The sequence below is a fragment of the Micromonospora sp. WMMD730 genome, from assembly GCF_049178955.1.
Lineage (GTDB): Bacteria > Actinomycetota > Actinomycetes > Mycobacteriales > Micromonosporaceae > Micromonospora > Micromonospora wenchangensis.
Map to the genome: position 1 here is coordinate 2,697,876 of NZ_JBMHML010000002.1, position 57,171 is coordinate 2,755,046.

The 57,171-nt window shown below is 73.9% G+C and carries 54 protein-coding genes (2 of these 54 running past the window's edge); 24 read left to right on the plus strand and 30 right to left on the minus strand.

The features are described 5' to 3' along the window. Together ACN265_RS11700 and ACN265_RS11705 are read right to left on the minus strand one after the other, a co-directional pair. On the minus strand, window positions 1-22 hold the beginning of the coding sequence (locus ACN265_RS11700; protein WP_421407371.1) for a M14 family metallopeptidase. The gene continues 2,414 nt to the left of window position 1, outside the view; only the first 22 of its 2,436 coding nucleotides appear in the window; its start codon is at window positions 20-22; its stop codon lies off the left edge, out of view. 375 nt (window positions 23-397) lie between these two features. Then, complete coding sequence (locus ACN265_RS11705) at window positions 398-1,630, minus strand: PucR family transcriptional regulator (RefSeq protein WP_204923063.1); 1,233 nt, start codon at window positions 1,628-1,630, stop codon at window positions 398-400. 222 nt (window positions 1,631-1,852) lie between these two features. On the opposite strand from ACN265_RS11705, the gene ACN265_RS11710 reads away from it, so the two are divergent. The 11 genes from ACN265_RS11710 to ACN265_RS11760 all read left to right on the plus strand — a co-directional run bounded on the left by ACN265_RS11710 (window position 1,853) and on the right by ACN265_RS11760 (window position 17,952). After that, the gene (locus tag ACN265_RS11710; protein ID WP_357935487.1) at window positions 1,853-2,770 is read left to right on the plus strand and encodes a dihydrodipicolinate synthase family protein; all 918 of its coding nucleotides are present in this window, start codon (window positions 1,853-1,855) and stop codon (window positions 2,768-2,770) included. A gap of 199 nt (window positions 2,771-2,969) precedes the next feature. Then, a complete protein-coding gene (locus ACN265_RS11715; protein WP_421407374.1) occupies window positions 2,970-5,015 on the plus strand; it encodes a M6 family metalloprotease domain-containing protein in 2,046 nt (681 codons plus the stop codon). A gap of 76 nt (window positions 5,016-5,091) precedes the next feature. Next, entirely contained in the window at window positions 5,092-5,544 is a 453-nt protein-coding gene (locus ACN265_RS11720) for a hypothetical protein (RefSeq protein ID WP_421407376.1), read from the plus strand. Beyond that, complete coding sequence (locus tag ACN265_RS11725) at window positions 5,541-6,122, plus strand: TlpA family protein disulfide reductase (protein ID WP_204923060.1); 582 nt, start codon at window positions 5,541-5,543, stop codon at window positions 6,120-6,122. The genes ACN265_RS11720 and ACN265_RS11725 overlap by 4 nt, the downstream gene beginning before the upstream one ends. Before the next feature lie 451 nt (window positions 6,123-6,573). Further along, window positions 6,574-7,686: a sugar phosphate isomerase/epimerase family protein gene (locus ACN265_RS11730; protein WP_357935475.1), complete on the plus strand. Its 1,113-nt coding sequence runs from the start codon at window positions 6,574-6,576 to the stop codon at window positions 7,684-7,686. Between the two features lie 405 nt (window positions 7,687-8,091). Then, window positions 8,092-11,310, plus strand: a complete 3,219-nt coding sequence (locus tag ACN265_RS11735; protein WP_421407379.1) for a ThuA domain-containing protein — start codon at window positions 8,092-8,094, stop codon at window positions 11,308-11,310. A gap of 238 nt (window positions 11,311-11,548) precedes the next feature. Beyond that, window positions 11,549-12,841: a glycosyltransferase family 4 protein gene (locus ACN265_RS11740; RefSeq protein WP_204923057.1), complete on the plus strand. Its 1,293-nt coding sequence runs from the start codon at window positions 11,549-11,551 to the stop codon at window positions 12,839-12,841. A 64-nt stretch (window positions 12,842-12,905) separates the two neighbouring features. Beyond that, window positions 12,906-14,405: an O-antigen ligase family protein gene (locus tag ACN265_RS11745; RefSeq protein WP_421407381.1), complete on the plus strand. Its 1,500-nt coding sequence runs from the start codon at window positions 12,906-12,908 to the stop codon at window positions 14,403-14,405. Between the two features lie 11 nt (window positions 14,406-14,416). Next, the gene (locus tag ACN265_RS11750) at window positions 14,417-15,490 is read left to right on the plus strand and encodes a Wzz/FepE/Etk N-terminal domain-containing protein (RefSeq protein WP_421407383.1); all 1,074 of its coding nucleotides are present in this window, start codon (window positions 14,417-14,419) and stop codon (window positions 15,488-15,490) included. A gap of 6 nt (window positions 15,491-15,496) precedes the next feature. Then, complete coding sequence (locus ACN265_RS11755; RefSeq protein ID WP_421407385.1) at window positions 15,497-17,110, plus strand: oligosaccharide flippase family protein; 1,614 nt, start codon at window positions 15,497-15,499, stop codon at window positions 17,108-17,110. After that, a complete protein-coding gene (locus ACN265_RS11760; protein WP_421407387.1) occupies window positions 17,107-17,952 on the plus strand; it encodes a sulfotransferase family protein in 846 nt (281 codons plus the stop codon). Before ACN265_RS11755 ends, ACN265_RS11760 begins: the two co-directional genes overlap by 4 nt. Before the next feature lie 231 nt (window positions 17,953-18,183). Here ACN265_RS11760 and ACN265_RS11765 read toward each other — a convergent pair whose 3' ends face one another. The 3 genes from ACN265_RS11765 to ACN265_RS11775 are packed head-to-tail and all read right to left on the minus strand — an operon-like array spanning window position 18,184 to window position 21,423. Then, window positions 18,184-19,668, minus strand: a complete 1,485-nt coding sequence (locus ACN265_RS11765; RefSeq protein ID WP_421407389.1) for a hypothetical protein — start codon at window positions 19,666-19,668, stop codon at window positions 18,184-18,186. A 20-nt stretch (window positions 19,669-19,688) separates the two neighbouring features. After that, window positions 19,689-20,495, minus strand: coding sequence for a sulfotransferase family protein (locus tag ACN265_RS11770; protein ID WP_420115353.1), 807 nt, complete (start codon window positions 20,493-20,495; stop codon window positions 19,689-19,691). Continuing rightward, window positions 20,488-21,423, minus strand: a complete 936-nt coding sequence (locus tag ACN265_RS11775; RefSeq protein ID WP_420115354.1) for a sulfotransferase family protein — start codon at window positions 21,421-21,423, stop codon at window positions 20,488-20,490. Before ACN265_RS11775 ends, ACN265_RS11770 begins: the two co-directional genes overlap by 8 nt. Before the next feature lie 240 nt (window positions 21,424-21,663). On the opposite strand from ACN265_RS11775, the gene ACN265_RS11780 reads away from it, so the two are divergent. The 4 genes from ACN265_RS11780 to ACN265_RS11795 all read left to right on the plus strand — a co-directional run bounded on the left by ACN265_RS11780 (window position 21,664) and on the right by ACN265_RS11795 (window position 26,892). Further along, complete coding sequence (locus ACN265_RS11780; RefSeq protein ID WP_421407392.1) at window positions 21,664-22,908, plus strand: glycosyltransferase; 1,245 nt, start codon at window positions 21,664-21,666, stop codon at window positions 22,906-22,908. Beyond that, window positions 22,905-23,942: a sulfotransferase family protein gene (locus ACN265_RS11785; protein WP_421407393.1), complete on the plus strand. Its 1,038-nt coding sequence runs from the start codon at window positions 22,905-22,907 to the stop codon at window positions 23,940-23,942. Before ACN265_RS11780 ends, ACN265_RS11785 begins: the two co-directional genes overlap by 4 nt. A 3-nt stretch (window positions 23,943-23,945) precedes the next feature. Continuing rightward, window positions 23,946-24,857 carry a sulfotransferase family protein gene (locus tag ACN265_RS11790; RefSeq protein WP_420115283.1) on the plus strand — a complete coding sequence of 304 codons (912 nt, stop codon included), beginning with the start codon at window positions 23,946-23,948 and terminating at the stop codon, window positions 24,855-24,857. 139 nt (window positions 24,858-24,996) lie between these two features. Beyond that, window positions 24,997-26,892 (plus strand): CocE/NonD family hydrolase, encoded by a 1,896-nt coding sequence (locus tag ACN265_RS11795; protein WP_421407396.1) that lies wholly within the window; start codon window positions 24,997-24,999, stop codon window positions 26,890-26,892. Between the two features lie 58 nt (window positions 26,893-26,950). Here ACN265_RS11795 and ACN265_RS11800 read toward each other — a convergent pair whose 3' ends face one another. The 4 genes from ACN265_RS11800 to ACN265_RS11815 form a co-directional block, all read right to left on the minus strand. Next, window positions 26,951-29,047 carry a cellulose binding domain-containing protein gene (locus tag ACN265_RS11800; protein ID WP_421407398.1) on the minus strand — a complete coding sequence of 699 codons (2,097 nt, stop codon included), beginning with the start codon at window positions 29,045-29,047 and terminating at the stop codon, window positions 26,951-26,953. Between the two features lie 267 nt (window positions 29,048-29,314). Further along, window positions 29,315-30,013: an SDR family NAD(P)-dependent oxidoreductase gene (locus ACN265_RS11805; RefSeq protein WP_421407400.1), complete on the minus strand. Its 699-nt coding sequence runs from the start codon at window positions 30,011-30,013 to the stop codon at window positions 29,315-29,317. A 143-nt stretch (window positions 30,014-30,156) separates the two neighbouring features. Then, entirely contained in the window at window positions 30,157-31,176 is a 1,020-nt protein-coding gene (locus ACN265_RS11810; RefSeq protein ID WP_421407402.1) for a hypothetical protein, read from the minus strand. 329 nt (window positions 31,177-31,505) lie between these two features. Continuing rightward, the gene (locus ACN265_RS11815; protein WP_421407404.1) at window positions 31,506-32,900 is read right to left on the minus strand and encodes a PHB depolymerase family esterase; all 1,395 of its coding nucleotides are present in this window, start codon (window positions 32,898-32,900) and stop codon (window positions 31,506-31,508) included. 206 nt (window positions 32,901-33,106) lie between these two features. Here ACN265_RS11815 and ACN265_RS11820 point away from each other — a divergent pair, with 206 nt between their 5' ends. Then, entirely contained in the window at window positions 33,107-34,108 is a 1,002-nt protein-coding gene (locus tag ACN265_RS11820) for a LacI family DNA-binding transcriptional regulator (protein ID WP_421407406.1), read from the plus strand. A 197-nt stretch (window positions 34,109-34,305) separates the two neighbouring features. On the opposite strand, the gene ACN265_RS11825 is transcribed toward ACN265_RS11820, so the two are convergent. From ACN265_RS11825 to ACN265_RS11840, 4 genes are all read right to left on the minus strand, one after another. Next, a complete protein-coding gene (locus ACN265_RS11825; RefSeq protein ID WP_421407408.1) occupies window positions 34,306-35,238 on the minus strand; it encodes an aldo/keto reductase in 933 nt (310 codons plus the stop codon). A gap of 184 nt (window positions 35,239-35,422) precedes the next feature. Then, window positions 35,423-35,797 carry a DUF4260 family protein gene (locus tag ACN265_RS11830; RefSeq protein WP_421407410.1) on the minus strand — a complete coding sequence of 125 codons (375 nt, stop codon included), beginning with the start codon at window positions 35,795-35,797 and terminating at the stop codon, window positions 35,423-35,425. Beyond that, complete coding sequence (locus ACN265_RS11835; RefSeq protein ID WP_421407412.1) at window positions 35,794-36,363, minus strand: TetR/AcrR family transcriptional regulator; 570 nt, start codon at window positions 36,361-36,363, stop codon at window positions 35,794-35,796. Before ACN265_RS11835 ends, ACN265_RS11830 begins: the two co-directional genes overlap by 4 nt. Further along, window positions 36,356-37,192, minus strand: a complete 837-nt coding sequence (locus tag ACN265_RS11840; RefSeq protein ID WP_421407414.1) for an alpha/beta fold hydrolase — start codon at window positions 37,190-37,192, stop codon at window positions 36,356-36,358. Before ACN265_RS11840 ends, ACN265_RS11835 begins: the two co-directional genes overlap by 8 nt. A 435-nt stretch (window positions 37,193-37,627) precedes the next feature. Here ACN265_RS11840 and ACN265_RS11845 point away from each other — a divergent pair, with 435 nt between their 5' ends. Continuing rightward, the gene (locus ACN265_RS11845; RefSeq protein ID WP_420117831.1) at window positions 37,628-38,266 is read left to right on the plus strand and encodes a MerR family transcriptional regulator; all 639 of its coding nucleotides are present in this window, start codon (window positions 37,628-37,630) and stop codon (window positions 38,264-38,266) included. Window positions 38,267-38,327: 61 nt separating this feature from the next. Here the strand turns inward: ACN265_RS11845 and ACN265_RS11850 are convergent, their stop codons facing one another. Next, window positions 38,328-39,107 (minus strand): helix-turn-helix domain-containing protein, encoded by a 780-nt coding sequence (locus tag ACN265_RS11850; protein ID WP_421407416.1) that lies wholly within the window; start codon window positions 39,105-39,107, stop codon window positions 38,328-38,330. Here ACN265_RS11850 and ACN265_RS11855 point away from each other — a divergent pair. Both ACN265_RS11855 and ACN265_RS11860 read left to right on the plus strand, forming a co-directional pair. Beyond that, on the plus strand, window positions 39,049-39,189 hold the full coding sequence (locus ACN265_RS11855) for a hypothetical protein (protein WP_204923625.1): 141 nt from the start codon (window positions 39,049-39,051) through the stop codon (window positions 39,187-39,189). The genes ACN265_RS11850 and ACN265_RS11855 overlap by 59 nt on opposite strands. A gap of 312 nt (window positions 39,190-39,501) precedes the next feature. Further along, the gene (locus ACN265_RS11860; RefSeq protein WP_204923034.1) at window positions 39,502-39,684 is read left to right on the plus strand and encodes a hypothetical protein; all 183 of its coding nucleotides are present in this window, start codon (window positions 39,502-39,504) and stop codon (window positions 39,682-39,684) included. Window positions 39,685-39,746: 62 nt separating this feature from the next. Here ACN265_RS11860 and ACN265_RS11865 read toward each other — a convergent pair whose 3' ends face one another. The 10 genes from ACN265_RS11865 to ACN265_RS11910 all read right to left on the minus strand — a co-directional run bounded on the left by ACN265_RS11865 (window position 39,747) and on the right by ACN265_RS11910 (window position 48,178). Then, the gene (locus ACN265_RS11865) at window positions 39,747-40,775 is read right to left on the minus strand and encodes a sensor histidine kinase (RefSeq protein ID WP_204923033.1); all 1,029 of its coding nucleotides are present in this window, start codon (window positions 40,773-40,775) and stop codon (window positions 39,747-39,749) included. After that, window positions 40,768-41,463: a response regulator transcription factor gene (locus ACN265_RS11870; protein WP_204923032.1), complete on the minus strand. Its 696-nt coding sequence runs from the start codon at window positions 41,461-41,463 to the stop codon at window positions 40,768-40,770. Before ACN265_RS11870 ends, ACN265_RS11865 begins: the two co-directional genes overlap by 8 nt. A gap of 92 nt (window positions 41,464-41,555) precedes the next feature. Further along, window positions 41,556-42,296 (minus strand): zf-HC2 domain-containing protein, encoded by a 741-nt coding sequence (locus ACN265_RS11875; RefSeq protein WP_204923564.1) that lies wholly within the window; start codon window positions 42,294-42,296, stop codon window positions 41,556-41,558. A 14-nt stretch (window positions 42,297-42,310) separates the two neighbouring features. Continuing rightward, window positions 42,311-43,081, minus strand: coding sequence for a RibD family protein (locus ACN265_RS11880; RefSeq protein ID WP_421407420.1), 771 nt, complete (start codon window positions 43,079-43,081; stop codon window positions 42,311-42,313). Between the two features lies 1 nt (window position 43,082). Next, window positions 43,083-43,739: a GTP cyclohydrolase II gene (locus tag ACN265_RS11885; RefSeq protein ID WP_204923030.1), complete on the minus strand. Its 657-nt coding sequence runs from the start codon at window positions 43,737-43,739 to the stop codon at window positions 43,083-43,085. Between the two features lie 12 nt (window positions 43,740-43,751). After that, window positions 43,752-44,780 carry a lysylphosphatidylglycerol synthase domain-containing protein gene (locus ACN265_RS11890; RefSeq protein WP_420117829.1) on the minus strand — a complete coding sequence of 343 codons (1,029 nt, stop codon included), beginning with the start codon at window positions 44,778-44,780 and terminating at the stop codon, window positions 43,752-43,754. 55 nt (window positions 44,781-44,835) lie between these two features. Then, entirely contained in the window at window positions 44,836-45,762 is a 927-nt protein-coding gene (locus ACN265_RS11895; RefSeq protein WP_421407423.1) for a class I SAM-dependent methyltransferase, read from the minus strand. After that, window positions 45,759-46,793 carry a glycosyltransferase family 4 protein gene (locus ACN265_RS11900; RefSeq protein ID WP_420116142.1) on the minus strand — a complete coding sequence of 345 codons (1,035 nt, stop codon included), beginning with the start codon at window positions 46,791-46,793 and terminating at the stop codon, window positions 45,759-45,761. The genes ACN265_RS11895 and ACN265_RS11900 overlap by 4 nt, the downstream gene beginning before the upstream one ends. A gap of 3 nt (window positions 46,794-46,796) precedes the next feature. Further along, window positions 46,797-47,195, minus strand: coding sequence for a 6-pyruvoyl trahydropterin synthase family protein (locus ACN265_RS11905; RefSeq protein WP_357929915.1), 399 nt, complete (start codon window positions 47,193-47,195; stop codon window positions 46,797-46,799). Then, the gene (locus ACN265_RS11910; protein ID WP_421407425.1) at window positions 47,183-48,178 is read right to left on the minus strand and encodes a zinc-dependent alcohol dehydrogenase; all 996 of its coding nucleotides are present in this window, start codon (window positions 48,176-48,178) and stop codon (window positions 47,183-47,185) included. Before ACN265_RS11910 ends, ACN265_RS11905 begins: the two co-directional genes overlap by 13 nt. Window positions 48,179-48,273: 95 nt before the next feature. Between ACN265_RS11910 and ACN265_RS11915 the strand changes: the two genes are divergently transcribed. After that, window positions 48,274-49,113: a CDP-alcohol phosphatidyltransferase family protein gene (locus ACN265_RS11915; protein ID WP_204923025.1), complete on the plus strand. Its 840-nt coding sequence runs from the start codon at window positions 48,274-48,276 to the stop codon at window positions 49,111-49,113. A gap of 56 nt (window positions 49,114-49,169) precedes the next feature. Continuing rightward, window positions 49,170-50,969, plus strand: coding sequence for a sulfatase-like hydrolase/transferase (locus ACN265_RS11920; protein WP_421407427.1), 1,800 nt, complete (start codon window positions 49,170-49,172; stop codon window positions 50,967-50,969). 34 nt (window positions 50,970-51,003) lie between these two features. Here the strand turns inward: ACN265_RS11920 and ACN265_RS11925 are convergent, their stop codons facing one another. From ACN265_RS11925 to ACN265_RS11940, 4 genes are all read right to left on the minus strand, one after another. After that, window positions 51,004-51,291 carry a BON domain-containing protein gene (locus ACN265_RS11925; protein ID WP_204923024.1) on the minus strand — a complete coding sequence of 96 codons (288 nt, stop codon included), beginning with the start codon at window positions 51,289-51,291 and terminating at the stop codon, window positions 51,004-51,006. After that, window positions 51,285-51,893, minus strand: a complete 609-nt coding sequence (locus ACN265_RS11930) for an STAS domain-containing protein (protein ID WP_204923023.1) — start codon at window positions 51,891-51,893, stop codon at window positions 51,285-51,287. The genes ACN265_RS11925 and ACN265_RS11930 overlap by 7 nt, the downstream gene beginning before the upstream one ends. Window positions 51,894-51,998: 105 nt before the next feature. After that, window positions 51,999-52,268, minus strand: coding sequence for a GlsB/YeaQ/YmgE family stress response membrane protein (locus ACN265_RS11935; protein ID WP_204923022.1), 270 nt, complete (start codon window positions 52,266-52,268; stop codon window positions 51,999-52,001). Continuing rightward, window positions 52,265-52,663 carry an STAS domain-containing protein gene (locus ACN265_RS11940; protein ID WP_363653462.1) on the minus strand — a complete coding sequence of 133 codons (399 nt, stop codon included), beginning with the start codon at window positions 52,661-52,663 and terminating at the stop codon, window positions 52,265-52,267. The genes ACN265_RS11935 and ACN265_RS11940 overlap by 4 nt, the downstream gene beginning before the upstream one ends. Before the next feature lie 150 nt (window positions 52,664-52,813). Here ACN265_RS11940 and ACN265_RS11945 point away from each other — a divergent pair, with 150 nt between their 5' ends. The 3 genes from ACN265_RS11945 to ACN265_RS11955 are packed head-to-tail and all read left to right on the plus strand — an operon-like array spanning window position 52,814 to window position 55,400. Continuing rightward, window positions 52,814-53,497: a response regulator transcription factor gene (locus ACN265_RS11945; RefSeq protein WP_420117205.1), complete on the plus strand. Its 684-nt coding sequence runs from the start codon at window positions 52,814-52,816 to the stop codon at window positions 53,495-53,497. Further along, window positions 53,494-54,849 (plus strand): sensor histidine kinase, encoded by a 1,356-nt coding sequence (locus ACN265_RS11950; RefSeq protein WP_421407432.1) that lies wholly within the window; start codon window positions 53,494-53,496, stop codon window positions 54,847-54,849. The genes ACN265_RS11945 and ACN265_RS11950 overlap by 4 nt, the downstream gene beginning before the upstream one ends. Beyond that, window positions 54,846-55,400, plus strand: a complete 555-nt coding sequence (locus tag ACN265_RS11955; protein ID WP_357929930.1) for a GerMN domain-containing protein — start codon at window positions 54,846-54,848, stop codon at window positions 55,398-55,400. The genes ACN265_RS11950 and ACN265_RS11955 overlap by 4 nt, the downstream gene beginning before the upstream one ends. Here the strand turns inward: ACN265_RS11955 and ACN265_RS11960 are convergent. Both ACN265_RS11960 and ACN265_RS11965 read right to left on the minus strand, forming a co-directional pair. Further along, entirely contained in the window at window positions 55,373-56,161 is a 789-nt protein-coding gene (locus tag ACN265_RS11960) for an ABC transporter ATP-binding protein (RefSeq protein WP_420117209.1), read from the minus strand. The genes ACN265_RS11955 and ACN265_RS11960 overlap by 28 nt on opposite strands. A 37-nt stretch (window positions 56,162-56,198) precedes the next feature. After that, window positions 56,199-57,171 carry the 3' portion of a FecCD family ABC transporter permease gene (locus tag ACN265_RS11965; protein WP_421411454.1) on the minus strand. 53 nt of this gene lie beyond the right edge of the window, so only the last 973 of its 1,026 coding nucleotides appear in the window; the start codon falls outside the window, past its right edge; it ends in the stop codon at window positions 56,199-56,201.

Below are 57,171 nucleotides of genomic sequence, written 5' to 3' on the forward strand. Positions count from 1 at the left end.
GGGGGAGTGCGGAACGGGACATCGCGGGCCACCTTTCCTGGGGGTGCGAGACGGCCGACGGCGCGCGGCAGCGCCCGCCGTCGGGCGGGGTGCGAAACGGGGAGGTCGGACGCCGACAGTCGGGCGACGGTGGGCGGCCGGACCGCGACGTCGACCCGCCGACGACGGGGGACACGTGGTGTCTCCCGGACGCGCGGGGCGACGGACCGGCGCCGAACCGGTCTGCGGGACGGGCGTGGGGGGCGTACCTGGTTACGGTCGGTCGTGGGGGCATTGCCGATCGGTGCGCCCATCCTGGCCGTACCCGCTCGGATCTGTCAATGATCTGTCCGGACGGACACGGGCTGTCACAGCGGGTGTCCTCTCCCGACGGTCGACGCGGTGACCCCGCGACCGCTCAGGACGCCGACCGGTAGTGGCCGGTGAGCCGGCCCAGCTTCATCGCCAGGTGCAGGCACAACCGCTCGTTGCCGTCCTTGAGGTCGGTGTCGGCGAGCTGCTCGACCCGTTGCAGCCGGTAGTAGAGGGTGGTCCGGTGCAGCCGCAGCTTCTCGGCGGTGGCGTGGGCGTTGCCGGCCAGGTCGAGGTACGCCTCCAGGGTCTCCAGCAGCACCTGGTGGGCGTCGTCGCGCAGCAGCCGCTCCAGCCCGGGGTGCACCCCGGCGACGTCGAGGTCCCGGCCGTCGAGCTGCGACAACACCCGGTAGATGCCCAGCCCGGCCCAGGAGACCACCGGACCCAGCGCCGGCAGTTGCACCCCCACCCGGGCCGCCTGCACCGCCTCCCGGTAGGACTGCACCGCGTCGACCAGCCCGGGACGGGGCTGACCGATCCCGGTCACCGTCCGCTCCACCGAGGACAACCCCCGGGTCGCCTGCCGCAGCACGTCGTCGAGGTGCCCGGCGGCGGCCTGCGGGGTGGGCCGGCCGGCGATCCGGCCCCCGCAGATCAGCAGCACCCCGTGGTCGGGCCAGACCATGTGCAGCGACTCCCGGACGCCGAGCCACCGGCGGGTCGCCACCAGCGCCTGCTCCAAGGCGATCCGGGCCACCTCGTCGGGGTGCCGCCCGTCGGCGGGGGCGAGCTGGGCGACCACCGCCGTGGTCGTGCCGTCACCGGCGACCGTGCCCTCCTCCAGCAGCGCCCGGACGGCGTGCGCACGGGCCTGCGGGCTCTCGACCAGCAGCGTCCGGGTGGCCTCGGACTCCCGCTGCGAGGCCAGCTCACCGAGCAGGTTCTCCCGGTAGAGGGCCAGCGACAGGTCGGTGAACGCACCGGTCGCGGTGGCGATGTCGGCGTCGGTCATCGACCCGTCGTCGTCGATGAACCAGACGAAGCCGAGCAGCAGGTCGTCGTGCCAGATCGGCACGCAGACCCGGGGGAGCAGGTCGAGGTCGACGTCGGCCGGGGTACGCACCGGCTCACGGGCGGTGAGCACACCCATCCGGCGGAACCAGGCGATCACCTCCGGGGTGGTCTGCCGGCGCAGGATCGACATCCGGCGTACCTCGTCCATCGGACCGTCGTGTTCGCTGTAGACGACCACCCGCTGCCGACGGTCCTCGATGAGGGCGGGACGCCCCACCCGCGCGGCGACGGCGTCGACTATGCGCTGAAGCTCACCATGCATGGATCTCCCCTGGTTGGCTGCGCGGCAGGGGGTGCGACAGCCGGTGCCCTACCCTGTGCGGCCGGTGGGCCTGTGCGCAAGGTCCACCGGGGATCTACCGACAAAAGGACGGCCCCCACGGCGACTGTTCCGGCAATTGTCCGAAGCACCGTGGTGATCGACGATCGTAAGGTTCCGGTGCGGTGGGCAGCGGGCCGCCGGCGCGCAGGAGGGAACGCCCGAGTGACAGCTGGTAGGCCCTGGCGGGGGGTGCTGGTCGCCGTCACCACGCCGTTCCGCGACGACCTCGGCGTCGACTTCGACCGGCTCCAGGAGCACGTGCGCTGGCTGGCGGAGGCGGGCTGCCACGGGGTGACGCCGTGCGCGTCGGTGGGGGAGTACCGGGCGCTGTCCGACGACGAGCGGGCCGACGTGGTGCGGGCCACCGTGCAGGCCGCCCCGCCGGGGTGCGCGGTGCTGCCCGGGGTCGGCGGGTACGGCAGCCGGCAGTCCCGCCGCTGGGCGGAGCAGGCCGCCGCCGCCGGGGCGCACGGGGTGCTCGCCCCACCCCCGGACGGCTATCCCGCAGGCGACGCCGACGTGGTCGCCCACTACCGCGAGGTCACCGCCGTCGGCCTGCCGGTGGTGGCGCACAACGACCCGTACGACACCCGGGTGGACCTCACCCCGGAGCTGCTGGCCCGGGTCGCCGAGACCGACGGGATCGTCGCGGTCGAGGAGTTCTCCGGCGACGTACGGCGGGTGCACCGCATCCGGGACCTCTGCCCGCACGTGGACGTGCTGGCCGGCGCGGACGACGTGCTGCTGGAACTGGTGCTGTGCGGGGCCCGGGGCTGGGTGTCCGGCCTGTCCAACGCGTTGCCCCGCCCGGCCCTGCGCCTGTACGACCTGTGCGCCGCCGGTGACCTGGCCCGCGCGTTGCCGCTCTACGCCGAGCTGCACCCGGCCTTCGGCTGGGGCTCCCGGCCGGAGGCGGTACAGGCGATCAAACTGGCGATGGACGCCGCCGGGCGGTTCGGTGGCCGGTGCCGTCCGCCGCGCGGTCCGCTGCCGCCGCCGGCCGCCGCCCGGCTGCACCGGGACCTGGTCCGGGCCCTGTCGGTCACCGTCGATCCGGTCACCGACGGTCGTCCCCGCTGAACCCCGCGGCCGGACATGACCCGCCGCCGGTCCTTCAGGTGTCGGAAGCCGCCGGGCCACCTGCCGACATCTGCACGGTGACCGGCCCCGGCCCGTCCTCCTAGATTCGCTGCGCGGCCCGGTGTGCGGGCGTCCCGGCAGCCACCCCACGGGACCCCGGTCGCCGGCGACCGCGTCCCTCCCGACGAGAGGTGAACCCGTGCACCGTGCTCCCCGTAACACCCCCCGACTGCGGCGTCGCGTGCTGGCCGCGGTCCTGGCCGGCACGCTCGTGGCGACCGCCGCGACGCAGGCTGCCGCGGCCCCGGCCAACCCGGCCGGCGGCACCGCTCCGTTCCAGGTCCTCGACCCGCAGGCCTGGCAGAACCCCGACACCATGACCTGGGACGACTACCGGGCGGTGCCCGGCAAGAACTGGGCCGACCCGAGCGTGCGGGGCTCCCTGCGCAACTTCAAGATCGCCCTGGTGGCGCTCGACTATCCGGACCAGACGTTCGCGGTGTCCCAACGGGCCCGCTCGACGGTCTTCGGCAACCCCCAGTCGGTCGCGGCCAACATCCCCCGCGCCGACGTGCCGAAGTTCTACCAGGACTTCCTCAACACCCCGAACACCCTGAACAAGGGGCACACCCTGCACGAGTACTGGATGCAGGACTCCAACGGGCGCTACGGCGTGGACCTGGCCGGGTTCGGGCCGTACCAGATGCCGGCGAAGTCCTACCAGTACGGGCTGGACAACAGCTTCAACCCGGGTGCCTGCCCCAGCGGGGACACCTGCAACAAGAACATCCGCACCGACGGACTGGGCGCGTGGCGGGCGGCGGTCGGTGACGAGGTCGCCAACCAGTACGAGCTGGTCTTCATCCTCAGCGCCGGGCAGGACGAGTCGTCCACCTGGCAGGAGTTCGGGCAGATGATCTTCCAGAACAAGGAGGACGTGCCGGACTCCTGGGGCCCGCCGGACCCGAACCTGCCGAACTGGGCCAAGACCCGCTACGTCGAGTGGACGTCGTGGAAGGCGGCGGCGACGCTGTGGCCCAACGCCGGTGGCGGCTCCTCCACCCAGGGGGAGAGTTCCGGCATGGGGGTGTACGCCCACGAGCTGACCCACCTGCTCGGCATCGGCGACAACTACAACAACCCGTACGGCGAGCCGTTACGACGGGCGTACACCGGCATCTGGAGCATGATGTCGCGCGGGTCGTTCAACGGACCCGGCGGCCCGCACACCCGCTGGCAGATCCCGCCGACCAACGGCGGCTCGATGGGCTCGCTGCACACCGTGCGGGACAAGCTCAAGATCGGCCTGCTCGGTGAGGAGCACGTGCTGCGGCTGTCCCGGGAGGCGCTGGCCTCGTCCGGAATGGTCACCGCCCAGGTGACCGCCCGCGCGGTCGACGCCGGCCCGAAGGGGCTGACCGGCGTGAACATCGCCATGAACAAGGACCTCTCGCCGGCCTGCACGGTGGCCACGAACCCGCTGTGCGACGGCGGGAGCTTCAACAACTACACCGTCGAGGTCGTCGACCGGATGGGGGCGGACTCGTTCACCCCGGACCGGGGCGTGCTGCTGAGCAAGACCAAGAACGCCGACAGCGCGCCGTTCCAGTGGGTGGTGGACGCCAACCCGCAGGACATCGACATGATCGACTTCTACCGGCCGGACGGCACCCCGCAGAAGATCACCATGGGTGACTACCGGCAGCTCTCCGACGCGCTGTTCCACGCCGGGGCGGACACCGGCAGCCAGTACGAGTACGTCGACGAGGCCAACCGGCTGCACTTCTACATCATCGACCTCAAGCGGGACGCGGCCGGCTCGCTGTCGTACACGGTGGCGGTGCGGTCGCTGGACGGCACCGGGGGCCCGAGCACCCACGGCGTGTCCCTCGGCAAGGGCGAGGTGACCAGCACCGGCAAGCCCACCAACCGGGGCGTGACCTGCTCGTTCGAGCTGACCAACAGCGGCACCTACTCCGCCGGCGGCCAGCAGCACCCGGAGGACGCGACCGCGTACCTGAAGTCGGACGTCTACCGGCTCTCGGCTGAGGTGGCCGGTAAGGGCTGGCGGACCTGGCTGCCCAACCCGCTGGCCACCGCCCAGTTCGGCAAGTCCACCACCGTCCGGGTGTCGGTGGGGGCCACCGCCGCCGCCGCGGACACCGGCTTCGTCAAGCTCACCGCGACCTCGGAGAGCGACCCGTCCAAGACGGTGACCAAGCAGTGCCGGGTGGAGAAGTCCTGACCGGAGTCGACCGACGCCGTGGGTCCGTGGTGGCGCAGGCCGCCACGGACCCACGGCACGGGTGGGAGGAGACCATGTGCGGCTGACCACGAGTGCCCGCCACGGCGTCGGCGCGCTGGCGATCCTGCTGCTGGCCGGGGTCGCCGGCTGCGGTGGCTCCGACGCCGGACCGGAGGCGGTCACCCCGACCACCGTCCGGGTCCTGGTGCGCGACATCAACATCCGGGCCGCGGGCGTGGACTGCGCCGGCACCGGACCGTACCTCTACTTCCACCACCGGGCGCCGTTCCGGGTGCTCGACCCCGACGGGGCGGCCCTGGTGACCGGGACGCTGCCGGCGGGCACGGCGGTGGCCGCGTTCGCCGAGGACCTGGAGGTGGAACGGGTGCCGACCTACTGCGAGTTCGCGGTGCCGGTGCGGGTGCCGCAGCGCACCGGGTACCGGCTGGAGGTGGCCGGCCGGCCGGCGCTCGACCTGACCCCGGACACCAGTGAGGGCCCGGCGCTGGTCGCGGTGGTGCCGGCATGAGACGGCTGCTCGCCCCGCTGCTGGCGGTGCTGGTGCTGGCCGGCTGCACCGCCCGACCGGCCGACCCGCCCGCACCGGCGGCGCTCGCCGGGGGTGCCGCGACGTTGCCCGGACCGGTCCCCGCCGACCTCGCGCTGCGCCCGCCGCCCGGCGGCGCACCGGCCGCCCCGGCGTTCACCGGCGGGCTGACCGACGGCACCCCGCTCACCGCCGCCCGGCTCTGGGCCGACCGCCCGGTGGTGTTCACCTTCTTCAGTTCCTGGTGTACCACCTGTGCCGACCGGCAGGACGCGCTGAGCGAGCTGGCCCGCCGGTACCGCGACCGGGTGGTCTTCGTCGGGGTGGCCGGCGTCGACCAGGCCGACGAGTTGCAGGACTACCTGCGGACGCACCGGGTGGAGTACCCCGTCGTGGTGGACGACCAGCAGACCGTCTGGCGGTCGTACGCGGTGCGCGAGCCACCGGCCGTGGTGCTGGTCGCCAAGGGTGGCGCGTTGCTGCGCGGCTGGCCGGGCGGGCTGGACGCGGCGGCGCTGGAGCAGCGGCTCGGGGAACTGGTGCTGGCCGGTCCCGGGTAGCGGGCCGGGCGTACGCACGACGGACCGACGCTCCGGTCGATGGTGGAGCGGTGGGTGGCGACGCGACGGGCGTGGTGTCGATTCGATTCCGGTCGACCCCGCGCCCCCCGCGTCGCGTCCGCCTGTCCGCGTCCCGTCCCCGTCGGTGTTCGTGCTGGTGAGGGACGGGGGATCGACCGGTGAGCCGATGGTGGGCGACCGTTCGGGCATCGGTTCCGACCATCAGGAACTTTTGTTCGCGCGAACAAAAGTTTCTCCGTCCGAGGTCTATCTTTAGCCGTCGGCCACCGTTAGTGTCCGGTTCACAGACGTAACACGGTTGACATCCCCCCTTGATCGAGCAGTCATCCACCGGGCCACGCGTATTCGGCGGCGCAGGTCCTTCGAACTCTCCCAGCAGGACTCGCACGTCTCAGTGGCCCGTCAGGGCCACCCTCGAAAGGTGGAACTTGTGAACGAGGATCAGCGCCGCATGGCCTCCGACCCCCAGTACCGCACCCAGGTCACCCGCCGTAAGCTGCTGGCCGCGTCGGCCGGCGCCGCCGCCGTGCTCGGCGCGGCCGGCCTGCCGGTGCTCCAGACCAAGGGCCCGGCCCGCGCGGACGGCAAGTGGCAGGTCGACCCGCTCATCCCGGCGCAGAACCGGGGCATCATCCTCTACAGCGTCCGGGACCGCATCTCCGCCGCCCCGGACGACAGCGGCGTGCCCTACGGCTTCGAGCGGGTGCTCGCCAGCCTGGCCGAGATGGGCTACAAGGAGATCGAGTTCGCCGGCTACAACCAGCACACCTCGATCCTGGGCCGGCAGATCACCCCGACCGAGATCCGCAAGATCCTCGACGACAACGGGCTGGTCGCCAACGGCACCCACACGTCGATCAACGCGGCCACCTTCCAGCAGCAGCTGGACATCGCCGAGGAACTCGGCATGAAGAACATCGGCACCGGCAGCGACCCGACCAACAGCGCCTACCAGTCCGACTGGGACGCCGCCGCCGACCTGTGGAACGAGCTGGGCCGGCAGGCCAAGGAGCGCAAGATGCGCCTCTACACCCACAACCACGACGTGGCCTACTCGTTCCTGCTCGACAGCGGCCCGCTGGACGCAAACGGCAAGCCGACCCGCTCCTCCGGCGTGCGCCGGCTGGAGTACTTCTTCGCCAAGACCGACCCGAAGTACGTCTACTTCGAGTGCGACATCTACTGGGCGTACGTGGCCCGGTTCAAGCACACCAAGTACACCAACTCGGCCGGCCAGCAGAAGACCTCGCTGTTCGACCCGATCCTGAACGTGGCCCGGCGCACCAAGCGGTTCCCGCTGTTCCACGCCAAGGACGGCAACCGCAACTCCGCTCTGGCCAACGGCTACGAGATGATCCCGCTCGGTGAGGGCGACATCAACTTCCAGCAGTTCTTCCAGACCATCGGCGAGTCCGACTTCCACCACGCCAACTGGGAGATGGACACCGCCCCCGGCGGTGCCGCCAACCCGGGCCAGTCGCTGGACTTCGCCCGGCTCAGCTACGCCAACATGGCCGACCTGACCATCTACCACCAGAGCTGACCCGCCCGGCGGCCGGCAGCCGGCCGCCGTCTGCGCACCGACCGGCGGTCGCACCACCGCCGGCGGCACCGACGGTGGCGGTCGCGTCCCCCGACGCGACCGCCACCGCCCGGGCCCGCCCCGAGGAGTCCGGGCCGCCCGGCGGCCCCGGACACCACCGGGCGTGCCGCCCCGGCGGGCCCGTACCACCTGATCACCTCTTCCGACCCGTGACCCCGGGCCGCGCTGCCGCGCGCCCCCGGCACGGGCCCCGGCCGTACGCAGCTCCCCGGTCGGCGAACCGCACGGGGTCGGGACGACGTCGTCCCGTCCCCACCGGAGAGCGAGACGCGGCACCGCACCACCCGGGTGGCCCCGGCACCCGCCCGGAGCAGGCAGCACATCGTCCCCCACCGGAGGAACCAGATGGCAAGATCGGTACACCGATGGCTCGCCGCGATCGCAGGGGTCGGGATCGTCGTCCCGCTCGCCGCGACCGCTCCCGCGTTGGCCCAGCCGGCCCAGGACCCGACAAGCGTCCTGGTGTTCACCAAGACCGACGGTGAGCGTCACCCGTCGATCGACAAGGGCGTCAACGCGATCCGCACCCTGGGCAAGGGCAACGGCTTCACCGTCGACGTCACCCAGAACTCGACCGCCTTCTCCGACGACAACCTGGCCAGCTACGGCGCGGTCGTCTTCCTCAACACCACGGGCGACGTGCTCAACGGCGGCCAGGAGGCGGCCTTCGAGCGCTACATCCGCAACGGCGGCGGCTACCTCGGCGTGCACGCCGCGGTCGAGGCCGAGCCGTCGTGGACGTTCTACCGCGACATCGTCGGCACCACCGCCGCCGGCACGGCGTCGAGCGGGTCGGCCAGCATCGACGTGGCCGACCGGGCGCACCCGGCGAGCAAGCCGCTCGCCCGGCAGCTCACCCTCAGCGACCAGTGGTACAACTTCACCACCAACGTCCGGGGCACCGCACACGTGCTGGCCACGGTGGACGAGAAGAGCTTCACCGGCGGCACCATGGGCTACGACCACCCGATCTCCTGGTGCAAGGACTTCCAGGGCGGCCGGTCGTTCTACACCGGACTCGGTGACAGCGCCGACACGTACGCCAACTCCGCGTTCCGCAAGCACCTGCTCGGCGCGATCCAGTGGTCGGCCGGCATGGTCCAGGGCGACTGCGGCGCCACCGTCAAGGCCAACTACGAGAAGGTCATCCTCAACGACGAGCCGGGCGAGCCGATGACCCTGTCGGTGCTGCCCGACGGTCGGGTGCTGCACAACACCCGGGCCGGCGAGATCCGTCTCTACGACCCGAAGACCGGCGCGAGCCCGGTCATCACCACCATCCCGGTGTACCAGCACGACGAGGACGGCCTCCAGTCGGTCACCGTCGGCCCGGACTTCGCCACCGACAAGTGGGTGTACGTCTACTACGCGCCCAAGCTCGACACCCCGACCACCGACGCGCCGGTGACCAGCACCGACCCGAACGCGTGGGACGCCTACAAGGGGCACAACCAGCTCTCCCGGTTCAAGTGGGTGGAGGAGCCGACGCCGCACCTCGACCTGGCCAGCGAGCAGAAGATCATGAAGGTCGACACCGACCGGGGTGTCTGCTGCCACGTCGCCGGTGAGATCAAGTTCGACGGCAAGGGGCTGCTCTACCTGGTCACCGGCGACGACACCAACGCCGGTGGCTCGGACGGCTTCACCCCGATCAACGAGTCGCCGACCCAGGGGCCGGGCTACGACGCCCAGCGTTCCGCCGGCAACACCAACGACCTGCGGGGCAAGGTGCTGCGGATCAAGGTGAAGGCCGACGGGTCGTACAGCATCCCGGCCGGCAACCTGTTCCCCGAGGCCGAGGACCGCGACGACAAGACCCGCCCGGAGATCTTCCTGATGGGTCTGCGCAACCCGTTCCGCTTCGACGTGGACTCCAGGGGCTTCGTCTACATCGGTGACTACTCGCCGGACTCGCAGGTGCCGAACGCGGCCCGGGGGCCGGAGGGCACCGGCCGGTGGATCGCCGCCAACAAGGCAGGCAACTACGGCTGGCCGTACTGCTACTCGCCGACCCTGCCGTACATCGACTACGACTTCGTCACCAAGCAGTCCAAGGGCGCGTTCAACTGCGCCGCACCGGTGAACGACTCGCCGCGCAACACCGGCCGTCGGGTCCTCCCGCCGGTGCAGGACCCGCAGCTCAACTACACCTTCCGGGCGACCACCACCTGCGCCGAGGCGTACCTGAGCACCCCGCCCGGCACCTGTGAGTTCCAGTGGCCGGTGCTCGGCACCGGTGGCGTCGGGCCGATGGGCGGCCCGGTCTACAAGTACGACGCCGCGCTGGACTCCGCGACCAAGTTCCCGGAGTACTACCACGACGCGGTGGTCTTCGGGGAGTTCACCCGGGACAAGATCTTCATGATGCGCACCAACGGCAGCGGCAAGCTGGTCGGGGTGGAGCAGTTCCTGCCGGGCTTCGTCTTCGACAACCCGATGGACATGGAGTTCGGCCCGGACGGCAACCTCTACCTGCTGGAGTACGGCGACGGCTTCTTCCGGGCCAACCCGGACGCCGCGCTGTCGGTGATCCGCTACGCCAAGGGCACCCGGGCGCCGGTGGCCGAGCTGAAGGCCACCCCGACCTCGGGTGCGGCGCCGCTGACCGTGCAGTTCTCCGCCGAGGGCTCCTACGACGCGGACCCGGGTGAGACCATCACCTACGCCTGGGACTTCGACGGCAACGGCACCACCGACTCGACCGACCGGGACGCGTCGCACACCTACACCACCGTCGGGGTGTTCACCGCCAAGCTGACGGTCACCGACACCAGCGGCAAGACGGCGGTGCTCACCCGCGAGATCACCGTGGGCAACACCGCGCCCACCGTGAAGGTCACCTCGCCGCTGTCGGGCACGTTCTTCAACTGGGGTGACACCGTGCCGTGGACGGTCACCGTGACCGACCCCGAGGACGGCCCGATCGACTGCAGCCGGGTCACGGTCTCCTTCGTGCTCGGCCACGACACCCACGGCCACGGCATGAGCGACGCCAACGGCTGCTCGGGCTCGTTCGAGACCCCGGCCGACGGCGCCGACCACGCCGGTGGCTACCTGTACGGCGCGATCAGCGCCACCTACACCGACAAGGGCGCCAACGGCCAGCCGGCGCTGTCCTCGCTCGACCAGATCGTCCTGCAGACCTTCCGGCAGCAGGCCGAGTTCGCCCAGGTCCAGCAGGGCGTCACCCTGGCCAACACCACCGACGCCGGTGGCGGGCAGCACGTGGCCGGCATCGACAACGGTGACCACATCGCGCTCGACCCGATCAACCTGGGCGGGATCGACAAGATCACCTTCCGGTACGCCGGTGGCTCCACGGCCACCGCCGGAACCCCGCGCGGCATCGTCGAGCTGCGGCTCGACTCGCCGACCGGCGCGCTGGTGACCAGCGCGACGCTCAACGCGACCACCGGCACCAGCGCCTGGGCCAGCCAGACCTTCCCGGTCAGCCAGGCAGCCGGTACCCACGCGCTCTACCTGGTCTTCAAGCCCGTCTCCGGCGGACCCACGACCAGCCTGTTCAACCTCAACTGGGTGGAGTTCGGCGGCCCGACCTCCTGACGTCACCCTCCGGTCGCCGGGAGGACGGAGACTCCGTCCTCCCGGCGGCGTATCGGCACCGGGCGGTCACCGGCGGTCGACCGGTCGGCACCACGGGTGTCCGACCTGGCTCGACACCCGCGGTGGCCGGTCAGGTCTGACTGACCGGCCAGTGGCCGACCGGACGTCGATGATCTAGCGTCCCGTGCGCCGGGGGCCGCGCCACCGCCCCGGTGGTCAGCGAAAACGAGGGGGGACAGTGCCGTTCCGTAACGATGCCGTCGACCGGGGAGAACAGCTACGCCCCGACCGTACGGAGCCGAGCCTGACCCGCCCGCCCGCCTGGCGTCCCCTGCGGGTGGCGATGATCGGCCAGAAGGGCGTGCCGGCCACCTACGGGGGGATCGAACGGCACGTCGAGGAGATGGCCAGCCGGCTGGCCGGACTCGGCCACGAGGTGACCGTCTACTGCAGGGACAGCTACGGCGCGGTGGAGGCGACCCGGCACCGGGGCATCCGGCTGCGGCGGGCCCGTACCGTGCCCAGCAAGCACCTCGACGCCATCGTGCACTCGGCCACCTCGACGCTGGCGGCGCTGACCGAGCGCCCCGACATCGTGCACTACCACGGTCTCGGTCCGGTGCTGACCGCGCCGCTGGCCCGCTACGCCTCCCGCGCCCGGGTGGTGCTCACCGTGCACGGGCTGGACAACCAGCGCGACAAGTGGGGCCGGGCGGCGCGGGCGGTGCTCGGTACCGCGTACCGGCTCAGCGGTCACCTGCCCGACGCCCGGGTGACCGTGTCCCGGGGTCTCGCCGAGCACTACACCAGCCGGTTCGGCCGGCCGGCCCGCTACATCCCCAACGGCGTGGCCGCCCCCACCCACCGGCCGCCGGGCGAGCTGTCCCGCTTCGGCCTGCGCCCCGGCGGATACCTGCTGCTGGTCGGCCGGCTCGTGCCCGAGAAGGCCGCCGACCTGCTGGTGCGGGCGTTCCGGCGACTCCCCACCGACCTGCGGCTGGCCATCGTCGGCGGCTCCGCGTTCACCGACGGCTACGTCGCCCGGCTCCGCGAGGCCGCCGGTGACGATCCGCGCATCGTGTTCACCGACTTCGTCTACGGCGACGTGCTCGCCGAGCTGTACTCGCACGCCGCCGCCTTCGTCCAGCCGTCCCGCCTGGAGGGGTTGCCGCTGACCCTGCTGGAGGCCGCCTCGTACGGGCTGCCGGTGGTGGCCAGCGACATCGAACCCCACCGCGAGGTGCTCGACCGCGACGCGCCGGGACAGCGGCTGTTCCGCGACGGTGACGTCGACGACCTGCTGCGGGCGCTGGGCACGGTGACCGCCGACCTGCCGGCCGAACGGGCCGGCGCGGCGCTGCTGCGCGACCGGGTGCTCGCCGAGTACAGCTGGGACGCCGCCACCCGTGAGCTGGAAAAACTCTACTTCTCGCTGGCCCTGCGCGCCCCCCGCCCCGGGGAACCGGACGTTGGGTCGCCCACGGTCGGCGTAACGGCCCATGTCCCCCGACCTCGGCGACCGTTAGATTAGGCCGTTCTCCCGGCCGTCGGCGGCGACCGGCAACAGTTCCCTGGAAACGAGTGGTCGGCGAGCGGTGGACGGACAGCGACACGGCACGGAGGGTGACCTCGCCCTGCCCGACGGCGGGCGGCGACGGTGGGCCGCCGGTGATCCGACCGCCCGCCTGCTGACCGTCGGCGCGGCGCTGCTGTGCGCCGTGGTGGCGCTCGGCGTCGGCCTGACCGCGTCCGGTGGCGGCCGCGTCGGCGCGGTGCTGCCCCTGGTGGTCCTTGCCGGACTGGCCGTCGGGGTGCTCGCGCTCACCCGCTTCGCGGCGTACGTGCTGCTGATGCTGGCGGTCCGCTCCTGCGTCGACCTGTTCAAGCTCAGCGGCCCGACGGCCGGCCGGGCCGACGGTGCCGGGGCGACCCGGGCGATGGACCCGTCCACGATCCTCGCGGTGCTGTTCCTGCTCGCCGCCGGCCTCTGGCTCGCCGCCCAGCTCCGCCAGCGGGGCCGGCTGCGCGGCTCGCCGCTCGGCGTGGCGATGCTGCTGGTCGGGGCCACCTGCCTGGTCAGTGCGGCAGGTGCCGCCCAGCCGGTGCCCAGTGCCCTGGAGGCGCTGCGGATCGGCACCGTGGTGGTGATGTTCGTGGTCCTGGAGCAGCTCATGCCGGACCTGCCGGCGGTGCGGCGGGTGCTGCTCGCCGCGTACGTCTCGCTGGCGCTGGCGGTCGGCTACACCGTCGTGCTGTCCCTGCTCGGCCACCCGCCGGCCGAGGTCAAGGGGGACTTCACCCGGATCAGCGGACCGTTCAGCCAGTCCACCACGTTCGGCCGGTACCTGATGTTCATGGTGATCTTCGGGTTCGGGATCCACCGTTACCTGAGCCGCCGACTGCGCCTCGGCCTCGGCGTGCTGCTCGCCGCGTCGCTGCTGTTCCTGCTGCTCACCAACACCCGCAGCGCCATCCTCGGGGCGGGGCTGGGCCTGCTGGTGGTCGCGGTGCTGCACCGCAGCCGGCGGCTGCTGGTGGCGCTCTGCCTGGTCGCGGTCGCCGGGGTGGCCCTGCTGCCGAGCGTGGCGCACCGCTTCGGGCAGCTCGCCGACAGCAGCGCCGTCGGTGGCGGCCCGACCGGCAACACCCTCGCCTGGCGGGTCGGCTACTGGTCGGAGATCGTGTCGCTGGCCAACCGCAACCCGGTCACCGGCATCGGCCCCAACATGACCAAGTTCGAGGCCGACGAGGCGAAGAAGCCGCACAACGACTTCCTGCGCGCGTACGTGGAGACCGGGCTGGCCGGGCTGCTGGCGTACCTGGCGATGATGGTGCTGTGCCTGCACACCGGGCTCAACGCGCTGCGCCGCGCCCCACCGGGCAGCCTCGGCCGGGGCATCGCGATCGGGTTCCTGGGCTGCGCGGTCGCCTTCGTCGCGGTCAGCGCCGCATCCAACGTGATCTCGAACGTGGTCACCCTGTGGTATTTCGCCGCGTTCGCCGCGGCAGCCGGCGCGGTCGCCCGGGGACTACCGGCCGAGCCGACCCGGGCGGCGACGCCCCGACCGGCGACGACCGGCCGGACCAACCGATGAAGGATCAAGCAGTGGGGAGCAGCAGGGTGGAGATCGTCGACTATCTGCGGGTCGCGCGGCGTCGACTCTGGCTGCTGGTGGGCATTCCGCTGGTGGCCGGGGCGGCGGCCGCGTCGATCGTCCTGCTCGGCCCGCAGCAGTACGCGGCCACCTCGTACGTCGCCGCGCCCGCGCTGGTCGGCGGCAGCGCCGCCCAGCAGTACACCGGCACCCAGGCGGCCAACCAGTTCGCGGCGGCCTTCGCCGCGGCGGTGACCTCCCCGCAGGTGGTCGACCAGGTGGCCGCCGACACCGGGGTCTCCGCCGACGCGCTGCGCGACGGCCTGGCGGTCAAGCAGGTCGGGGCGAGCAGCCAGCTCACCGTCACCTACACCGCCACCGACCGGTCCACCGTCGCCTCGGTGCTCGCCGCGACCGGCAAGCGGGCCCTGGCCTTCCTGTTCGCCAGCCAGGTCGGCATCGCCACCGACGAGGTGAAGACGGCCACCGACGAGCTGACCACCGCCACCCGGGCGATCAACGACTGGGAGAAGGCCAACAAGGTCAGCCAGCCCGACAAGCTCTACCAGTCGACCCTGCAGGAGATCGCCAGCCTGCGGCAGCAGCAGTTGCAGATGCAGGCGGTCGGCAACACCCGGGGCGCCAACGCCGCCGCCGAATCGATCAGCGCCGGACAGAAGCGGCTCGACGGCCTCGGCCCGAAGCTGCCCGACTACCAGGCGCTGATCGCCCAACGCGACAGTGCCACCAGCGCGTTGGCCTCGGCCCGGCAGGGACTGCAACAGGCCCGCGCCCAGTCGCAGGCCGCCGACCCGGAGAAGGTGACGAGCGTCGGCGAGGTGCAGCCGGTGTCCCGGGTCAAGGCGCTCGTCGCCCTGGTGCTGCCGGTGTCCGGCGTCGGCCTGCTGCTGGCCGTGCTGCTGGTGGCGGTGCTGGAGTGGCTGCCGCGCAGCCGCCGGGCCGGTCGGCAGCCGGCGGTCGGCCGGGCCGCCCCGGCGCTGACCGGCGGGCGGCGCGGCGGCGACGACACGGTGGTGCTGCCGGTCGTCACCTCGACCGTGCCCGAGCAGCACCGACGCCGGTAGGTGGCGGTGGCGCACGCGTCCGCGCAGGGCGACAAGCACGTCCGGGGAATGGCCCGCGGCGGCGGGCTCAACCTGCTCGGCGCCCTGCTCAGCCAGGCGGCGGTCTTCCTGATCATGCTGCTGCTGGCCCGGGTGCTGGGCATCCGGGAGGTCGGCCGGTACGCCCAGTGCTACGCGGTGCTGTCGCTGGCCGGGCTGCTGTCGCTGTCCGGGTTCCGGGCCGGCCTCACCCGGTTCGTGGCGGTGCACCTGGCCGACGACGACGCCCCGGCGCTGCGCGGCACCGTCCGGTTGGGGCTGGCCGTCTCGGCCGGCTCGTCGGTCCTCCTCGCCGGGGCGCTGGCCTGGGGCGCACCCTGGCTCGCCGACCGGCTGCACGACCCGGGACTGGTCACCGGGCTGCGGCTGGTCGCGTTGACCCTGCCCGCCTCGACGGTCTGTGAGGCGGCGCTGGCGGCGACCCGGGGCTGGCGCACCCAGCGGCCGTTCACCTTCATCGGCCAGCTCTACGAGCCGGGGACCCGGCTGCTGCTCACCGCGCTCGCCCTGCTCACCGGGGCCGGGCTGACCGGGGCGTTCTGGGCGTTGGTGGTGGCCGGTTGGTCGGCCGCCCTGCTCGCCCTGCTGGCGCTGGCCCGGCTGGTCCGCCGGGTTCCGCCGGCCCGCCCGGTGCACCGGCCGGGGGAGCTGTTCCGCTTCTCCACGGTCAGCTGGGTGTCGTCGCTGTCGTCGACCGGGCTGATCTGGGTCGACACCCTGCTGCTGGGCTTCTTCGCCAACCCGGACATCGGCGTCTACAACGTCGCCACCCGGCTGGTCACCGTCGCCATCTTCGTGCTCGCCCCGGTCAACGCGGCGTTCGGCCCGTACCTGGCGCACCTCTACCACCGGGGGGACCTGGACGACGTCCGTCGGGTCTACGCGGTCGCGACGGGCTGGGTGGTGCGGCTGTCGCTGCCGGCGTTCGTGGCGCTGCTGGTGCTCCCCGGCGACCTGCTGCGCGTCTTCGGCGGCGAGGTCGCCACCGGCGCGGCGGTGACCGTGGTCCTCGCCCTCGGCCAGCTCGTCAACGCGGCGACCGGCCCGTGCGGCACGGTGCTGAACATGTCCGGCCGGGTGGCGCTCAACATGGCCGACAACCTGGTCGCCCTGGTGCTCAACGTGCTGCTCAACCTGTGGCTCATCCCCGCGTACGGGATCGTCGGCGCGGCGGCGGCGTGGAGCGCCTCGCTGATCGTGGTCAACATCGCCCGGGTGGTGCAGGTCCGCCACCTGACCGGCGCGCTGCCGTTCACCGTCGGGATGGCCAAGGGGCTGGCCGCCGGAGCCGCCGCGCTGGCCGCCGGGCTGCTGGTGCGCTGGCTGGTGCCGGGCTGGCCGTGGCGACCGGTCGCCGGGCTGGCCACGATCGTGGCGGTCTACCTGGGGACGGTGCTGGCGCTGGGGCTCAGCCGGGAGGATCTGATGGTGCTGCGTACCCTGGCCCGCCGACGCCGCCGCGGCGACCCGTCCGACGCCATCGGGGACGCCCCGGGCGCCGTCCCGTCCGACGACGGGCCGCCCCCCTCCGGGGTGGGCGGGGGTGGCCGGGACACCTCCGGCCGGGTGGTGTCGCGGTGAGCGCGGGACCGCGCCGGGTCGCGGTGGACCGGCTCCGTCGGGTGGTACGCGGCACCCGCGCCTGGTCACGGGCGGCGCTGCCCGGTCGGGTCGGCGCACTGCCCGACTTCCTGATCATCGGCGGGCAGCGGTGCGGCACCACCTCGCTGCACCACTACCTCGCCGCGCACCCCGACGTGCGGGCCGCCACCGGCAAGGAACTCCAGTTCTTCAGCCTGCACTTCGGCCGGGGAACCCGCTGGTACCGGGCGCACTTCCCGCCGGCCCCCCCGGGCCGGCGCAGCTTCGAGGCCAGCCCCTACTACCTGTTCCACCCGAGCGTGCCGGCCCGGGTGGCGGCGACGCTGCCCGACGCCCGGTTCGTGGCGCTGCTGCGCGACCCGGTCGAGCGGGCCTACTCGCACTACCTGCACACCCGCTCGTACGGGCTGGAGCCGTTGGGCTTCGCCGAGGCGCTGGCCGCCGAACCGGGGCGGCTGGCCGGGGCGCTGGTCGACGGGCCGGACACCCCGGCGGCACACCACGCGCTGCGCAACTTCTCCTACGCCGCCCGGGGCCGCTACGCCGAACAGCTCGACCGCTGGTACGCCCACCTGCCCGCCGACCGGCTGCACGTGATCCGCAGCGAGGACCTGTACGCCGACCCGGCCGGCACGTACGCCGGGGTGCTGCGGTTCCTCGGGCTGGCCCCGTACACCCCGGCGGAGTTCGCCCGGCACACCCGCCGGGCGGACACCGGCCCGTCGCAGCTCACCCCGGAGTTGCGGGCCGACCTGGCCGCCGGGTTCGCCCCGCACAACGCCCGCCTGGCGGACCTGCTCGGCTGGCCGCGTACCTGGTGAGCGAGCGGCACACCTCCCGCTGCCGAGGTGAATGCCGCCGCGCCAGCGTGCGGGACCATGAACAGATGGCGATCATGTAGACGACACGCCGAGATCAGTGCGCAGAATCGCAATGTGATCATGGGAGCCCGCCGCACCCACCCGTGCCCGACCGCACCCGCCCGTGTCCCGACCGCACTGCCCCGGGCCCCACCGCACCTCCCACCGCAGCGGGTGCGGCGGGGGAGCCGGTCAGCGGATCGGGGCGAGGACCGCGTCCGGGGTGCCGGTGGCGCGCAGCAGCACAGGGCTCGGGCCGATCGGTAGCGCGCCCGCGCGGGCGGCCGGGTCGGCACCGACCGGGCCCCCGGTCACCCCGCCCGTGGCCGGCAACGACACGGTGCCGGTGGAGGTCGACCAGACCACCAGGGTGCTCTCCGCACCGCGCCGGAACGCCACCCCGGTCAGTCCCTTGGCGTTCACCGGTTCGACCGTCGCGTCCCGGGCCGCCGCCGCCAGGGCGGCCATCATCGCGCCGGCCTGCCGCTGGGTGCCGTCCGGGTCGAGCAGCCCGTAGCGGACCTCCGCGCCGGCCCGGTTGTTCGGGTTGTACGCCAGCGGCAGCCAGAGCACCTCGCGGACGCCCCCGGCGACCAGCATGCTGACCACCTTGACCATCTCGTCGCCCCGGGCCGCCGCGTCGTCGTCGCCGTCCTTCCAGAACTGGCCGACCTCCCACGCCTGCACCGGGACACCGGACGGCGTCTCGGCCCGCAGGTAGTCCAGCAGCGCCGGCACCCCGGAGAAGTGCTCGTAGAAGTGCAGCTGCCGGACGTCGACCACCCGGTCGTCGAGCAGCTTCTCGGTGACCGCGAGGTAGGCCAGGTTGCGGGAGTTCTGCGCGTTGTCCAGCGCGGTACGCAACGCCGCCGGGTCGTTCACCGCCGGGATCAGCCGACCCCGGGTGCCGATCCGCCGCTGGAAGTACGCCTGGTAGGCGGCGACGGCCTGGTCGGGTTGCCCGGCCCGCAGCAGCCGGTCGGCGACCCCCATCCCGTACGCGACGCTGCTCATGCCCGAGTCGACCACCTTGGCCTTCGGGTCGGCCGCGCGGATCGCCTCGGCGGCGGCGGTGACCAGCCGGCGGTAGTCCTCGGGGCTGCCCGCCCAGTACTGCTGGGCGTTGACCTCGTTCTCGATGGCGTACTCACCGACGCCGTACGGGGCGTACCGCTGCACCAGCGTGCGGACGAAGTTCTGGTAAGCGGCGAGGTCCGTCGGCATCGCCGACTCGGTCTTGTTGGCCTGGCCCCGGGTGAACTTCGCCGTCCCGCCGGTCGCCCAGCACACCCCGGTACGGATCTTCAGGTGCAGGGTGATGCCGAGCGTGCGGCTGCGTTCGGCGATCTGGTCCACCGCCGCGAAGTCCGGGCTGCCCTGGGTCTTCTCGATGTCACACCAGCTCAGCTCGTGGTACGTCGCCGAGCCGGAGAGCTTTTCCAGGTAGGGGACGAACTGGTCGTGCCGGGAGAAGTCCCAGTGCGCGCCGAACGGGTTGCGGACCGGCGCGCCGGCCGGCAGCGGCGTACCGCTGGCACCGGCTGACGGGGCGGCCGACGGCGCGGTCGCCGACGGGGCCGGCCCGGGGGCGGGATCGTCCGAACAGGCCGCCGAAGCGACCAGGGCGAACAGCACCGCCCCGGCGACCAGCATCCGCCGCCCGGCCCGGCGGGCCACCGGCGATCCGGCCCGGCGGTTCACCGGTAGCCCAGTTCGCGCAGGGTGGCGCCGGAGAAGACCCGGACCAGCACCCGCAGGAAGGGGTCCAGCTCCCGGCGGTAGGTGCCGACCCGGGAGCCGTAGATCGGGGCGTCGGTGCCGGCGGCGGCCCGCCGTCGCTGCGCCTCGGCGGTGTACTTGCCCGCCACGTCGTGCTGCTTGCCGTCGTAGTCGAGCACGCCAGCCTCCCAGGGTTCGCCGAGGAACTCGAACAGGCCCCGCATGGCCTTCTCCGGGTCGGTGACCGTCTCCTCGTAGCGCAGTTCGTGGTAGCGGTCGGCCGGCAGCCGGGCCCCGGCGGCGCGGGCGATCCGGATGTAGCGCGGCCACTTCACCACGCACTTCACCGCCGACCAGTAGCCGAACCGCTTGCGGTGCGACACCACCACGTCCCGGCCGTCCCGCACGACGTGCACGAACTGCGCGTCGGGGAAGACCTCGGCCAGGAAGTCGATGGACAGCGCGTACAGCGGCGTCTTGTCGGCCCAGCGGGTCTTGCCCCGGGACCGGGCGTAGTCGGCCTGGATGCCGCCGAAGAAGTCGGCGATGCGGCCCAGCCAGTACTCCCGGGGGAACCCGAAGCGGGACAGCCGCTCCCAGTCCCGCCCGACGATGCGTTGCATGTCGGCCAGGAACCGGGTCTCCGGGCCGCAGCTCACCCGGGAGTGCGAGTCGAGCACCAGGCGCAGCATCGTGGTGCCGGAGCGCTGGCAGCCGACCAGGAAGATCGGCCCCTGCGGCCGGTCCGGCCGGGCGTCGGGCAGCGGGGTGTGCGGTTCAGCCATGGTCCACCGCCTCCTGTCGGCCGGCCGACGCGTCCAACCGGCCGGCCAGCTCGGTGCACAGCGCCCGCACCCGGGCGTCGATGTCCAGCCGGGGCCGCGCCGGGGTGCGCGCGCCGACGTGCGCGTGCAGCGCCGGGTCGTACGGCAGGTCGAGGAAGGCGCACAGCCGCCGGGTGTACCCCGCCGGGTCGGCGACCAGCGCGTCGTACGAGCAGAGCAGGGTGTCCGGCCGGTCGGCCAGCCCGAGGGAGAAGTACAACGAGTTGCGCACGTACCAGAACAGGGCGGCGGCGGTGTACGGGGTCATCCGGTCGTAGTCGAAGCCGGCGACCAGCTCCCGGGTCGACGCGTCCAGACGCTGCCCCTGCCAGCGGTCCCCGATGGTGCCGTCGGCGATCGCCCGCAACGCCCGCAGGTTGGCGTCGCCGAACTTCGCCACCTCGGAGCGGGCCCGGTCGTCGACGTCCCGGTACGCCCACAGCGCCCGCCCCGGCGCGACCCCGGGCAGGTCGAGCAGCTCGTCCACCCGGTGCGTGTCGCACAGCGGCTTGACCAGCACGTACCGGTGCCGGCTGCGGGTGACGACGGCGACCAGCACCGGGTCGGGGCGCAACCGGAAGCGGTGGAACACGGCCCGGTCGTTCTCGTTGCGGACCTCCACCGACGGGTCGGCGTCCAACCCCCGGGTCAACATGTTGGTGCCGGAGCGTTGCAGGCCCACCAGGTAGACCGGGACGGCCCGGCCGGGCGGCCCGGGGTGGGCCCGTCGCCAGCGCCGCTTCGCCAGCGCGGTGCGGGCCCGCTCGACCGGGTCGAGCCGGTCCTCCTCGATCAGCCGCCGGACGCCCTCGGTGCGCGCCCAGCGCAGGTGCCGGCGGACCCGTCGGGCGGTGTACGCCAGCGCCGAGGGTTCGTCGGGGTGGGGCACCGGGTCCTCCTCGGGCACGTCGGGCGGGGTGGGGCACACGGTACCGGCAGATCATCACGGCTGGCCACGTGGCCGTGTGGTCAGCCGGCGATGGGCCGTGTGGCTACTTGGGGATCATGAGCTGGACTCACGACACCGGTGTTGCATACGGTGGGGCCCCTGGTCACCGCTGCTGTCCGGGGCGACCACCCCACCCCGCGACCCCCGACGGACCCCAGCAGCCACCTCCGGAGCAGGCCGATGCGTGTCCTCCACGTCAACAAGTTCCTCTACCGGCGCGGCGGCGCCGAGGGTTACCTGCTCGACGTCGCCGAGCTGCAACGGGGCGACGGCGACGAGGTGGCGTTCTTCGGCATGACCCACCCGGACAACGATGCGCCCACCCCGTACGCCAGGCACTTCCCGTCCCACGTGGAGCTGGACCCGACGCCGCGCGGCGCGGGCGCCCGGGCGGCGGTGGCGGCCCGGATGATCTGGTCGCCGGCCAGCCGGCGGGGCCTGGCCCGGGTGCTCGACGAGTTCCGGCCCGACGTGGTCCACCTGCACAACATCTACCACCAGCTCTCCCCGTCGGTGCTGGCCGCGGTGCGGGCCGCCCGGGTGCCGGCGGTGATGACCCTGCACGACTACAAGCTGGCCTGCCCCAGCTACCAGATGCTCGACCGGGGCGCGGTCTGCGACGCCTGCGTGACCGGTGGCCCGCTACGGGCGGCCCGCCGCCGCTGCAAGGACGGGTCGCTGGGGGCCAGCTCGCTGCTCGCCGTCGAGTCGTGGCTGCACCGCACCACCCGGGCGTACGGGCCGGTGCAGGCGTTCGTCAGCCCCAGCCGGTTCCTGGCCGACGTGATGCGCCGGGCCGGGGTCTTCCCCGACCGGATGCACGTGGTGTCGCACTTCGTCGACGTCGCCACGACGGCGGTCAAGACGGCACCCGGTGGCCCGGTGGTCTTCGCCGGTCGGCTGGCCGCCGAGAAGGGCGTCGACGTGCTGATCGAGGCGCTCACCCGGCTGCCCGACGACGTCGTGCTGGAGGTGGCCGGGGACGGCCCGGCCCGCGACGGGCTGACCGAGCTGGCCCGGCGGCGGGCCCCCGGCCGGGTCCGGTTCCACGGCCGGCTGGACAAGGCCCGGCTGCACGAACTGGTCCGCTCGGCCACCGTGGTGGCGGTGCCCTCGCGGTGGAACGAGAACCAGCCGATGGCGGTGCTGGAGGCGTACGGCTGCGGGGTGCCGGTGGTCGCCTCGGACCTGGGTGGGCTGCCCGAGCTGGTCACCGGCGGGGTGGACGGCGAGGTGGTGCCCGCCGACGACCCGGCCGCGCTGGCCGACGGGCTGCACCGGGTGCTGGCCGACCCGGCTCGGGCGTACCGGATGGGGCGGGCCGGGCGGGCGCGGGTGGAGCGGGACTTCTCCCCGCAGGCGCACCTGACCCGGTTACGGGAGGTCTACGCGAGCGCCGCGCGGACCGTGCGGGAGCCGGTGTGAACCCGCCGGTGCGGGTGCTCTACCTGGCCGGCAGCGGACGCAGCGGCAGCACCCTGGTCACCACCGTGCTCGGCCAGTACGACGGGGTCTTCGCCGCCGGGGAGCTGCGCTACCTGTGGCAGCGCGGCGAGGTGGAGAACCGGCCCTGCGGCTGCGGCCGACCGCTGCGGGACTGCCCGCTGTGGGGCGAGGTGCGCCGGGGCCTGCCGACCGACCGGGCCGCCGCGATCGCCGCCGGGCTGCGCGGGCGCCTGCGGATGCGGGGGCTGCCCGCGCTGCTGCGCCGGCACCGGCGCGGCGTCCGACCGGTGCCCGCGCACCCCGACGACGCCGCGCTGGCCGACCTGTACGCCGCCGTGGCCCGGCACACCGGGGCCCGGGTGGTGGTCGACTCGTCGAAGCTGCCCCCGTACGGCGCGTTGCTCGGCGCGCTGCCCGGCATCGAGCTGCGGGTGCTGCACCTGGTGCGCGACCCCCGGGCCACCGCCTTCTCCTGGCGTCGTCGCCGGGGCCTGGACGGCGACACCGACCCGGAGCTGATGAGCCGGCCGCCGGTGTGGAAGGCGGCCCTGCTCTGGCTGGTCTGGAACACCGTGACCGCCCGACTGTGGGCCGACCGCGCCCCGACGGGTTACCTGCGGGTGCGCTACGAGGACCTGACCGCCGCCCCGGAGGCGACGCTGCGCCGGATCGCCGCGTTCGCCGGGGTGGACCCCGACGGTGGTCCGTTCACCGGCCCGGCGACGGTCCGGCTGACGCCGACGCACTCGGTGGCCGGCAACCCGTCGCGGCACCGGACCGGCCCGGTGCCGATCACCGCCGACGTGCAGTGGCGGCGCGACCTGTCCCGCTGGTCGTACGCGCTGGTCACCGCGCTGACCGCGCCGGGGCTGCGCCGGTTCGGCTACCCGTGGCGGCGCGGCGTCCCGGCACCGGCCGGGGCGGGGCGGCCCGCGCGGGGCGGGCCGACTGCGGCCGGTGGACGGTCGGTGGGCGTCGGGCGGGCGGGGTCGACCGGGCACGAGGAGGGCTGAGCGATGTTGGCGGTGGTGGTGGGCACCGGGCGGTGCGGATCGACCCTGGTGCAGGAGTTGCTGTCCCGGCATCCCGGGGTCGGGTTCGTCTCCGGGGTCGACGACAAGCTGTCCCGGCTCAACCTGGCCGGCCGGTTCAACGGTCCGCTGTACCGGCGTTCCGCCCCCCGCCCGGCGGGCATGACGTCGCTGCGGCACAGCCGCCGGCTGCTGGAGAAGGGCCGGCTGCGGGTCGCCCCGTCGGAGGCGTACCACCTGCTGGACCGGCACGTGGTGGCCGGCTTCTCCCGCCCGTGCCGGGACCTGAGCGCCGACGACCTCACCCCGTACCTGCGGCGGCGGCTGCGGGCCTTCTTCGACGCCCGGATCGAACGGCAGGACTGCCGGCTGCTGCTGCACCACGTGACCGGGTGGCCGCGCACCGGGTTCCTGCGGGCCGGCTACCCGGAGCTGCGGGTGGTCAACGTGGTCCGCGACGGCCGGGCGGTGACCAACTCCTGGCTCCAGATGGGCTGGTGGGACGGCTGGCGCGGACCGGAGAACTGGTTCCTCGGGCCGCTGCCGACCGACCTGCGCCGGGAGTGGGAGGAGTACGACAGGTCGTTCCCGGTGCTCGCCGCGCTGGGCTGGAAGATGCTGATGGACTCCTTCGCCGAGGCCCGCGCCGCGCACCCGGAGGGGCAGTGGCTCGACGTGCGCTACGAGGACCTGCTCGCCGACCCGCGCGCCGAGGTGGCCCGGATGCTCGACTTCCTCGGCCTGGACTGGTCACCGGCGTTCGAGAAGGGTTTCGGGCGCTACCGGTTCCACGCCGGGCGGCAGGCCGCCTACCACGAGGAGTTGGGCGTCGCGCAGCTCGCCGCCGTGGAGCGGGTGCTGGACAAGCCGCTGCGGCAGTGGGGCTACCGGGGCTGACCGGGCCGGCACCCGGACGACGGGCGTCGTCGCGTCGGTGTCGTCGGAGCGGCGTGGGGAAAGTTCCTACAGGTGCAGGTGGTGATGCCGGTCGGTCGGCCCATAGCGTGCCGGGTCTCGGGACTCTCAAGGAGACTGCATGGCTGCAATGGGAACGCCCCTTCGCGCCGGGGTGGCCGTACTGTCCGCGGTGCTGCTCGCCGCCCTGGGCGCGGCGCCACGGGCGGTGGCGGCGTCGGACGGACCGACGATCGTGGTCCAGGACGGGGTCACCCAGCCGGTGTTCGGCTATGGCGACGCCATCCGGGAGCGCCTGTTCATCGACTCCACCTTCGACAGCGACAACGACGGTCTGCGCGACATCATCGCGTTCGACCTGATGCGACCGGCGGCCACCGCGAACGGCCTCAAGGTGCCGGTCATCATGGACGCCAGCCCGTACTACTCGACGGTCTGCCGGGGCAACGAGTCCGAGTGCAAGGCCGACCTGGACGGCGACGGCCTGCTCGACAAGTGGCCGCTGTTCTACGACAACTACTTCGTGCCGCGTGGCTACGCGGTGATCCTGCTGGACATGGTGGGCACCAACAACTCCACCGGCTGCCCCACCACCAACGCCAACCAGGACAATCTCAGCGCCAAGCAGGCGATCAACTGGCTCAACGGCCGGGCCACCGCGCGCAACGCCGCCGGTCAGGTGGTCACCGCCGACTGGCACAACGGCAAGTCGGGCATGATCGGCAAGTCGTACGACGGCTCGCTGGCCATGGCGACGGCGGTGACCGGCGTCAAGGGCCTGACCACGGTGGTGCCGATCAGCGGCCCCACCGAGTACTACGACTACGTACGCAGCAACGGGGTGGTCACCCGGGGCAACAGCTACGTGGCGTCGCTGGCCAACACGGTCACCAACCCGGAGCGGCGGGAGTACTGCAAGCCGGTGCGCGACGCGATGGCCGCCGCCGACGGCGACGAGACCGGTGACTACACCGCCTTCTGGAACGAGCGCAGCTACGTCAAGAAGGTCCCCAACATGACCGCCAGCGTGCTGCTCTACCACGGTCTCAACGACGACAACGTCCGCGCGGACCACTTCAGCAAGTTCTGGTACGCCCTGGCGGAGAACAACGTCCAGCGCAAGCTGTGGCTCTCCCAGGAGGGACACGTCGACCCGTTCGACTCGCGACGCGCGGTGTGGGTGTCCACCCTGCACCGGTGGTTCGACTTCTGGCTGCACGGGGTCGCCAACGGCATCATGGACGAGCCCCGGGTCGACCTGGAGCGGGCCGCCGACGTGTGGGAGACCCACGCCGACTGGCCGATCCCCGGCAAGGCCGACACCGAGGTGTTCCTCCAGCCCGGCAGCACCGGGGCCGGCGGCCTGAAGCTGGTGCCGACCGCCAAGCCGGCGACCGGCGCGTTCCAGGACAGCCGGACCCAGAGCCAGAACACCATGATCCTCAACCCGGACACGGTGCAGCTGAACCGGCTGGCGTTCCTGTCCGCGCCGCTGACCGCGCCCCTGCACATCTCGGGCACGCCGACGGTGCAGCTGCGGGCCTCGGCCGACCAGACCGACACCAACTTCGGGGCGATCCTGGTCGACTACGGCACCGACGAGCGGGTGGCGCACCGGGCCTCCGGTGAGGGCATCGTCACCCTGACCACCGAGGACTGCTGGGGGTTGAACAGCCCGACCGACGACGGCTGCTACAAGCAGACCGCCAAGCGGGTCGCCACGGCCGACTACGAGCTGGTCACCAAGGGCATCATGGACGCCCAGAACCGGCAGTCGATCCGCACCGCCGTGCCGCTGGTGGTGGGGGAGTCGTACAACTTCACCTTCCCGCTGCTGCCCGAGGACTACGTGTTCAAGCCGGGCCACCGGATCGGCGTGATCATCGTTGCCAGCTACCCGCAGTACTCCAGCCAGGCGGACACCACCGCCGCGAACATCCAGGTCGCCCTGAAGAGCAGCAAGATCGTTCTTCCGGTGGTCGGCGGCACCCCCGCCGCCCACGCGGCAGGTCTCTGACCGCTCCCCGGGTGGCCGCCGCCGCAGCACCGCTGCGCCGACGGCCACCCGGCCCCGGTCACCCCACCGTGCAGGGGGTGCCGTTGAGCACGAAACCGGTGGGCGGGACGTTCGGGCCGCTGTAGGACCCGACGAAACCGGCAGTGGTGCTGCCCCCGGCGGCGATCCGCCGGTTGTCGTCGGTGCTGGCGACCGTCACGGTACGCCCGGTCTGGGTCCAGGTGGCGCTCCAGCCGCTGCTGACCTGCTGCCAACTCGTCGGCCAGGTCCAGGTCAACGTCCAGCCGTCGACGGGGTTCGCCCCGTTGTTGACGATCTCGACGTTGCCGACCCAGCCGTTGCCCCAGTCGCTGGCGGTGGTGAGCCGGACGGTGCAGCCGCTGTCGGCCGGGCCGGCGGTGGTGAAGGTGACAGGCGACGACGACCAGGACACCTTCCCGGCGGTGTCGCGGGTCAGCACGTTGAGCGTGTACCGGGTGCCGGGCACGAGGTTGTCCACGGTGAACGAGGTGCCGGCGGTCTCGCCGAGCTGCTCGCTGACCGTGCCGTTCTGCCGGTACACCTCGTACTTGGCGATCGGGGCGCCCTTCGGTGGGGCGGGCGACCAGGAGATCGTCGCCGACCGGTCGGTCACCCCGCTCGCCGTCGGCTGCCCCGGCGGCGCGGGGTGCGCGGTGACCGGGGACGACGGCCGCAGCACCAGCGTGGTCAGCGAGTACGCCGGCAGCGTCCGGCTGCCGGCGCTGCCCGACTGCCCGGTGACCACGCCGGACGCCCCGTTGGTCAACGAGTACGTCGTCGGCGCGGCGTCCGACGGGGTGAAGCCGGCGTAGTCGATGGTGACCGGACGGGCGTTGGCCGGGTCCTTGTTGACCAGCAGCACCGCGAGATCCCCGTCGGCCCGCCGCACGGCGTGCGCGGTGACCAGCGGCTCGTCGGTGGCGGCGCGGACGAACTGGTCACCCGGCCGGGCGAACAGGTTCATCATCGACAGCGCGTGGTACGGCGCGAACGGGGTGTTCAGCGGCGGCTCGCAGACCGTGTTGTCGGCGGTGCAGGTGCCGCTGGACAGCAGCCCGAAGTCGCCGTAGTCGGTCTGCCCGGCGACCTCGGTGACGGTGCCGATGCCGTTGTGCACGTTCCACCACTGGACCGTGAAGACGCCGTTCTCCAGCAGGTCGCTGTAGGCGTCGGCGAGGAACAGCGCGCCCGGCTGGGTGTTCTGCCCGGTGCCGACGTTCAGCTCGGTGAAGCTGATGCCGATCCGGGCGGCGTTCGGGCCGGCGTACCGGGCGAGCTGGTCGCGCAGCAGGTGGGCCGCCTCGTCGATGTGGGCCGTACGGGAAAGGGACTCGGCGGCGGTGCCGCCCGGGTACCAGTGCACGTCCACAAAGTCGATCTTGGGGCCGGCGATGGAGAGCACGGTCCGGTTCCACGGGCCCGGGTCACTGCCGGCGGTGATCCCGTCCGGCCAGTTGCCCGGCATGGTCAGCACCGCACCGACCTTGACCGTGGGGTCGACCGCCTTCATCGCGTCGGCGTACTCGACCACCAGCCGGGCGTACTGGCTGGCGCTCTTGTCGGGGTGGTCGTCGGCCTCCCAGGCCGAGCCGTAGTGCCCGTTGCCGTAGTTCTCGTTGCCGACCGTCCACCACTTCGCGCCGTACCCCTTGGTGACGTTGGCGTAGCGCACCCAGTCGGCGGCCTCGGCGGGGGAGCCGGTGCCGTAGTTCGCGATGATCATCGGCTGCGCGCCGACCCGCCGGGCGGCGGCCATGAACGTGTCGAAGTCGGTGTTCGGGGCGACGTACCCGCCGGGCGCGGTGTGGTCACGCCAGTGGTAGATGTCGGCGTACGAGCCGCCCGGGTAGCGCATCATCCGCACACCGGCCGCCTTGAGCAGGTCGGACGTCTCGGCCGTGCCGAGCTGGGAGTCCCAGATGGCGTGGTTGACGCCCAACGCGGTGGCCGGCACGGTGGCCAGTCCGGCGTTGGCGTTGACGGTCACGGCCACCGGGTCGGCGGCCGCGTCGGCGGGCGACGGGCCGGTCACGGCGAGCCCACCGGTGGCGAGCAGCAGGCTCGCGGCGAGCGCCGTCGCGCGCCCCGGGCCGCGACGCGACCGGCGCGACGGTGGGGCGGAAAGTCTGTTCATACGGGGTTCCTTCGGGGGTCACCACCGTGCACCGCGGCCGGTCGGGGTGGCGTCGCACCACGAGGAGCGTCGGGACGGCGGGCGGGACGGATGGACGGACTGCGGACGTCGTTTCGTCGCACTTGTCGCCGTCCCCCGGAAACCCACGGCTCCCGGTTGCCCTTGGACGACGGTCGGCCCCGCACACGGCCACTCATCGACGCACAAGAATCGCACGGTGGTCCCGGCGAATTCAAGGCGCTGTCCGGGCCGCCCCGCCGGTACGGCTCACCGCCGGGCGGCCACCCTCGCCGCGACCCCGGCCGCCCGCACCACCGCGGCCATCCGGCGGGGCCGGGAGACGACCGCCGGCCGGGTACGCAGGCAGTCGCGCACCACGTCGGCGGCCCGCTCCACACTGAGCAGCATCGGCTTGACCGGCGACTTCGCCATCTTGGTGTCGACGAACCCGAACCGCACGACGGTCACCCGCACCCCGTGCGGCCGCAGCGCGCCCCGCAGCCCCACCAGGTACGACGTCAACCCGGCCTTGGCGGCGGCATACCCGGGGGCCTGGGCCGACGGGGCGGCGTCGGCGAGGCTGGACAGGCCCACGAGGTGACCACCGCCCCCGGCCACCATCGCCGGCACGACCACCTCCACGGTGCGCGCCGCACCGATCAGGTTGACCTCCAGCGCCCGGGTCTGCGCCGCCAGGTCACCGAGGTCGAAGAACTCACCGACCCCCGCCGCGTAGACGCACACGTCCACCCCGCCGAGCCGGTCGACCGCCCCGGCCAGCACCGTGCGGTAGGTGTCGCCGGTGACGTCGGCGACATGGTCGGTGTACCCGGGGGCGGTCAGGTCGCTGCCGCTGCGGGACACCCCGGCGACCGTCCAGCCGGCGGCCACCAGTTGCCGGGTCAGGGCCAGCCCGACACCGTCGCTGTTACCCACCACGACCGCCCGTCGCCCCTGCGCATCCATGCCCGGACTCTAGACGCCAGCGTCCGGCCCGGGACGCTGCACACCACCGTTCGGCCCGGACTCCGCACACCACCGTCCGGCCCCGGCGCGACGCCGCCCCGCCCACCGGGTCGGTGGACGGGACGGCGGCGCAGCGGCAACCGTCAGGGCTGACCCTGGTAGACCTCGCCGTCGGCGCCCTGGACGAACAGTCGCACCAGGCCGCCGTAGACGCTTCCCGCCGGGGCGGAGATCGTCTGGCCGGGGCCGTCGACCGTGCTCCAGGCCGTCCACGCGCCGGAGTCCTGGAGGTACCAGGCGGTGCGCAGGTCGTCGCCGCCGGTGCGGACGAAGACGTGCAGCCCGCCACCGTAGACCAGGGCGGCCGGCGCGGACGCGGCACGCGCGGTGCCGGGCACGTCGCTCCACCCCGACCAGGCGCCGGTGGACAGCGAGTACCTGTTGGCGCGCACGTTGCCGTTCGTGCCCCGGACGAAGACGTGCAGATATCCGCCGTAGATGGCGGCGGACGGGGCCGAGTTGGCACCGGTCGGGCCGGCGAGGGTGGCCCAGCCGGACCAGGCGGCGGTGTCCAGCGTGTACTGGTTGGTGCGGACCTTGCCGTTCGCGCCCCGGACGAACAGGTGCAGTTGGCCGCCGTAGACGGTGGCGGACGGGGCCGACGACGCGGACGTGGTGCCACCGACCGTGCTCCAGCCGGACCAGGTGCCGGTGTCCAGGGCGTACCGGTTGGTGCGGACCTTCTGGTCGGACTGCACGAACAGGTGCAGTTCCCCGCCGTAGACGGCCGCCGCCGGTGCCGAGGTCGCCATGGCGTCACCGGGGACGGTGGACCAGCCGGACCAGGAGTCGGGGTTGGTGTCGTACCGGTTGACCCGTACCTGCCCGTCGGGGCCCTGCACGAAGACGTGCAGCTCACCACCGTAGGTGGCGGTGGCCGGCGCGGACCGGGCCTGCGCCGTGCCCGGCACCGGCGTCCAGCCCGCCGCGCGGGCGGCCTGCGACCGGGCGGTTGCGGAGACGACGCCCGTGGCGGGGCCCGCCGGGTGGCCGACCGCCGGCACGGCGGCGGCGGGGGTGGCGACGAGCGTGACCGCGCCCAGGCCGAGAGCGAACGCGGGCAACCGGTGCCGCACCAGTTTCATCGATAGAGTCAGACGCATAGACGCTCCCTTGTGGACGCTCGGTGGTGACGACGGCACGGTCGGCTCGCGGCTGGTCCACCGGGCTGCGCACCGCCGCCCGTCCCCGCGCGGCCGGCGACCCCGGCCCGCGACCCCGGGCGACCCCCCGTCACCGTCACCCTATCGATCCGCCCGTACCCCCACATCCACCGAACCACCCCAACCCACCCCGCCCGTCCGCGCGACAACCGGCCGGCCGGTTGTCGCGCGGACGGGGAAGGGGGGCGCGGCGGTGATCAAGAGCTTTGCGTCATCCGGATCGGCTCTCGTGACGCCAATCTCTTGATCACCGCCAGTGGCGGCGGCGGTCAGACGACCGCGCAGGGGGAGCCGTTGAGGGTGAAGAAGGCCGGTTTCGCGGTGTTGCCGGTGTGGTTGGCCTGGAATCCGATGCTGACCGAGCCGCCCGGCGGGATCGAGGCGTTGTAGGAGACGTTGCTGGCGGTGACCGCTCCGCTGGTCGGCGAGTAGGTCGCGTTCCAGCCGCTGGTGATGGTCTGCCCGGCGGGGAGGGTGAACGCCAGGTTCCAGCCGTTGATCCCGGTGTCCCTGAGGGTGGTGATCGTGATCGCGGTGGTCAGGCCGGTGTTCCAGGCGTTCACGGTGTAGGCGATCCGGCACTCGGCCCCCGGACCCGGCGTGGTCGGCGTGGGCGGGAACGGCGTCGGCGGCGTGGTCGTCGGCACCGGCGGCGTCGTCGTGGGCGGCGGCGGCGTGGTGGTCGGCGGCGGCGTGGTCGTGGGCGGCGGCGCAGTGGTGGTCGGCGGCGGGGTGGTGGTCGGCGGGGCGTCCAGGCCGAAGAAGCGGATCGCCTGGGCGGCGTCGACCGGCAGGTTGTGCGTGACGCCCTGCATGCTGATCGCCTCGACCGGCGCGGTGCCGCCGCTACCGCCGTACCGGGTGCGGGTGTAGCCGGCCTGCGGGGTGTCGGTGAACGTCGGCGTCTGGCTCAGCCCCTGGACGTTCGTCCACTGCTTGACCTCCTCGCCGAAGTTCGGGTAACGCAGCGTCTCGTCGTTGGTGCCGTGCCACAACTGCATCCGGGGCCGTTTGCCGGTGTACCCCGGGTAGGCGTTGCGGACCAGGTCGCCCCACTGCTGCGCGGTCTTGGTGACCTGCCCGTTGGCGCACTGGCTGTTCCACTCCGAGCCGTCGGTGGTGGCGAAGCAGCCGAACGGCACCCCGGCGAAGGCCGCGCCCGCCGCGAACACGTCCGGATAGTCGCCGAGCAGCACGTTGGTCATCATCGCGCCGGACGAGGTACCGGTGGCGAAGATCCGGTTCGGGTCGACGGCGTACCGGGACCGGACGTAGTCGACCATCGACTTGATGCCCACCGGGTCGCTGCCCCCGTCGCGGCGCAGCGCCTGCGGGGAGGAGACGTCGAAGCACTTGCTGCTGCGGGTCACCGAGGGGTAGATGACGATGTAGCCGTACCGGTCGGCCAGGGCGGCGTACTGGGTGCCGGAGTAGAACGCGGGGCCGCTGCCGGTGCAGTAGTGCACCGCCACCAGCAGGCCCGGACGGGCCGCCACGGTGTTCGGCACGTACAGGTACATCTGCAGGTTGCTCGGGTTGGCCCCGAAGTTGGTCACCTGGGTCAGCGTCGCCGCCGAGGCGGGGGTGGGGGCGGCGATCGCGGCCAACGCGGTGAGCGCGGCGGCGACCAGGGCGGTACCGAACAGTTTGATCCTGGATCTCATGGGACGGTTCCTCCGGAGGCTCGCGGACGTGCGGCTGCGCCGATCGAGGCTGCCCGGCGCTCGATCATGTCCGGCTCAGGAACATCCATGAGTATCGTTAGCCTGTCCCCGGCTTGGCAAGGTGGCCCGTGCCACCGGAACTTCCGGTCCCCGGGCAGCGTGGACACCGGCGTCCGGCGGGGCCGGCCCGGTGGATAATGACCCCCATGCGTGGTCCTGCGATGACGGACGTCGCCCGCCTCGCGGGAGTCTCCCACCAGACGGTCTCCCGGGTGCTCAACGACCACCCGAACGTGCGGGAACAGACCCGCGTCCGGGTCCGCGCGGCGATCGCCGAGCTGGGCTACCGGCCGAACCGCGCGGCGCGGGCACTGGTCACGGGCCGCTCCCAGCTGATCGGGGTGGTCGCCCAGAACAGCACCCTCTACGGGCCGGCGTCGCTGCTGGCCGCCCTGGAGCAGGCCGCCGCGTCGGCGGGGTTCGCGGTCAGCGTGGGCAGCGTCAGCACCCTCGACCGGCGGTCCATCTCCGCCGCCGTGGAGCGGCACCTCGACCACCGGGTCGCCGGCATCGTGGTGATCGCCCCGGTGGCCTCCGCCGACGAGGCGCTCGACCACCTGCCGCACGGCGTGCCGCTGGTCACCGTCGACGGCGATCCGGCCCGGGAGGCGGCGCTGGTCACCGTCGACCAGGCGGCCGGGGCCGGGCTGGCCACCCGGCACCTGCTGGACGCCGGGCACCGCACGGTGTGGCACGTCTCCGGCCCGGCGGACTGGTTCGACAGCGCCGGGCGGGTCGAGGGCTGGCGATCGGCGCTGCGGACTGCCGGCGCGGAGGTGCCGCCGGTGCTGTCGGCCGACTGGAGCGCCGCGTCCGGCTACCGCTGCGGGCAGATGCTGGCCCGGATGCCGGAGGTGACGGCGATCTTCGCCGCCAACGACCACCTCGCGCTCGGGGTGCTGCGGGCGTTGAGCGAACGCGGGCGTCGGGTGCCGGAGGAGATTAGCGTGGTCGGCTTCGACGACGTGCCGGAGGCGGCGTACTTCATCCCGCCGTTGACCACCGTGCGGCCCGACTTCGACGCGGTGGCCCGCGCCGGCCTGGCGATGCTGCTGCGGCAGATCGAGGCCGGCCCGGGGGTGGTGGAGCGGCACACCATCGCCCCGACCCTGGTCCACCGGGCCAGCGTCGCCGCCCCACCCACCTGACCCCGTCGCCCCACCCCGCCCATCCGCCCCGCCCGCCCTCTCGGTGTTGACCCCGCCCTCGCGTGACTGACCCCGCCCTCGCGGTGTTGATCAAGAGGTTTGCGTCACCGATGATCTTCAAGTTGACGCGAACCTCTTGATCAACGGGGTTCGGCGGCGGACGCCGGGGCGGGGGGTGGGTGCCGGGGGTTGGGGGGTCAGGCCAGGGCGTCGAGCGCGGCGCGGTCCGCCGGGGTCAGCCGCAGTCGGGCGGCGGCCATGTTCTCCTCCAGGTGCCGTACCGAGCTGGTGCCGGGAATGACCAGCACGGTCGGCGAGTAGGCCAGCAGCCAGGCGATGGCGACCTGCGCGCGGGTCGCACCGTGCGCGTCGGCGATCCCGTCGACGGTACGGCGTTGCGCGGCGCTGACCTCGGGCCCGAACGGCAGCGGCGGCCGCCCGTGCCGCGTACCGAGCAGTCCCGCCGCCAGCGGGAAGTACGGCACGAAGGCGATGTCCTCCTCGGCGCACCGCCGCAGCACGTCGAGGCAGTCCCGGTCGAGCAGGTGGAACCGGTTCTGCACGGCTGCGATCGGAATCGTCGCCCGCGCCTGGTCGAGCTGCCTGACGGTGACGCCACTGAGCCCGACGTCGCCGATCAGGCCCTCCTCGCGTAGCCGCACCATCATCGCGAACGACTCGGAGAACCGGACGTCGCCCGGACGCAGCAGCCCGTCCCCGCCGACGCGCAGGTAGACCAGCTCCAACCGGTCCCGGCCCAACCGGCGCAGGTTCTCCTCCACCTGCCGACGCAGCTGGTCGGGCGCGCCGGCGGGCACGAAGTCGCCCCACCTGTCGCGCTCCACCCCGATCTTGGTGCCGATCACCAGGTCGTCGGGGTACGGGTGCAGCGCCTCGCGGATCAGGTCGTTGGTCACGTGCGGGCCGTAGAAGTCGCTGGTGTCGAGATAGTTGACGCCCAGCTCGACCGCCCGGCGCAGCACCGCCAGCGCGCCCGCGTGGTCGTCCGGGGGGCCGAAGACGCCGGGGCCGGGCAGTTGCATGGTGCCGAAGCCCAACCGGTTGACGCTCAGCTCGTCGCCGAGCCGGAGCCGCCCGACCTCCGGTGCGAGCCTGTCCGACAGTGTCACCGCTGCTCCCCTCGGGGGACGCCACATCCCGCGACGCCCGTGTGTGCGGGCTGACCAGCGAGTCGGGTGCCCGTCTCCCGTCGGCCATCCTCGCGGACGACAGGGACACCGTCGCGCAGGTGGACACCGCGTGTCGTCGTCGGTGTGACCCTGGGTGAGCGCGGGTGCGGCGTCGGCGACGGGGTCAGCGCAGCGGGCGCGGCCCGAAGTCGAGTGCCCGGTCCACGCCGATGTGGAAGAACCAGCAGGCCGCCACGAGTGCCAGCGGTGTCCACCCGGTCGCGTCGAGCGCGTGCGCGAGGCCGTACCCGGCGAGCAGGACGAACGGGGCGACGTAGGTGTGTCCCAGGTTGTAGACGATCGCGCCGACGTGGTGGTCGACGGCGTAGCCGAGCATCGACAGGTCGAAGACGAGGAACAGGGCGAACAGCCACCACCAGGCGAAGCCCGCCAGCACGACGAGGACGACGGCCGCCGCGGCGACGGCCGCGCCCTCGACGCGGTAGAGGACGGGCACCGGGGTGGCCGGTGGTGGGGTGCGGGCGGGCGGGGCGGTCACCGGCCCTTCCAGTTCTCGAGGGCGGACACGACGCTTTCGACGGCCCGGTCGTAGCTGCGTTCCAGGTCGGCGGGGAGCGCGAACGCGCCGGCGGTCTCCAGGCTGACGAAGCCGTGCAGGACCGTGCGCAGCAGCCGGGTGGCGTCGACCGCGTCGTCACCGAGCAGCCGGTAGCCGACGAGCACCCGGTAGACCACCTGGACGGCGGCGTCGCTCACCCGCTGGTCCTCGGCGTCGTCGGGGCCGGGTGCCCGGACGGTCATCGGGTACTGCACCGGGTTCTGCCGGGCCCACCTGCGGTAGGCGGTGGCGAGGCTGCGGACCGCGTCGTCGCGGGCCCGGCCGACGCACGCCTCGGCGAGCGTCGCGGCCAGGTTCGCCTTGGCGCGCAGCATGATGCCCCGGCGGAGTCCCGGGAGGCCGTCGACGTGCTTGTAGAGCGACGGGACGCGGACGCCGAGGCTCCCGGCGAGCGCGGCGAGGGTCAGTTCGTCCTGCGGGTGCGCTTCGAGCAGGTGCGCGCCGCGTGCGACGACCGTGTCGGTGGTGAGGCCGACCCTAGGCACGGGTGGTGATCCGGGCGAGGAAGTCGAGCACCGCCGCGGTGGTCCGTCCGGGCTGTTGGGACTGCGGGTAGTGGCCGGCCTCGGGCACCATGACCACCTCGCCGCGCAGGGTCTCGCCGATCCATGCCGCCTCGGCCGCCGGGTCCGTGAAGTCGGGGTCGCGCTCACCCATGACGACCAGCACGGGGGTGTCGACCTCGGCCAGCCGCGCCTCGGCGGGCCGGTGGTCGGTCTGCCGCGCGGTGCGGGAGAACGCCGTGCCGTAGCCGGGCTGGCGGAGCTTGGCGACGACGGCCGCCCGGTATTCGGCGAAGTCGGCGGGTTTGGCGCCGGCGTACAGGGTGGGCAGGTAGGCCTTCCAGACGCCTGCCACCCAGAGCGGGGACGTCAGCACCCGGAGGAGGGTCCGCATGCCTGGCGGCTGCCGGGGGTTGCGGACGAACGGCCCGACGAGCACGAGCCCGCGGACCTGCCCGGGGTGCTCGGCGGCGACGATGACCCCGGCGCCGGCGGCCAGCGAGTTGCCCACGATGACGGCCGGCCGGCCGAGTTCGTCGATCAGGGCGCTGATGTCGGAGGCGGTCTCGGGGTCGCCGTAGGAGGTGAAGGTGGTGTCGCTGTCGCCGTGGCCGCGCAGGTCGGTGGTCGCCACCGTGTAGCCGGCGGCGACCAGGGCCGGGGCGAGGAACCGGTACGACGAGCGCAGCTCCGCCATGCCGGGGACGAGCACCACGAGGGGCCCTTCGCCCTGCAGGTCGTAGGCGACGCGGCCCTGGGGGCGGTGCAGGTAGCGGGTCGGTGGGTGGGTGCTGGTCCGGGAGTCCGTCATGAAGCTAGCTTAGCTAGCCGAAAAGCTAACGCCAATAGCTTTGCCGGGAAGGGTGGCGTTCGGCACCCAACCGCGAAGCGTGTTCAGCAACATCGAATAACCGGCGCGCAGGCCATGCTGGTTACTATTCCTCTGAGCAACTTTCAGGTTGCTCATCGTGCTGGGGGGAGGTGCGATGAGTCCCGGATGCGCGGCGACCCTCCCGGCCGGTACGGCCCGAGGTGCCCGCCCTGCCCATGGCACCACCGTCGTGCCCACGGGCGGTTGCGGCCCCGTCGTCGCGGCTGCGCCGACGGCCGCCACCTGCCGTGCTTCCCGGCGTCCGCTGTTCACGGCGGTGCCGCCGCCGTTCACGTTCGGGCCGCCCGCTGCCGGGCGGCGGAGTCCCGCCGCAGACGGCGTCCGGGGGTGGCCACCGGTACCCTGGGGGGACGGATGCGCATCTCAGATCTGGCCAGGATCAGTGGTGTTCCACTTCCGACGATCAAGTTCTACATCCGGGAGCGGCTGCTGCAACCGGGCCGCCCCACCGCACGCAACCAGGCGGAGTACGGCGAGGAGCACCTCGCCCGGCTCCGGCTGATCCGGGTGCTGGCCGGCATCGGACGACTGAGCCTGTCCTCGGTGCGCCGGGTACTGGCCGCCCTCGACGACAAGGGACTGGCCCTGGGTGCGCAGTGCCGCGCCACCATCTGGGCGCTCTTCCCCGACCAGCCCGAGGAGGACGACGCGCCGGACGTCGGGCCGGCCCGGGTCCAGGTCGACGCGTTCATCGACCGGCTCGGTTGGGAGGTCGACGCCGCCTCCCCGGGCCGCGACACCCTCGCCCACGTGCTGACCGCGTTGCAGCAACTGGACGCCGACTGTGACATCGAGCTGTTCAGCGAGCACGCCGAGAGCGCGGAGCGGATCGTGACGCACGAGTTCCAGTACGAGTCGGCGCACTCCGCCACCGCGATGGCGGTCTGGAACGTGCTGTCGGAGGTGGCCTTCGAGGCGATGCGTCGGATGGCGCAGGAGAGCTACCTGGCGCGCCGCTACGCCACTCCGGCCGAACAGCCGGCCACCGCCTGAGCGGCCCCCACCCGATGGATGCCGGGCCCGCCCGACCGTGACGACCGGCGGCACCCGCCGGTCAGCCGGTACGCGGCAGCGACGGCAGGTCGGCGGCGTGCACCACCGGTGGATCGAAGGTGCGCATGGGGCGCAGGGTGAGGTCGGCTCGGGCCGACCTGGCCGGGACGCCGACCGTCACCGGGCCATGGTGTCCGACCAGCAGTGGACGCACGCCGGTGGCCGGCCGGCGACGGTGCGTCGCGTGGGCCAGCACGAACCAGGTGCCCGGGGGTACCGGACCCAGCAGGTACGGCCCGGGGCCGGGCAGCACGGTGGAGCTGACCGGTCTGCCCTGCTGGATACGTTCCGGGAACAGCCCCACGAAGACCCAGTCGGGCGCCTCGCCGGGCAGCGCCCGGACCTGCCCGCGCACCGTCGGCCCGGTGGTCTCGGCCGGACCGGACCGGACCGGGCCGGGCGGCCGGCTCGGGTCCTCCCGCCCGGGGGCGCGGCCGAGCCGGCGGAAGCTGGAGGGGGAGAGACCGACGCTGCTGCTGAACCGGGCGCTGAACGTGCCGACGCTGGCGTAGCCGACCTGGTGACTGATGTCCGTGACGCTCCACGAGGTGGCCAGCAACAGGTGCTTGGCGCGCTGGAATCGAATCGCCGAGAGAAAGCGCCCCGGTGACACTCCAGTCACCCGGTGGAACACCCGGCAGAAGTGGTACTTGCTCAGCAGGGCGGTTCGCGCCATTTCGTCCACGCTGAATTGCTTTCCCAGATTCTGGTGCATTTCGGCGATGACCCGCCGGACCGCCCTGCTGCTGTGGTCTTCCATCGTGCCCCCGGCGAGCGTCATGGTGGGTGCTGGGCTGCGGCGACGCAGCTTCCTGCCGGCTCCGCTGTGCCCCCGGGGCGGTGACGGCAACTGGTGGGACTGATGGCGGAAAAAGGGCTTTGCGGTTATTTCGAATCAGCTGGCCTCAATGCTAGGGCACCCTCAATGCATGGTCAACGGCATGCAATGCGAATGGTGCTAACAGCTCCCTTTTCCGGATGCGTACCCCTCGTCTTGCCGGTGATGATTGCGGCCAAGGCCCGATGCGCCCGGCTCGGGACCGATGTCGGAAAAGCGATCCCGGTGGTTCACCCGTCGCCGGCCGTCGATTCGACCGTTGACCTGGGCAGCGAGGAACGCGCGCCCGGCCCGTCGCCGGGGCCGCGAGGAGAGACGTCCCGGAATGGGGAACACGATGACCGACGATGCCGACGACGAGGCCCGGCCAGGGCCCGGTCGCCCCCGTACCGCCAGCCGCCCGGCGGGCGCGGACCGGCCGCCCTCCGCCCTGGACGCCTGGGGACGGGCGAACCGGCGCGGGCAGTGCGACTGGTCCGAGCCGGACACCGAGCCGCACCTCATCCGCGGCCTCGACTGAACCGGCCCGACCCCGGCCCGACCCCGCGGCGTCGACCGAACCGGCCCGACCCCGCGTCGCCGTCAGCCGGTGGCCAGCGGCAGCCGGACGACGAACCGGCAGCCCTCGGCGATGTTGTGCACGTCCACCCGACCGCCGTGTGCCTCGACCAGCCCGCGCACGATGGCCAGCCCCAACCCGCCGGAGCCGGCCGGCGACCCGTTGCCCGGGTGTGGGGTACGCGCCGGCTCGCCCCGGAACGCCACGTCGAACAGCCGGGGCAGGTCCGCCTCCGGGATACCGCCGCAGGTGTCGGCGACGGCCAGCCAGGCGACATCGCCGTCGCGCCCGGCGTTGACCTGTACGGTGCCGTCGGCCGGCGTGTACCGCACCGCGTTGAGCAGCAGGTTGCCCACCACCCGGCTCAGTTCGGGTTCGCTCGCGGTCACCGTGGGCCACCCGGAGGCGGCGGACACCAGCCGGATACGGCGGGCGGCGGCCAGCGGCGCGGCGCCGGCCAACGCGTCGGAGACCACGTCGCCCAGCGGCACCGCCGACAGCGACAGCCGCAGCGCCCCGGCGTTGATCCGGGACAGCTCGAACAGGTCGTCGACCAGCCGGGTCATCCGGTCGGTCTCCACCCGGATCCGGCGGTGGTACTCGTCGACCGTGTCCGGGTCGGCGACCACCCGGTCCTCCAGCGCCTCCGCCATCGCCCGCAGCCCCGCCAGCGGGGTCCGCAGGTCGTGCGAGACCCAGGCGACCAGGTCCCGCCGGCCCTTCTCGATCCGCCGCTCCCGGGCCCGCGCCTGGTCGGCCCAGACCGCCGCCGAGGCGAGCCGGCGGGCGAACAGCCAGCCGACCGCGAGGCTGACCAGCGCCGCCGCCGAGACGGTGATCAACACCACCTCCAGGTCGTGCGGGGAGAGGAACATCGCCTCGGCGATCACCGCCACCCCGGCCACCACCGCGCTCACCGTCATGGCCAGCAGCACCGTGACGTGCACGGTGATGGACCGGCCGCGCAGCAGTCGCAGCACCCCCGCGCCGAGCAGACCCACCCCGCCCGACGCGGCCAGCGCCGCCCCGAAGATCAGTGCCAGGTCAGTCATCGACCGGCTCGTACCGGTAGCCGACACCCCAGACCGTGACGATACGGCGCGGGTTGGCCGGATCGTCCTCGATCTTCTCCCGCAGCCGGCGTACGTGCACGGTCACCGTGGACTGGTCGCCGAACCGCCACCCCCAGACCCGTTCCAGCAGTTCGGCCCGGGACAGCGCCCGGGTGGGATGCTGCATCAGGTGGGCGAGCAGGTCGAACTCGCGCAGGGTCAGGGCCAGCTCCCGCCCGTGCAGCCGGGCCACCCGGGGGCCGGTCGACACGGTCAACCCGCCGTCGTCGAGCACCTGCGCCGCCGCCGTGACCGGCTCACCGCCGGCCCGGCGCAGCACCGAACGGACCCGCAGCACCAGCTCCCGGGGGGAGAACGGCTTGCTCAGGTAGTCGTCCGCGCCCAGCTGCAGGCCGAGGATCCGGTCCGCCTCGTCACCCCGGGCGGTCAACATCACGATGGGTACGCCGTCCGGCCGCTGCCGCAGCCGTCGGCACACCTCCAACCCGTCGAGCACCGGCAGCATCACGTCCAGGACCACCAGCTGCGGCGGCGCGGCGGCCACGGCGGCGAGCGCGGCGGCCCCGTCCCCGACGTGCTCCACCTGGTATCCGGCGTGCTCCAGATAGCGGCACACCACGTCGCTGACCGTCCGGTCGTCGTCGACCACCAGCACCCGCTGCGCCACCGGCACCTCCCCCTCGTGCCGGCCAGCGTAGCCCCGTGCACCCCCGCCGCGACCCGCCGGAAACCTTGCCAGGTGCTTACGGTCCGCGCGCCTCAGGCCGCCCGGCGGTCCCGGGCCTGCGCCCCGTACGGCTGCGCCGTGACCGGGCGGGGCTCGTCGAGGTCGTCGAGCCGCAACCGCCACCGGGACCGGCCGGTACGCCGGGGATGCGACGGGCCGGCCGGACGCGGACCCAGCCGGTACAGCAGCACCGTGATCAGGTAGCCGCCGACCAGGAACCCGTGGCTGACCAGCCGGGGCACCGCCACCTGCGCGGTGACCAGGTCGTTGACCGACAACAGGACCAGGGTGGCGACGAAGGCGCTGAGCATCGGCAGCAACCCGGCCGGCGGGGTACGCCGCAGCGCGACGAAGAGGAAGCCGGCACCCACCGCCACGTTCCACGCCGCCGACTCGTGCCACAGGTGCTGCCCGGCCGGATGCAGGTGCTCGGCGTTGACACCCTGACCCACCTGGGCCAGCCCCAGGGCGAGCTGGACCGCGCCGAGCAGGCCCAGCGCCACCCGCAAGCCGGTGACCAGCCCACCGGGCCACCGCACGACGCGCCTGGGGGCCGGTGGCGGCACGGCCGCGAGGATCGACTCGGTCAGGTCGGGTGCCGTCGCCGTCACCACCCGGGTCCGGGCCCGTCGGGTCACCATCGCGGCGACCCCGTGCCAGGCGCGGCAGTCCGCGCAGCCGTCGAGGTGCGCCTGCACCGCCACCCGCTCCTCGGCGGTCTCCTCCCCGTCGAGCTGGGCCGACAGGATCTCCCGCCACGCTGCGCACCGCATCGGGCGATTGTCGCTCATCCCGGCGTCCCGTCGGGGCAGCGCTCCGACAGGGCGTACCGCATCAGCACCACGTCGCCGATCTGGCGTACCTCGGCGAGCCGGGCCCGCCGGCCCGGATGCCACGGGAACGCGCCGTCACCGACGAACCGGGGGGCCCGCCGGTCGCCGACGAAGAACGGGGCGACCACGAGGTGCAGCTCGTCGGCGAGGCCGGCGGTGAGGAACTGGGCGTGCACCGACGCGCCGCCCTCCACCATCAACCGCTGCACCCCCCGGCCGGCCAGGTCGGCCAGCACCCGGACCGGGTCCAACGGGTCACCCGCGTCGACCACGGTGGCCAGCCCGGACAGCAGCTCGGTGGTCTTGTCCACCGCCGGCCCGGCGCAGTAGACGACCTTCTCGGCGTCCCCCACGGTGAAGAACCGGGCCTGCGGGTCCAGCAGCCCCCGGGCGGTCATCGTCACCTTCACCGGCGACGGCGGCAACCCGGCGGCCTGGCGGGCGGCCCGCAGCCGCGCCGAGCGGACCATCAGCCGCGGATCGTCGGCCCGGATCGTGCCCGCGCCGACCAGGATCGCGTCACACCCGGCCCGGACGGCGTCGATGCGCTCCATGTCCTCGGCGTTGGACAGCAGCAGCCGCTCCCCGGTGGCGTCGTCGATGTAGCCGTCGATCGACGTGGCGCAGCTGAGCAGCACGTACGGCCGCCCGGTCGACGCCGGTACGGCGGTGGCCGTTGTCGCCGGTACGGCGGTGGCCGCCGCACCGGCCGGTACGACACCCATCTCAGTTCAACGACGGCAGGTCGACGGCCCGGGCGGCGGCCCGGCTGGCCTTCGCCGCCAGGTAGTCGGCGTTGGCGGGGGAGAGGAACACCCCGGTCGGCACCACCTCGGCGACCGCCACCCCCAGCCGGGTCAACTGCTCGGCCTTGTCCGGGTTGCTGCTCAGCAGCACCAGCTCCGGCACCCCGAGCACCGCCAGCATCTGCGCGGCGGCCCGGTAGTCCCGTTCGTCCTCGTCGTGCCCGAGCGCCACGTTCGCCTCGTAGGTGTCCAACCCGGCGTCCTGCAGGGCGTACGCGTCCAGCTTCGGGTAGAGGCCGATGCCGCGCCCCTCCTGCCGCAGGTAGAGCAGGAAACCACCGGCGTCGGAGATCCGCTGCACCGCCTCGCGCAGCTGCGGGCCGCAGTCGCAGCGCTGGCTGCCGAAGACGTCCCCGGTGAGGCACTCGCTGTGCGGGCGGACCAGCGGCGCCGCCCCGCCCGCCGCGTGCCGGCGCAGCGCGCCCGCCCAGTCGCCCAGCCCGAACGCCAGGTGCTCCCGCCCGTCCACCAGCCCCTCAAAGGAGAAGACCCGAGCCGTGGTGGCGTACCCGTCGGGGAACCGCAGCGGGACCGTGACCTGTGTCCGGACCGTCGCGGCCGGCAGTGCGTCGTACATGTGTCTCCTCTGTCAGGCGCTGCCGGCCAACCCGGCAGCGGGTACCGGTGAGGAACCACCCTGGCTTCCCACCGTACGGTCACCCGGTCGTCCGCGCAGCGCGGACGGGTGACCCCGCAGCACCAGCACGGCGGCACCCGGCAGGGCCGCCACCAGCACCAGTGCTCCGTACACCAGGGCGGTCGCCACCCCCTCGGCGGCACCCAGGCCGGCCGCCCCGAACGCCCAGGCGGCGACGCCCTCGCGCGGGCCGAAACCCGCCATGTTGGCGGGCAGGCCCATCGCCAACAATGCCAGCAGCGTCAGCGGCACCAGCACCGCCAGCGGCGCGGTGACCCCGGCCACCCGGGCCGCGAGCACGAACGTCGCCAGGTGGCAGCCGACCACCACCGTCGAGGCCAGCAGCACCCCCGGCCCGGTCCGCCGGCCCAGCAGACCGGCCCGCACGTCGGCGACGGCGGCGCGCAGCGCGCGGGCCCGCCGCGACGGCCCCGACCGGGGCAGCACCCGCACCAGCACCACCAGCACCAGGCCCACCGCCACCGCCACCGCCGTCACCGTCGGCAGGTACGGCCGCACCGGCGACGGCAGCGCCAGCAGCAGCGCCGCCGCCAGCACCACCTGGACGAGCTGCCCGGCGGTCCGCTCCCAGACCACCGCGCGCACGGCCCGGCCCAGGTCACCGGCCTCCCGGCCGTGCCGCACCGCCCGGTGCACGTCGCCGAGCACCCCGCCGGGCAGCGTCGCGTTGAGGAACACCGCCCGGTAGCAGTCGGCCACCGCCGTGCCCAGCGGCAGCCGGATGCCGAGCGCCTCGGCGACCAGCCGCCACCGCCACGCGCAGCCGACCGTGGCCAGCGCGCCCAGGGCCAGCGCGCCCAGCACCGCCGGGGCGTCGATCCGGCGCAGCCCGGCCAGGGCCGGACCGGTGCCCAGCCACCACAGCAGCGCGCCGACCAGGGCCACCCCGCCCAGGTTGCTCAGCCAGGCCCAGGCGGTACGGGCGCGGGCGGGTGACGTGCCGGTGGCGTCGGATGACACGCGGTTCCTCCTCCGGAGATCCTGTCCCTTCTCACGTACCGGCCGGCGAACCGGTTCATTCCACCCCGGCGAGCAGGTCGTCGTGGCCGACGGTGACGGTGAGCCGACCGGCCGCCGCCTCGGCCCGCCGCCACCGGGCGTACCCGGCCGTCCGGTCGGCCAGGTCGGGGCGCTGGGCGACGGCCGCCTCCAGCCAGCCGTCGAACCACTCCACGATCAGTTCCGCCCGCTGCGGCCCGAGCCGCCACGGGGTCTCCCGCACGGTCACCGGCATCCCGTGCCGGGCGAACTCGGCGACGGTCACCCCGGCGGCGTCCGGGCCGAGCAGCACCCGGCCGTCGACCGTACGCCGCTGGTGGGCGTCGAAGGCGGCGGCGACCTCGGCGTCCAGCGGGTCGGCGGGGTCGAACCGGACCCGACCGACCACCGAGAGCACGAACAGGCTGGGGCAGCCGACGCCCGCGCAGGCGGCCACGATCCGGGCGATCTCGTCGGCGGTGAGCATGTCCAGCAGCGCCGACGCGGTGACCAGGTCCGCGTCGGCCAGGTCGGCGGGGGTCAGCCGGGTGATGTCGCCCTGCCGGGTGGTCACCTCGACCGGGGTGCCGTCGCCGGCCACCGGCACCGCCGCGCCGGCCCGGTCGAGCAGCCCCGGGTCCCGGTCGTGCAGCACCCAGCGCTGCGGGCCGGGCAGCAGCGGGGCCAGCCAGCGCAGCATCGACCCGGTGCCGCTGCCCAGGTCGTGCACCACCCACGGCCGGTCCCCGCGCAGCGACGTGACCGATCCGACGCCGGCCACCAGCATCCCGGGCCCGCCCTCACCGGCCGGCGACAGGCCCGGCGCACCGGCACCGGCGGCCGGTCCGGTGCCGGTGAGCCGGGCTCGGAGCAGGTCGACCAGCTCCCCGCTGCGGGCGTCGGCGTCGGCGGGTTCCCGCAGCCGCAGCCAGTCGGCGAACGGTTCGGTGGCGTACGCGGTCATGTCCTCACTCCGTCCAGCACCTGGGAGATGATCGTCACGGTGGCCGGCCAGCCGGGCAGGTCGGCCCGCCGGCCCCGGGCCGCGCGGCGCAGCCGGTCCCGCAGGTCGGCCGAGTGCAGCCAGCGGCGCAACGCCCCGGCCAGCGCCACCGGGTCGTCCGGCGGCACCAGCACCCCGGGCGCGGCACCGTCGCCGGCCCGGCCCAGCGCCTGCGGCACCCCGCCGACCGTGCTGCCCAGCACCGGGATCCCCCGGGCCAGGGCCTCGACCACCACCATCCCGTAGGTCTCGGCCCGCGACGGCAGGACCAGCAGATCCGCCCCCGCGTACGCCGCGTCCAGCGCCGGCCCGGTGACCGGTCCGTGCCAGCGCACCCGCCCGGCCAGCCCGTCCCGGTCCGCCCGCTGCCGCAGCCCGGCCACGAAGGCCGGGTCACGGTCCAGCGCGCCCACGCAGTCCAGCGTCCATGGCCTGTCGACCAGCCCGGTCAACGCGTCGACCAGCACGTCGTGCCCCTTGACCGGGGTGACCGCCGCGACGCACAGCAGCGCGGTGCCGGCGGCCGTGCCGGGGGCGACGTCGGCCGGGTCGACCCCCGGGGTGCCCACCGTCACCCGGGCCGGGTCGATCCGGTGCCGGGCCAGCAGCAGCTCCCGGGTCCAGCCGCTGGTGGTGACGAGCGCGTCGGCCAGCGGCAGGGCACGCGCCTCGGCGTCGTCGCCGAGCGGCATGTGCACCAGCACCACCTGGCGCAGCCGGCCGGCCTGCGCCGCCAGCAGCTCCGGCACGGTCGAGGCGACCAGCCCGTCGTAGAGCACCGGCACCCCGTCCGGCAGGGCCGCCAGCACCCCGGCCAGCCGCGCCCGCGCCGCCTCGTCGGGGTGCGGCCACTTTCCGGGTACGCCGTGCTCGTGCACCGTCCAGCCGGCCGCCCCGAGCCCGGCGCAGACCCGCCTGTCGTACGCGTTGCCGCCGCTGGGGGTGGCCGGGTCGTCGATGTCGCCGGGCAGGACGACGTGCACCGCCCGCACGGGCTACAACGACCGCTCGTAGCTGGCCCAGGCGATGTGTGACTCGTGCAGGGTGACCGTGATCCCGGCCAGTTCCCGGGCGCCCGCGCCCAACCCACCGGCGTGCACCCGGTCGGCGAGCCGGTCGGCGATGGTCCGGCACAGCACCTCGGTGGTGGTGTTCTGCCCGGCGAACGCCGGCTCGTCGTCGAGGTTGCGGTACGTCAGGTCGGCCAGCACCGCCTTCAGCTCGTCGGTCGCCCGGCCGATGTCCACCACGATGCCGTCGTCGTCGAGTTCGGTGCGGCGGAAGGTGGCGTCGACGACGAAGGTCGCCCCGTGCAGCTTCTGCGCCGGCCCGAACACCTCCCCCCGGAAGCTGTGGGCGATCATGATGTGGTCCCGTACGGTCACGCTGAACACGGTGTCTCCTCGTCGTAGCTGATCAGATGGCACAGCGCGGGCAGGTCCCCCGAGGCCAGCCGGGCGAGCACGGCGGGCAGCTCCGCGAAGCGGGACCGCCCGGTCAGCAGCGCGTCGAACACCGGGTCGGCGAGCAGCTCCAGGGCGAGCGTCAGCCGGTCGGCGAAGTCCCGCCGGGACGCCCGCGCCGGGGAGACCGTGCCCACCTGGCTGCTGCGGATCGTCAACCGGCCGGCGTGGAACGCCCCGCCCAGCGACAGCTCGACCGGCCGGTCGCCGTACCAGCTCAACTCGACGACGGTGCCCTCCGGGGCGAGCAGGTCCAGGCTGCGCTGCAACCCGGCGGCGGTGGCGCTGGCGTGCACCACCAGGTCCCGGCCCCCGGTCGCCGCCGCAGGCAGGGCGAAGTCGACGCCCAGCGCCGCGGCGACCGCCGCCCGCGCCGGATCGGCGTCGACCAGCTCCACCCGTACCCCGGGGAAGCGGGCCAGCAGGGCCGCCACGCTGCACCCCACCATCCCGCCGCCGACCACGCTGACCCGGTCACCGACCAGCGGCGCGGCGTCCCACAGCGCGTTGACCGCCGTCTCCACCGTGCCGGCGAGCACCGCGCGGGCCGCCGGCACGTCGTCCGGCACCGGGGTCACCGCCGAGGCCGGCACCACGTACGCGCTCTGGTGCGGGTGCAGGCAGAACACCGTCCGTCCGCGCAGCGCCGCCGGCCCGGCCTCGACCACCCCCACGCTGAGGTAGCCGTACTTGACCGGGGCGGGGAAGTCGCCCTCCTGGAACGGGGCGCGCATCGCCGTGTACTGGCCCGGTGGCACACTGCCGGTGAACACCAGCGTCTCGGTGCCGCGGCTCACCCCGGAGTAGCGGCTGCGGACCAGCACCTCGTCGGGGCCGGGCGTGGGCAGGGTCACCGGCCGCAGCTCACCGACGCCGGGGGAGCGGAGCCAGAAGGCCCGGGCATCGTGGATCACGCGGGTTTTCTCCTCTTCTGCCGGCGGAACCGAACGAAACGGCCGCGTCCTGCGTACCCACTGCCGAGGTCGTCGATCATAAACACGGAGGCAGGGTGTCCAGGGTTCGAACCGGTCCGGTGCTCGGCCTGACCGCACAGACCGTCCTGCTGGCCGGGCTGGCCGCGACCGTCGGGCTCGACGTCGCCGGCTGGCTGGCCGGTCTCGGGTACGGCGTGGTCACCTGCGTCGCGTTGCAGCGTGGCCTACGCCGTCGGGGCGTCGACCGGCTCGGGCCGGCCGACCGGGTGACGCTCGCCCGGGGGGTGCTGGTCGGCGGGGTGACCGCCCTGGTCGTCACCGGATTCTCCGGCCCGACCCCGCTTTCGGTGCTGGTGCCGATGACGGCGGTGGCGCTGGCCCTGGACGCGGTGGACGGCTGGGTGGCCCGACGCACCGGTACGGCCAGCGCGCTCGGCGCACGCTTCGACATGGAGGTCGACGCGTTCCTCATCCTGGTGCTCAGCGTCCAGGTGGCGCCGGTGGTGGGGCCGTGGGTGCTCGCCATCGGTGGCCTGCGGTACGCCTTCGTCGTCGCCGGCTGGCTGCTGCCCTGGATGCGGGGGACCCTGCCGCCGCGCTTCTGGCGCAAGGTGGTCGCCGCCACCCAGGGGGTGCTGCTGCTCGTCGTCGCCGCCGACGTGCTGGCCCGGCCGGTGACCGCCGTGCTGGCCGCGGTGTCGTTGGCGCTGCTTGTCGAGTCGTTCGGCCACGACGTCGGCTGGCTGTGGTGGCACCGGTCGACCCGGCCCACCCCGGCGGTCGCCCCGACGTCCGCCACGCCGGTCCCGGTCGCGCTGGTGCCGTCGGTCGTGGCGCTGCCGTCCGTACCATCGGTGCGGCCCCGGGTCGACGCCGTCACCGACCGGTCGTTCGTCGCCCACCAGCCGGTCTGAGCCGGCCCGCCGACCCGGCCGTGCGCCGGGGCCCTCCCCAGGAAGGACCATCCGGAGTGTCGTTGTTGTCACGCCTGCGTCGCCCGAGCACGGCAGCCGAGCCCACCGGGGACGCCGGGCCGTCCGGGGTCGACGCGTCCGCCGGAGTCGACGCGTCCGCCGGTCCCGCCGACGGGGTCGACGGGCCGGACGTCGCCGCCGGTCCGACGCCGCCGGACGGGGCGGGCCGGGGGCGGTGGCGTACGGTCGCCGGGCGGGTGACCACCGTGCTGGCCGGGCTGCTGGTCGTGGCGGTGCTGACCGCGCCGGGCCGGTTCGACCAGCTCACCCCGATGGCGTTCCTGCGGGTGCCGGTCGAGGCGCTGGTCGCCGCCGCCCTGCTGCTGGCGCTGCCCGGCCGGGCCCGGCGACCGGTCGCGGTGGCGGTCGGGGTGGCGCTGGGGCTGGTGGCCGTCGTCAAGGTGCTCGACCTGGGCATGTCGGCCAGCTTCGCCCGCCCGTTCGACCTGGTCCTCGACTGGGTGCTGCTGGACGACGGCTACGCCTTCGTCACCGACTCGGTGGGCACCGGCGGTGCGGTCGCCGCCGTCGTCGCCCTGGTCGCCCTGGTGGCGGCCCTGCTGGTGCTCACCACCCGGTCGGTGCTGCGGCTGACCCGGCTGACGACCGGGCACCGTCGCACCGCCGTCCGGGTGGTGGCCGGCCTGACCGCCGTCTGGGTGGCCGCCGCGACGCTCGGGGTGCCGGTCGCCGACTCCGGCACCGCGATCCTGGTCGGGCAGCACGTCGGTCAGGCCGGTGCGGGCCTGCGGGACCGGCGGGAGTTCGCCGACCAGGTGGCCCGGGACGCCTACCGGGACACCCCGGGCGACCAGCTGCTCACCGCGCTGCGCGGCAAGGACGTGGTGCTGGCCTTCGTGGAGAGCTACGGCCGGGACGCCGTCGAGGACCCGGAGTTCGCCGATGGGGTCGGGCCGGTGCTCGACGGGGGAACGAAACGGCTGGCCAAAGCCGGGTTCACCGCCCGTAGCGGATTCCTCACCTCGCCCACCTTCGGCGGGGGAAGCTGGCTGGCCCACGACACGCTGCTGTCCGGGCTGTGGATCGACAACCAGCAGCGGCACGACAGCCTGCTGGCCAGCGACCGGCTGACCCTCAACAAGGCGTTCCAGCGGGCCGGTTGGCAGACCGTCGGGGTGATGCCGGCGGCCACCTCACCCTGGCCGGAGGGGGCGTTCTTCGGCTACGACCGCTACCACGACGCGGCAGGGCTGGACTACCGGGGCCCGCAGTTCAGCTACGCCCCGATGCCCGACCAGTACACCCTGGCGACCTTCCAGCGCCGGGAGCGGACCCCCGGCCACGCCCCGATCATGGCGCAGATCCCGCTGATCTCCAGCCACTCCCCGTGGGGGGCGATCCCCCGGATGCTCGACTGGGAGCACGTCGGGGACGGCTCGATCTACCGCCGGCCGACGTCGGTGGCGTTCAACCCGAAGGACGTGGTGGGGCGCAGCACCACCGAGGTGCGCACCGGCTACCGGCGGGCCATCGAGTACTCGCTGAACAGCCTGATCTCCTACGTCGAGACGTACGGCGACGACGACACGGTGCTGGTCTTCCTCGGTGACCACCAGCCGTCTCCGCTGGTCACCGGCCCGAACGCGAGCCGGGACGTGCCGATCACCGTGCTCGCCCGGGATCCGGCGGTGCTGGCCCGGGTGTCCGGCTGGGGCTGGCAGGAGGGGCTGCGTCCCGGGCCGGACGCCCCGGTGTGGCCGATGGACACGTTCCGCGACCGGTTCCTCGCCGCGTTCGGCCCGCAGCCGCCCGCCCACGTCGCCGCGCCGCGCTGAGGTCCCGCGCTGACCGTCCGGTGACGCCGGACGGTCAGCGTTTCGCGGCCAACCGCACCGCGTTGCACACGTCGACCACGCCGGGCACCTGCCAGGCGACCTGGCCGGCGAGCTGCCGGGCGTCGACGTCGGGGGCGATCCCGCCGAGGATCGCCACCCGGTTCTGCACGGTGACGGTGATGCGCCGGGCCCGCAGGCCGACCCCGCCGACGATCCGGTACGCCACCTCGGCGGCCAGCCGGACGTCCTCCCCGGGCGGGCCGGGCGGGTCGGGCTCGGGACGGAACCAGCTGTCGTCGGGCAGCGGCCACGGCATCACCATGCCGTGCTCCTCTCCCGGGGCGGTGCGGTCGCGGGGGACCGGGACCAGTCCACCGCCGCCCGGCGGGTGTCGAAGACCGGGAACACCCGGTCCAGTCGCATGGTGTGCAGCACGGTGCGGACGAACCGGGACGGCCCGGCGAGGCTGAGTTGCCGGTCACGCTGCCGGGCGTCCTGCCGGGCTCGGACCAGCTCCCCGAGCGCGGTGGAGTCGATCAGGTGCACCCGGGCCAGGTCCACCACCACGTGCCGGTCGGCCCCGACGGCCTCCGCCAGCGCGCCGTGCAGGACGTCGCCGGTGGCGAGGTCCAGGTCACCGGCGGCGGTGACGACCGCGACCTCGTCGAGGTGCTCGACGCCCAGCACGCCGAGCGGGTCGGCGTGGCGCGGGGCGCGGGTGGGTGCCGGGGCCGGTTCGGGGGCCAGTTCGCAGCGGGGGCAGCGGTGCGGCCCGGTGGCGAACGGCGAACCGGTCCACCCCTGCTCGGCGACGAACGTCCAGACCACCTCGGCGTCGGGCAGGACGCAGGCCGGGCCACTCGCCACCGCACCGCAGCTGTCACAGATCAGCGTCATCAGCGGTTCGTCCGGTACGACGGTCATCGGATCTCCTCCTCGAGGACGGCCGTGGCGGTCCGGTGGTCGTGGCCCGGCGCGCGGTGGTCGACCGGAGACCCCGCGCGCCGGACCACGACCGGTTCCGGTGGGTCAGGGCTCGGTCCGGCCGCCGGCGGTGCCGACGACCAGCGCCACGGCGACCCCGGCCAGGCCGACCTGCACGATCAGTTGCCGTAGCGTGAAACCGTCGCTGTCGATGCCCACCAGCCGGCTGACGATGGTGCCGAGCAGCGCGGCGACCAGGCCGACGGCGAGGGTGAGCCAGAGCGGGACCTGCGTACGGCCTGCGACGACGAGGCGTCCCAGAGCGCCGATGACGAGCCCGACGACGACGGCGGCGACGATCCCGGGCACGCTCACCGGCTGTGCTCCCGGACCAGCTCCCGGGCGGGCTGCCGGTGGGCGGCGGACGGGACCTGCCCGCCGTCCACCCGCAGGGCCCGTGGGGTGGTGACCATCGGCAGCACCCGGGACACCCGGGCGGCGCTCAGCACGCGCAACGCCCGGGCGCTCGGGTCCCGCAGGGTCAGCACGCCGCCGTGGCGGGCCAGTTCGCGGTGCACGTCGAGCAGCAGCCCGATCGCGGCGGCGTCGAGATGCCGGCATTCGGACAGGTCCACCACCACGTGGGCCGGGCGCAGCGCGACGAGCCGGTCGAAGACCTGCCGGGACCGGGCCAGCGCGGCCAGGTCCAGGTCGTCGGTGACGCACACCTCCACCAGCGGTACGGTGCACTCCGGGCGGGACGCTCCCACGACTCGGCCTCCTTCCACGCTCACTGTCCGGCCCCAGCCTCCGGGGTGAGGTTGGCGACCGTTGCGCGGACGTATGTCAGTTGCGTGACAAATCCCGCGTTCGCCGTGCCCGGTTCGTCATCGTCGGCGCGTACCGGGCACGATTTCCCGATGGCGGGCGTACTGGTGATCGAGGACGACGACCGGATCCGTCTGGCGCTGCTGCTGGCCCTGGAGGACGAGGGCTACCTGGCGCGCGGGGCGGCCACGGCGGAGGAGGGGTTGCGGGCGCAGCGGCAGGAGGCCGCCGACTACGTCCTGGTCGACCTGATGCTGCCCGGTCTGGACGGTTTCGAGTGCATCAGGCAGTTGCGCCGTGACGACGACGTGCCGATCGTGGTGGTCAGCGCCCGCGACGACACCCACGACATCGTCGCCGCGTTGGAGGCGGGCGCGGACGACTACCTGGTCAAGCCGGTCGCCATCAAGGAACTCTCGGCCCGGTTGCGGGCGCTGCGCCGCCGGGGCCGGACCGCCGTCGCACCGTCGGTGACGGTGCCGGTGCTGGTCTTCGGCGCGTTGGAGATCAGCCCGGAGGCCGGTGAGGTGCGCCGGTCGGGGCGACCGGTGCCGGTGACCCGCACCGAGTTCCGGTTGCTCTGCGAGCTGGCCGAGCACGCCGGCCGGGTGCTGTCCCGCCAGCAGCTGCTCAGCCGGGTGTGGGGCTACGAGACGGGCGACGAGCGGCTGGTCGACGTGCACGTGGGCCGGCTGCGGCAGAAGATCGAGGCCGATCCGGCGAACCCCCGGCACCTGGTCACCCTGCGGGGCCTCGGCTACAAGCTGCAACGATGAGGCGGCTCGGCCTGCGGGCCCGGGTCACCGCCGCGTTCGCGATCGGGGCGCTGCTGCTGTCGGCGCTGATGGCGCTGATCTCGTACGAGCTGGTGCGCCGGTCGCTGCTCGACGAGCGGGAGCGTACGGCGCTGCGGGCCGCGTACTTCGACGCGGCGGTGGTCCGGGCCGGCCTGGACACCGACACCCCGGACATCTACGAGGTGCTGCGCACCCTGGACACCGGGGGCAGCCGCCGGGCCCTGGTGCACCGCGACGGCCGCTGGTACGCCCGCACCGCCGACGAGGGCCCGTCCGGCGCGGTGCCGGCCGGGCTGATGGCGATGGTCGCCGACGGTGAACCGGCGGTGCAGCGGGTCCGGGTCGACGGGCAGCCGGCGCTGCTGGTCGGGGTGCCGCTGGCCGACTCGACCGGCTACTACGAGATCACCTCGCTGCGGGAGCTGGAGCAGACCTTCCAGGTGCTGGCGTTGGCGTTGACCGTGGTGGCGGTCACCGTGGCCGGCTCCGGCGCGGCGCTCGGCTGGTATGCCACCCGGCACGGGCTGCGGCCGTTGACGGCGGTGGCCGACGCCGCCGAGAAGATCGCCGCGGGCGACGTGACGGCCCGGCTCGCCCCCGGCACCGACCCTGACCTGGCCCGGCTCTCCACCTCGTTCAACCGGATGGCCGACCAGGTGGCGGTCCGCATCGAGCGGGACCGGCGGTTCGCCGCCGACGTCGCCCACGAGCTGCGCTCGCCGTTGCAGACGCTGTCGGCGGCGGCGAGTGTGCTGTCCCGGCGGCGGGACCGGTTGGACGACCGGACGGCCACCGCCGCCGGCCTGGTCAGCGAGGAGATCACCCGGTTCCAGCAGTTGGTCAACGACCTGATCGAGCTGGCCCGCAGCGACCGGCCGGCGCAGCGTGAGGAGGTCGACGTGGTGGCGCTGGCCCGGGACGTGTGCCGGGGTCGGGGCCTGCCCGGTTCCCTGGTGGAGGCCGGCCCGCCCGCGCCGGGACGCTGGTCGGTCGACCCCCGGCGGGTGGAGCAGTTGCTGGTCAACCTGCTGGACAACGCGGTCCGCTACGGCGGCGGCCCGGTCGCGGTGCGGCTGTGGCTCTCCGACGGCACGGGGGTGGTCGAGGTCGACGACGCCGGCCCGGGGGTGCCGGTGGCCGACCGGGAGGTGGTCTTCGACCGGTTCGTCCGGGGCCGGGCCGCGCACGACCGGGCCGGCGGCGACGGGACCGGCCTGGGCCTGGCGCTGGTCGCCCAGCACGCCGCCGCCCACGGTGGACGGGCCAGCGTGTCCGACCGGCCCGGCGGCGGCGCCCGCTTCCGGGTGGAGCTGCCGGGGAGCCGGCCGTGACCCGCCGGATGGCGTCGACGCTGGTGGCGGTGCTGCTGCTCGCCGGCTGCGGGGTGCCGGCCGACCAGCAGCCCCGGGCGGTGCAACCGCCGTTCGGCCCGCCCGCGGCCCCGGCCGCGAGCAGCGCCCCGGGCCGGGTGGAGCAGGCGTTCTGCCTGGTCCGCAGCGGTCAACTGGTGCGTACGGTCCGGCAGGTCGACGCGGCCGACGGGGTGGACGGGCACCTGCGTCGCCTGCTCGCCGGCCCCACCCGGGCCGAACGGGCGGTCGGCCTGAGCACCGCCCTGCCCGGGGCGGTGCACGTGCTCGGCGCCCGGCTGGTCGACGGGCGGGCCCAGGTGGAGGTGGAGCCGCCGGGGGAGGAGTCCGGTCGCAGCGACGAGGTGCTGGCCTACGGGCAGATCGTCTGCACCCTGGACAGCCGTCCCGACGTCGCCGGGGTGTCGTTCCTGCTGCGCGGCCGGCCGTTGGAGGTGCCCCGCGCCGACGGCTCGCTGTCGACCGGACCGCTGACCGCCGCCGACTACCCGGCGCTGACCGGCCCGGACTGACGCCCGCGCCGGGCCCGGGGCACGACCAGCGGGGTGCCCGTCTCCGGGTCCTCGACGATCCGGCAGGGCAGCCCGAACACCTCCTCGACGAGGGCGGCGGTGACCACCTCACGCGGGTCGCCCTGGGCCACCACCCGACCGTCGCGCATGGCGATCAGGTGGGTGGCCCAGCGGGCGGCGTGGTGCAGGTCGTGCAGCACCGCGACCAGGGTCCGGCCCTGCTCCTCGTGCAACCGGGCGCACAGGTCGAGCACCTCGATCTGGTGCGCGACGTCCAGGTAGGTGGTGGGTTCGTCGAGCAGCAGCAGGGAGGTCTGCTGGGCCAGCGCCATCGCGATCCAGACCCGCTGCCGCTGCCCGCCGGAGAGTTCGTCGACGGGTCGCGCGGCCAGCTCGGTGACGCCGGTGGCGGCCATCGACTCGGCCACCACCCGCTCGTCCTCGGCCGACCACTGCCGCAGCAGTCCCTGGTGCGGGTAGCGGCCCCGGGCGACCAGGTCGGCCACGGTGATGCCCTCCGGCGCGACCGACGACTGCGGCAGTAGGCCGAGGGTGCGGGCCACCTCCCGGGACCGCATCGTGTGGATGTCCCGGCCGTCGAGCAGCACGGTGCCGGCGGTCGGCCGCAGCGTCCGCGCCAGGGCCCGCAGCAGGGTGGACTTGCCGCAGGCGTTGGGGCCGATCACCACCGTGAACGACCGGTCGGGCACGGCCACCGTCAGGTCCCGGGCCACCACCCGCCGTTCGTAGGCCAGGGTCATCCCGACCCCGCCGAGTCGACTCGTCACCGCGTCCTCCTCAGATCCGTGCCGCGCGACGGCGCGTGGCGAGCAGCCATACCAGGTAGGCCCCGCCGATCAATCCGGTGACCACCCCGACGGGAAGTTGGTGGCCCTCGATGGTCCGCTGGGCGGCCAGGTCGGCGGCGAGCAGCAGCACCGCACCGGTGCCGGTGGCGGCGGCCAGGTTCGGCCCGGGTACCCGGGTGAGCCGGCGGGCCAGGTGCGGCGCGACCAGGGCCACGAAGGACACCGGTCCGGCGGCGGCCGCCGCCCCGGCGGCGAGCAGCACCGCCGCGCCGAGCAGCAGTTGCCGCACCAGCGACACCGGCACGCCGAGCGCGGTGGCGGTGTCGTCGCCCAGCTCGATCAGGGACAGCGCGCGGGCGGTGCCGGCCACCACCGGCGTCAGCAGCGCCAGCAGGCCGAGCAGCGGGACGGCCTGCGTCCAGCCCCGCCCGTCGAGGCTGCCGGTGAGCCAGAGCACGGCGCGCGCCGCGTCCATCAGCGGGGCCCGGGTGAGCAGCCAGCCGTTGACGCCGGTGAGGATCGCCGTGGTGCCGATGCCGACCAGCACCAGCCGGTAGCCGTGCACGCCGTGCCGGCCGGCCACCGTCCACAGCAGCAGGCCGGTGGCGAGCCCGCCGAGCAGGGCCGCGCCGGACAGCAGCAGGGTGCCGCCACCGGCCACCACCACGATCAGCGCGCCGGTCGACGCGCCCTGGGTGACGCCGAGCACGTCGGGGCTGCCCAGCGGGTTGCGGACCAGCGACTGGAGGATCGCGCCGGACAGGGCCAGGGCCGCGCCGACGCCGAGCGCGGTCACCAGCCGGGGCAGCCGCAGTTCGCCGACGATGAAGTTCTCGGCGACGCTGCCGCCGCCGGTCAGCGTGCGCAGCACGTCGGCGGTGCTCATCGGATAGTCGCCGCCACCGATGGCGAGCACCCCGAGGACGACGGTCAGGGCGGCGGCGACCAGACCGACGGTCACG

Coding starts and splice junctions, on each gene's coding strand:
- ACN265_RS11705 (WP_204923063.1), bottom strand. CDS start 1,630: ATGCATGGTGAGCTTCAGCGCATAGTCGACGCCGTCGCCGCGCGGGTG.
- ACN265_RS11725 (WP_204923060.1), top strand. CDS start 5,541: ATGAGACGGCTGCTCGCCCCGCTGCTGGCGGTGCTGGTGCTGGCCGGC.
- ACN265_RS11735 (WP_421407379.1), top strand. CDS start 8,092: ATGGCAAGATCGGTACACCGATGGCTCGCCGCGATCGCAGGGGTCGGG.
- ACN265_RS11770 (WP_420115353.1), bottom strand. CDS start 20,495: ATGGCTGAACCGCACACCCCGCTGCCCGACGCCCGGCCGGACCGGCCG.
- ACN265_RS11780 (WP_421407392.1), top strand. CDS start 21,664: ATGCGTGTCCTCCACGTCAACAAGTTCCTCTACCGGCGCGGCGGCGCC.
- ACN265_RS11790 (WP_420115283.1), top strand. CDS start 23,946: ATGTTGGCGGTGGTGGTGGGCACCGGGCGGTGCGGATCGACCCTGGTG.
- ACN265_RS11795 (WP_421407396.1), top strand. CDS start 24,997: ATGGCTGCAATGGGAACGCCCCTTCGCGCCGGGGTGGCCGTACTGTCC.
- ACN265_RS11800 (WP_421407398.1), bottom strand. CDS start 29,047: ATGAACAGACTTTCCGCCCCACCGTCGCGCCGGTCGCGTCGCGGCCCG.
- ACN265_RS11805 (WP_421407400.1), bottom strand. CDS start 30,013: ATGGATGCGCAGGGGCGACGGGCGGTCGTGGTGGGTAACAGCGACGGT.
- ACN265_RS11810 (WP_421407402.1), bottom strand. CDS start 31,176: ATGCGTCTGACTCTATCGATGAAACTGGTGCGGCACCGGTTGCCCGCG.
- ACN265_RS11815 (WP_421407404.1), bottom strand. CDS start 32,900: ATGAGATCCAGGATCAAACTGTTCGGTACCGCCCTGGTCGCCGCCGCG.
- ACN265_RS11820 (WP_421407406.1), top strand. CDS start 33,107: ATGCGTGGTCCTGCGATGACGGACGTCGCCCGCCTCGCGGGAGTCTCC.
- ACN265_RS11840 (WP_421407414.1), bottom strand. CDS start 37,192: ATGACGGACTCCCGGACCAGCACCCACCCACCGACCCGCTACCTGCAC.
- ACN265_RS11845 (WP_420117831.1), top strand. CDS start 37,628: ATGCGCATCTCAGATCTGGCCAGGATCAGTGGTGTTCCACTTCCGACG.
- ACN265_RS11855 (WP_204923625.1), top strand. CDS start 39,049: ATGACCCGCCGGACCGCCCTGCTGCTGTGGTCTTCCATCGTGCCCCCG.
- ACN265_RS11850 (WP_421407416.1), bottom strand. CDS start 39,107: ATGACGCTCGCCGGGGGCACGATGGAAGACCACAGCAGCAGGGCGGTC.
- ACN265_RS11860 (WP_204923034.1), top strand. CDS start 39,502: ATGACCGACGATGCCGACGACGAGGCCCGGCCAGGGCCCGGTCGCCCC.
- ACN265_RS11865 (WP_204923033.1), bottom strand. CDS start 40,775: ATGACTGACCTGGCACTGATCTTCGGGGCGGCGCTGGCCGCGTCGGGC.
- ACN265_RS11875 (WP_204923564.1), bottom strand. CDS start 42,296: ATGCGGTGCGCAGCGTGGCGGGAGATCCTGTCGGCCCAGCTCGACGGG.
- ACN265_RS11880 (WP_421407420.1), bottom strand. CDS start 43,081: ATGGGTGTCGTACCGGCCGGTGCGGCGGCCACCGCCGTACCGGCGACA.
- ACN265_RS11885 (WP_204923030.1), bottom strand. CDS start 43,739: ATGTACGACGCACTGCCGGCCGCGACGGTCCGGACACAGGTCACGGTC.
- ACN265_RS11895 (WP_421407423.1), bottom strand. CDS start 45,762: ATGACCGCGTACGCCACCGAACCGTTCGCCGACTGGCTGCGGCTGCGG.
- ACN265_RS11925 (WP_204923024.1), bottom strand. CDS start 51,291: ATGGTGATGCCGTGGCCGCTGCCCGACGACAGCTGGTTCCGTCCCGAG.
- ACN265_RS11930 (WP_204923023.1), bottom strand. CDS start 51,893: ATGACCGTCGTACCGGACGAACCGCTGATGACGCTGATCTGTGACAGC.
- ACN265_RS11945 (WP_420117205.1), top strand. CDS start 52,814: ATGGCGGGCGTACTGGTGATCGAGGACGACGACCGGATCCGTCTGGCG.
- ACN265_RS11950 (WP_421407432.1), top strand. CDS start 53,494: ATGAGGCGGCTCGGCCTGCGGGCCCGGGTCACCGCCGCGTTCGCGATC.
- ACN265_RS11960 (WP_420117209.1), bottom strand. CDS start 56,161: ATGACCCTGGCCTACGAACGGCGGGTGGTGGCCCGGGACCTGACGGTG.